General features: G+C 72.0%; 46 protein-coding genes, 1 tRNA gene and 2 pseudogenes (1 of these 49 cut by a window edge). 34 read left to right on the forward strand and 15 right to left on the reverse strand.

Annotated features, from left to right (window positions below):
* Positions 1-38: 38 nt before the first annotated feature.
* The 7 genes and pseudogenes from AAT21_RS39100 to AAT21_RS17860 all read left to right on the forward strand — a co-directional run.
* Positions 39-1,373 (forward strand): annotated as a pseudogene (locus AAT21_RS39100) (ATP-binding protein); the annotation flags it as partial.
* Position 1,374: 1 nt separating this feature from the next.
* Positions 1,375-2,245: pseudogene (locus AAT21_RS39105) on the forward strand (ATP-binding protein); the annotation flags it as partial.
* Between the two features lie 198 nt (positions 2,246-2,443).
* Positions 2,444-2,710: a hypothetical protein gene (locus AAT21_RS17840; RefSeq protein WP_046777841.1), complete on the forward strand. Its 267-nt coding sequence runs from the start codon at positions 2,444-2,446 to the stop codon at positions 2,708-2,710.
* Positions 2,711-2,788: 78 nt separating this feature from the next.
* Complete coding sequence (locus tag AAT21_RS37630) at positions 2,789-3,673, forward strand: bifunctional DNA primase/polymerase (RefSeq protein ID WP_046777842.1); 885 nt, start codon at positions 2,789-2,791, stop codon at positions 3,671-3,673.
* A 2-nt stretch (positions 3,674-3,675) separates the two neighbouring features.
* A complete protein-coding gene (locus AAT21_RS17850; RefSeq protein ID WP_046777843.1) occupies positions 3,676-5,151 on the forward strand; it encodes a hypothetical protein in 1,476 nt (491 codons plus the stop codon).
* A gap of 505 nt (positions 5,152-5,656) precedes the next feature.
* A complete protein-coding gene (locus AAT21_RS17855) occupies positions 5,657-5,869 on the forward strand; it encodes a helix-turn-helix domain-containing protein (RefSeq protein ID WP_235438907.1) in 213 nt (70 codons plus the stop codon).
* Positions 5,866-7,032 (forward strand): site-specific integrase, encoded by a 1,167-nt coding sequence (locus AAT21_RS17860; protein ID WP_046777845.1) that lies wholly within the window; start codon positions 5,866-5,868, stop codon positions 7,030-7,032. Before AAT21_RS17855 ends, AAT21_RS17860 begins: the two co-directional genes overlap by 4 nt.
* Before the next feature lie 77 nt (positions 7,033-7,109).
* On the opposite strand, the gene AAT21_RS17865 is transcribed toward AAT21_RS17860, so the two are convergent.
* Positions 7,110-7,183, reverse strand: a tRNA-Pro gene (locus AAT21_RS17865).
* 100 nt (positions 7,184-7,283) lie between these two features.
* Positions 7,284-8,222 (reverse strand): metallophosphoesterase, encoded by a 939-nt coding sequence (locus AAT21_RS17870; RefSeq protein WP_046777846.1) that lies wholly within the window; start codon positions 8,220-8,222, stop codon positions 7,284-7,286.
* Positions 8,223-8,289: 67 nt separating this feature from the next.
* On the opposite strand from AAT21_RS17870, the gene AAT21_RS17875 reads away from it, so the two are divergent.
* Entirely contained in the window at positions 8,290-8,751 is a 462-nt protein-coding gene (locus tag AAT21_RS17875) for a GatB/YqeY domain-containing protein (protein WP_046778438.1), read from the forward strand.
* A gap of 94 nt (positions 8,752-8,845) precedes the next feature.
* Here the strand turns inward: AAT21_RS17875 and AAT21_RS17880 are convergent, their stop codons facing one another.
* Positions 8,846-11,137 (reverse strand): transglycosylase domain-containing protein, encoded by a 2,292-nt coding sequence (locus AAT21_RS17880; protein WP_046777847.1) that lies wholly within the window; start codon positions 11,135-11,137, stop codon positions 8,846-8,848.
* 385 nt (positions 11,138-11,522) lie between these two features.
* Between AAT21_RS17880 and AAT21_RS17885 the strand changes: the two genes are divergently transcribed.
* Complete coding sequence (locus tag AAT21_RS17885; protein WP_030648100.1) at positions 11,523-11,873, forward strand: WhiB family transcriptional regulator; 351 nt, start codon at positions 11,523-11,525, stop codon at positions 11,871-11,873.
* 31 nt (positions 11,874-11,904) lie between these two features.
* Here AAT21_RS17885 and AAT21_RS17890 read toward each other — a convergent pair whose 3' ends face one another.
* Both AAT21_RS17890 and AAT21_RS17895 read right to left on the reverse strand, forming a co-directional pair.
* Entirely contained in the window at positions 11,905-13,158 is a 1,254-nt protein-coding gene (locus tag AAT21_RS17890; protein WP_046777848.1) for an ArsA family ATPase, read from the reverse strand.
* On the reverse strand, positions 13,155-14,135 hold the full coding sequence (locus tag AAT21_RS17895) for an ArsA family ATPase (RefSeq protein WP_030957807.1): 981 nt from the start codon (positions 14,133-14,135) through the stop codon (positions 13,155-13,157). Before AAT21_RS17895 ends, AAT21_RS17890 begins: the two co-directional genes overlap by 4 nt.
* Positions 14,136-14,207: 72 nt before the next feature.
* Between AAT21_RS17895 and AAT21_RS36870 the strand changes: the two genes are divergently transcribed.
* The 5 genes from AAT21_RS36870 to AAT21_RS17915 all read left to right on the forward strand — a co-directional run bounded on the left by AAT21_RS36870 (position 14,208) and on the right by AAT21_RS17915 (position 17,082).
* Positions 14,208-14,369: a DUF4177 domain-containing protein gene (locus tag AAT21_RS36870; protein WP_007264966.1), complete on the forward strand. Its 162-nt coding sequence runs from the start codon at positions 14,208-14,210 to the stop codon at positions 14,367-14,369.
* The gene (locus tag AAT21_RS17900) at positions 14,366-14,839 is read left to right on the forward strand and encodes a RidA family protein (RefSeq protein ID WP_046777849.1); all 474 of its coding nucleotides are present in this window, start codon (positions 14,366-14,368) and stop codon (positions 14,837-14,839) included. The genes AAT21_RS36870 and AAT21_RS17900 overlap by 4 nt, the downstream gene beginning before the upstream one ends.
* A gap of 184 nt (positions 14,840-15,023) precedes the next feature.
* Positions 15,024-15,941: an NUDIX hydrolase gene (locus AAT21_RS17905; protein ID WP_046777850.1), complete on the forward strand. Its 918-nt coding sequence runs from the start codon at positions 15,024-15,026 to the stop codon at positions 15,939-15,941.
* Positions 15,938-16,783: an MBL fold metallo-hydrolase gene (locus tag AAT21_RS17910; protein WP_046777851.1), complete on the forward strand. Its 846-nt coding sequence runs from the start codon at positions 15,938-15,940 to the stop codon at positions 16,781-16,783. The genes AAT21_RS17905 and AAT21_RS17910 overlap by 4 nt, the downstream gene beginning before the upstream one ends.
* On the forward strand, positions 16,780-17,082 hold the full coding sequence (locus tag AAT21_RS17915; RefSeq protein WP_052757853.1) for a hypothetical protein: 303 nt from the start codon (positions 16,780-16,782) through the stop codon (positions 17,080-17,082). Before AAT21_RS17910 ends, AAT21_RS17915 begins: the two co-directional genes overlap by 4 nt.
* Here AAT21_RS17915 and AAT21_RS17920 read toward each other — a convergent pair.
* Together AAT21_RS17920 and AAT21_RS17925 are read right to left on the reverse strand one after the other, a co-directional pair.
* Complete coding sequence (locus AAT21_RS17920; RefSeq protein WP_046777852.1) at positions 17,063-17,899, reverse strand: nucleotidyltransferase family protein; 837 nt, start codon at positions 17,897-17,899, stop codon at positions 17,063-17,065. The two genes, AAT21_RS17915 and AAT21_RS17920, sit on opposite strands and share 20 nt — an antisense overlap.
* Before the next feature lie 174 nt (positions 17,900-18,073).
* Positions 18,074-18,748: a Crp/Fnr family transcriptional regulator gene (locus AAT21_RS17925; RefSeq protein ID WP_003981529.1), complete on the reverse strand. Its 675-nt coding sequence runs from the start codon at positions 18,746-18,748 to the stop codon at positions 18,074-18,076.
* A 272-nt stretch (positions 18,749-19,020) separates the two neighbouring features.
* On the opposite strand from AAT21_RS17925, the gene nth reads away from it, so the two are divergent.
* The 3 genes from nth to AAT21_RS17940 all read left to right on the forward strand — a co-directional run bounded on the left by nth (position 19,021) and on the right by AAT21_RS17940 (position 21,891).
* Entirely contained in the window at positions 19,021-19,878 is an 858-nt protein-coding gene (gene nth, locus AAT21_RS17930) for an endonuclease III (protein WP_046778440.1), read from the forward strand.
* Positions 19,879-19,952: 74 nt separating this feature from the next.
* Positions 19,953-20,675 carry an NUDIX hydrolase gene (locus AAT21_RS17935; protein ID WP_079025771.1) on the forward strand — a complete coding sequence of 241 codons (723 nt, stop codon included), beginning with the start codon at positions 19,953-19,955 and terminating at the stop codon, positions 20,673-20,675.
* 13 nt (positions 20,676-20,688) lie between these two features.
* The gene (locus AAT21_RS17940) at positions 20,689-21,891 is read left to right on the forward strand and encodes a MarP family serine protease (protein ID WP_046777853.1); all 1,203 of its coding nucleotides are present in this window, start codon (positions 20,689-20,691) and stop codon (positions 21,889-21,891) included.
* Between the two features lie 322 nt (positions 21,892-22,213).
* Here the strand turns inward: AAT21_RS17940 and AAT21_RS17945 are convergent, their stop codons facing one another.
* The 5 genes from AAT21_RS17945 to AAT21_RS17965 form a co-directional block, all read right to left on the reverse strand.
* On the reverse strand, positions 22,214-23,173 hold the full coding sequence (locus tag AAT21_RS17945) for an alpha/beta fold hydrolase (protein ID WP_046777854.1): 960 nt from the start codon (positions 23,171-23,173) through the stop codon (positions 22,214-22,216).
* Positions 23,170-23,628, reverse strand: a complete 459-nt coding sequence (locus AAT21_RS17950; protein ID WP_046777855.1) for a phage holin family protein — start codon at positions 23,626-23,628, stop codon at positions 23,170-23,172. Before AAT21_RS17950 ends, AAT21_RS17945 begins: the two co-directional genes overlap by 4 nt.
* 70 nt (positions 23,629-23,698) lie before the next feature.
* A complete protein-coding gene (nhaA, locus tag AAT21_RS17955) occupies positions 23,699-25,132 on the reverse strand; it encodes a Na+/H+ antiporter NhaA (RefSeq protein ID WP_046777856.1) in 1,434 nt (477 codons plus the stop codon).
* A 236-nt stretch (positions 25,133-25,368) separates the two neighbouring features.
* A complete protein-coding gene (acs, locus tag AAT21_RS17960) occupies positions 25,369-27,369 on the reverse strand; it encodes an acetate--CoA ligase (protein ID WP_079025772.1) in 2,001 nt (666 codons plus the stop codon).
* A 161-nt stretch (positions 27,370-27,530) separates the two neighbouring features.
* Positions 27,531-30,023 (reverse strand): bifunctional SulP family inorganic anion transporter/carbonic anhydrase, encoded by a 2,493-nt coding sequence (locus AAT21_RS17965; RefSeq protein WP_052757854.1) that lies wholly within the window; start codon positions 30,021-30,023, stop codon positions 27,531-27,533.
* 237 nt (positions 30,024-30,260) lie between these two features.
* Here AAT21_RS17965 and AAT21_RS17970 point away from each other — a divergent pair, with 237 nt between their 5' ends.
* Positions 30,261-31,559 (forward strand): polysaccharide deacetylase family protein, encoded by a 1,299-nt coding sequence (locus AAT21_RS17970; RefSeq protein ID WP_046777859.1) that lies wholly within the window; start codon positions 30,261-30,263, stop codon positions 31,557-31,559.
* Here AAT21_RS17970 and AAT21_RS17975 read toward each other — a convergent pair.
* Positions 31,513-32,571 (reverse strand): ATP-binding protein, encoded by a 1,059-nt coding sequence (locus AAT21_RS17975; RefSeq protein ID WP_079025773.1) that lies wholly within the window; start codon positions 32,569-32,571, stop codon positions 31,513-31,515. The genes AAT21_RS17970 and AAT21_RS17975 overlap by 47 nt on opposite strands.
* A gap of 109 nt (positions 32,572-32,680) precedes the next feature.
* Between AAT21_RS17975 and AAT21_RS17980 the strand changes: the two genes are divergently transcribed.
* A complete protein-coding gene (locus tag AAT21_RS17980) occupies positions 32,681-33,502 on the forward strand; it encodes a Fic family protein (RefSeq protein ID WP_046777860.1) in 822 nt (273 codons plus the stop codon).
* Between the two features lie 379 nt (positions 33,503-33,881).
* On the opposite strand, the gene AAT21_RS17985 is transcribed toward AAT21_RS17980, so the two are convergent.
* Positions 33,882-34,757: an HAD family hydrolase gene (locus tag AAT21_RS17985; RefSeq protein WP_046777861.1), complete on the reverse strand. Its 876-nt coding sequence runs from the start codon at positions 34,755-34,757 to the stop codon at positions 33,882-33,884.
* A gap of 492 nt (positions 34,758-35,249) precedes the next feature.
* Here AAT21_RS17985 and ssd point away from each other — a divergent pair, with 492 nt between their 5' ends.
* The 7 genes from ssd to AAT21_RS18020 are packed head-to-tail and all read left to right on the forward strand — an operon-like array spanning position 35,250 to position 40,213.
* On the forward strand, positions 35,250-36,458 hold the full coding sequence (gene ssd / locus AAT21_RS17990; RefSeq protein ID WP_200904414.1) for a septum site-determining protein Ssd: 1,209 nt from the start codon (positions 35,250-35,252) through the stop codon (positions 36,456-36,458).
* Positions 36,455-37,603: a TadA family conjugal transfer-associated ATPase gene (locus AAT21_RS17995; protein ID WP_046777863.1), complete on the forward strand. Its 1,149-nt coding sequence runs from the start codon at positions 36,455-36,457 to the stop codon at positions 37,601-37,603. The genes ssd and AAT21_RS17995 overlap by 4 nt, the downstream gene beginning before the upstream one ends.
* Positions 37,600-38,484: a type II secretion system F family protein gene (locus AAT21_RS18000; protein ID WP_235438912.1), complete on the forward strand. Its 885-nt coding sequence runs from the start codon at positions 37,600-37,602 to the stop codon at positions 38,482-38,484. The genes AAT21_RS17995 and AAT21_RS18000 overlap by 4 nt, the downstream gene beginning before the upstream one ends.
* Entirely contained in the window at positions 38,484-39,257 is a 774-nt protein-coding gene (locus AAT21_RS18005) for a type II secretion system F family protein (protein ID WP_046777864.1), read from the forward strand. The genes AAT21_RS18000 and AAT21_RS18005 overlap by 1 nt, the downstream gene beginning before the upstream one ends.
* A gap of 47 nt (positions 39,258-39,304) precedes the next feature.
* On the forward strand, positions 39,305-39,502 hold the full coding sequence (locus AAT21_RS18010; protein WP_046777865.1) for a DUF4244 domain-containing protein: 198 nt from the start codon (positions 39,305-39,307) through the stop codon (positions 39,500-39,502).
* Positions 39,489-39,875, forward strand: coding sequence for a TadE family type IV pilus minor pilin (locus tag AAT21_RS18015; RefSeq protein ID WP_046777866.1), 387 nt, complete (start codon positions 39,489-39,491; stop codon positions 39,873-39,875). The genes AAT21_RS18010 and AAT21_RS18015 overlap by 14 nt, the downstream gene beginning before the upstream one ends.
* Positions 39,872-40,213 (forward strand): Rv3654c family TadE-like protein, encoded by a 342-nt coding sequence (locus AAT21_RS18020; protein ID WP_046777867.1) that lies wholly within the window; start codon positions 39,872-39,874, stop codon positions 40,211-40,213. The genes AAT21_RS18015 and AAT21_RS18020 overlap by 4 nt, the downstream gene beginning before the upstream one ends.
* Before the next feature lie 247 nt (positions 40,214-40,460).
* On the opposite strand, the gene AAT21_RS18025 is transcribed toward AAT21_RS18020, so the two are convergent.
* On the reverse strand, positions 40,461-42,935 hold the full coding sequence (locus tag AAT21_RS18025) for a DEAD/DEAH box helicase (protein WP_046777868.1): 2,475 nt from the start codon (positions 42,933-42,935) through the stop codon (positions 40,461-40,463).
* A gap of 81 nt (positions 42,936-43,016) precedes the next feature.
* Between AAT21_RS18025 and bldG the strand changes: the two genes are divergently transcribed.
* The 8 genes from bldG to AAT21_RS18065 form a co-directional block, all read left to right on the forward strand.
* Positions 43,017-43,358 carry an anti-sigma factor antagonist BldG gene (gene bldG, locus AAT21_RS18030; protein ID WP_042812494.1) on the forward strand — a complete coding sequence of 114 codons (342 nt, stop codon included), beginning with the start codon at positions 43,017-43,019 and terminating at the stop codon, positions 43,356-43,358.
* Between the two features lie 121 nt (positions 43,359-43,479).
* A complete protein-coding gene (locus AAT21_RS18035; protein WP_046777869.1) occupies positions 43,480-43,920 on the forward strand; it encodes an ATP-binding protein in 441 nt (146 codons plus the stop codon).
* A 257-nt stretch (positions 43,921-44,177) separates the two neighbouring features.
* A complete protein-coding gene (locus AAT21_RS18040; protein ID WP_046777870.1) occupies positions 44,178-46,577 on the forward strand; it encodes a sodium-translocating pyrophosphatase in 2,400 nt (799 codons plus the stop codon).
* A gap of 161 nt (positions 46,578-46,738) precedes the next feature.
* A complete protein-coding gene (locus tag AAT21_RS18045) occupies positions 46,739-47,305 on the forward strand; it encodes a hypothetical protein (RefSeq protein ID WP_046777871.1) in 567 nt (188 codons plus the stop codon).
* A gap of 202 nt (positions 47,306-47,507) precedes the next feature.
* On the forward strand, positions 47,508-49,022 hold the full coding sequence (locus tag AAT21_RS18050; protein ID WP_200904415.1) for a DUF7059 domain-containing protein: 1,515 nt from the start codon (positions 47,508-47,510) through the stop codon (positions 49,020-49,022).
* A gap of 567 nt (positions 49,023-49,589) precedes the next feature.
* Complete coding sequence (topA, locus tag AAT21_RS18055) at positions 49,590-52,388, forward strand: type I DNA topoisomerase (protein WP_046777872.1); 2,799 nt, start codon at positions 49,590-49,592, stop codon at positions 52,386-52,388.
* Between the two features lie 176 nt (positions 52,389-52,564).
* Positions 52,565-55,807, forward strand: coding sequence for a dTMP kinase (gene tmk / locus AAT21_RS18060; protein ID WP_052757855.1), 3,243 nt, complete (start codon positions 52,565-52,567; stop codon positions 55,805-55,807).
* A 90-nt stretch (positions 55,808-55,897) separates the two neighbouring features.
* Positions 55,898-57,093, forward strand: partial view of a DNA polymerase III subunit delta' gene (locus tag AAT21_RS18065; protein ID WP_046778446.1) — the 5' portion only. It continues 16 nt past the right edge of the window; the window shows 1,196 of its 1,212 coding nt (coding positions 1-1,196); it begins with the start codon at positions 55,898-55,900; its stop codon lies off the right edge, out of view.

Below are 57,093 nucleotides of genomic sequence, written 5' to 3' on the forward strand. Positions count from 1 at the left end.
ACCCACCCGCCTTGTCAGCGAGAGCAGGAGTTCTCAGCATGACCGACAACGTCGTCCCCCTCTTCAAAGACCCCACCACCGGCAACCACACGCTCCCCGGCGACACCCCCACCGGCACTGCCCCCGCCCCCGCGTCGGAGGCGGTCCGACGGGTGCGGGTGTGGACGCGCTCCGCCCGCGGGATCCGCCGGATCGTTACGGACGAGCGGACCCGTGCGGCGGCCCGGCTGGTGGCCCGGCACGGCATGTACGTGATCGGCGGCACCCGCGTCACCGCCCGCCGGACATGGGAGGGGCGGACCGCTTCCCGGTACGAGCGGATGATCCGCGCGGCGGAAGCCGGCGGGAACCTCGAGGAGGCCAAGGAGTGGGAGGACCGCCTCACCCGCTACCGCGCCGCCCGCCACCACCGCCGCATGGACCTGTTGAAGGCCCCGCAGGACGCGGTGAAGAGCGCCGGATACGCCGTCGGCCTCCCCACCAGTGGCCTGCTGCTGCTGGGGATCGTGCTGGCCATAGCCACGAAAGACCCCTCCTGGATCCTCGCGCCGCTTGCCACGGTGATCGCTGCGATCCACTGGATCGTCATGGTCGGCACCGTAGTGTGGGGCCCCGCGGTCACGGTCGGCCCGTGGCTGGCCCTCCTCGCGCTGTGGGGCATCGGCCGCAAGCAGCAGACCGCCCCGCAGTGGACGCTCCCCGCCAAGGAACGCGACACCGCCGGGGCACCGATCACGCCTTCGGTCGTCGTCACCGCCCTGCGCGACCTCGGCATCGCCCCGCTCCGCACTGCCATCAAGGAGATGGGCGACGCCGGCGCGGCGATGCTCGGGCCGATCCGGATCGCCGGATGCGGTGTCGAGGTCGACGTCACCCTCCCCTCCGGCGTCTCCACCGCCGAAGTGCAGGGCCGCCGGCGCAAGCTCGCGGAGAACCTGGCCCGGCATGAGCACGAAGTGTTCATCACCCTCCCCACCGCCGCCCGCACCGTCCGGCTGTGGATCGCCGACTCCGGCGCCCTCGACGAACCGATCGGCCCCTCCCCCCTCACCACCGACGACACCCTCAAGGCCGACTACAAGTCCGGCCGCGCGCCGTGGGGCCAGGACCTGCGCGGCGACGGCGCCCTGATCAGCCTGTATCAGCGGATGCTGCTGATCACCGGCCTCTCGAACCAGGGCAAGACCGCCGCCCTGCGCGCACTCGCCCTGTGGCTGGCGCTCGACCGCACGGTGGAGTTCCGGATCGCCGACCTCAAGGGCGTCGGGGACTGGGACATGTTCGACGGACTCGCCACCACCCTGATCCAGGGGCCGACGGACGAGCACGTCATCGACGCGACCGAGATGCTGGAGGCCGGGGTCGCGGAGATGNCACCCTGATCCAGGGGCCGACGGACGAGCACGTCATCGACGCGACCGAGATGCTGGAGGCCGGGGTCGCGGAGATGGAACGCCGCATCCAGGCCCCGCCCGGCACCACCTTCCCGCCGCTGGTCCTCGTCGTGGACGAGGCGCAGGTGGCGTTCATGTGCCCCGCCGTCGGCGACGACAAGCGCCCCTACGGCGGCTCCAAGGCCACGTCCCGGTACTTCATGGCCGCGCGGAAGATTCACAACCAGGGGCGGGCTGTCGATGTGCTGCTGTGGGAGGGCACGCAGGACCCCACCGACCAGAACCTCCCCAAGCTCGTGAGGGAAGGCGCCCACACCCGCATCAGCCTCGCCCTCGGCACCGAATCCCAAGCCCGCATGGCCCTCGGGGACAAGGCCGTCGACGGCGGCGCCGCGCCGCACCTGCTGCGGCAGGGGCTCGACAAAGGGACCGTGGTCGTCGCCTCCGACGGCATCACCATCCCCGCCGGGCAGGCATCCATCACGGTGCGGACCCACTACATCGACACCGACACCGCCGCCCTCATCGCCGACCGCGCCAAAGCCCTGCGCTCCGGCATCGCCACCGCACACACCGTCGCGGCCCCGGACGAGTGCGACCCGCTCGCGGACATCCTCACCGTCCTCGGCACCGACACCCGCGTCCTCACCCAGGAGGTGCTGAAGCGGCTCGCCGCGCTGAACGGCAAAGCGTACGGGCGGTGGTCGTTCATCGACCTCAAGCGCGTCCTCGACGGCACCGGCGCCGAGCCGTACAAGTCCGACGGCCGCATGGTCATCGGCCGCGACCGCATCACCCGCGCCCTCACCAACCGCCCCGACGAAGGTTCCGCTTCCGCCGCCGAGCAGTAGGGAGCCGACCCCTGCACGGTCAGGGAGGCAGGGAGAACTCCCTGACAGCCTCCCTGACCCACCTCCCTGGCACTGACCTGCGCAAATGATCTGCCAGGGAGGCAGGGAGGCATCGCAGGCCAGACCCCCGGAACCCCCTCCACACGCACCCCGCCAGGGGGTGCCCCAGCCTCCCTCACCTATCACCGAAGGAGAACTGTGCGATTCCGCATCCAACACACGACCTGGCCTCGCCCGGCCCTGATCCTCAGCGACACCCCCCAGCCCAACTGCCCGGACTGCCACGGGGAGGGCGGCCACAACCACGACTACGGCGACCACACCGGCGAATACGCCGGCACAGAGTGGGAGCCCTGCCACTGCTGGGACGAAACCCGCCGCTGGACCGTCCTCCCGCTCCCGCGCCTGCCCCGCCCCCGACAGACCAGCACCGACCCGTGGGCCAGCGACGAACCCCCGTTCTGACCAAACCAAGAGGGCGGCCCCTCACGCCAATGACCGGGCCGCCCTCATCCAGAACACTCAAGAACTGGAGAGACCAGCATGAACCACCCGACCGACATCCCGCGAGACCCCGGCCCTGCGGCCTTACCCGCCACCCTCCACACCGCGCTCGCGCTCGGCAAACAGGGGCTGCCCGTGCTCCCGCTGCGGGAGGGCAAGGGCCCCATGGGCAACTGCCGCGCCTGCCGGAACAACGCCTGCGGCGGCCGACCGAACATGAAGACCCCCGGCCCCTGCGCGTGCCCGGCGCCGTGCCACGCCTGGGCCGCCGCCACCACCGACCCGCACGTCCTCACCTCGACCGCCTGGGCCCCGGCCTGGCGGCAGGCCGCGGCCGTCGCCTACCACCCCGGCGGCGCCGGGCTCACCGTCGTCGACCTCGACAACGCCGATGCGATCGCATGGGCCCGGCGCAACCTCCCGGCAACCACGACCGTGCCCAGCACCCGCGGGGAGCACTGGATCTACCGAGGTTCCATGACCTCCCGCAACGGCGTACGCCCGGGCGTCGACATCAAGTCCCTGATGTCCTACGCCCGGTGGCTCGGCACCGGCACCGGCACCATGACCCTGCTCCCGGACGCCGTGCGGGCGCTCGCCGTGAAGGAACCCACCACCGCCCGGCCGGCATCAAGCTCCATCACCGTTCCGGTGCCTGCTGGTGGTGGCCAGTGCCCGCACCGCTCGCCCGCCTACCTGGAACGCGGCATCGCGATGGCGGAGCAGCGGATCGAGGAGGCACCCGAGGGCATTCACCGGACCGTGTACCGGATGTTCCTCGCGGTCCTGTCCGCGCACGGCAGGTGCGGCTGCCTCACCGAAACCCACATCAAGCGCCTGTTCACCGCCGCGCAGATCAGGGGCGAGTCCCTGCGGCACTGCGAGAACGCCTGGACCAACGCCCGCACCACCCTGGGGATGTGACGGTGACCGACGAGGACAAGACCCCGGCACGGCAGATCATCACGGACTACGCGCAGGAGCACTTCAGGTACTTCCGCACCACCGAAGGCACCGTCTATGCCCAGCGCAACGGGCACCCCGTCGCCCGGCCGATCCGCTCCCAGGGAACGACCGGCAGCCACCGGCAGGAACTCATGGTCGGCCTCTACAACGACGGCCACGGCTCCTTCAACGGCTCCGCACTCAAGGAGGCACTGGACTTGATCGAAGCACTCGCGCTCAGCCAGGACGTACAGGCCACCCACATCCGCGTGGCCCCCGGATTCGACGGCGCGACCTGGCTCGACCTGGGGCGCGAGGACGGCCAGTCCGTCCGCATCCACCCCACCGGCTGGGACATCCTCACCCCCGAACCGCGAGAAGTCTGCTGGCGACGCACCCAGCTCACCGGCGAACTCCCCCTTCCCGAGAAGGACACCGACGGCAAGGGCATCGACGCACTGCTGCGCCTGTGCAACTTCGCCAATGCCGAGAGCGAGTGCCTCGCCGTGGCGTGGCTGATCGGCTGCCTGGAGCCGTCCGTGCCCGTCCCCGCCCCGTTCCTCACCGGCCCCCAGGGCGCCGGCAAGTCCACCGGCGGACGGATGCTCATTCGGATCATCGAAGGCATGACCGGCGACCTGCGCCGCGCCCCGAAGGACGAAGAGAACCTGATCACCGCCGTCGCGGCCGGATGGGTCACCGCTCTGGACAACCTCTCGCACCTGCCGCCGGACCTGTCCGACCTGATGTGCTGCATCGTCACCGGCGCCGAGAGCATCAAGCGCGCGCTGTTCAGCGACGGCGACGTCTACCGCTCCCGCTACCGCCGCCCGCTCCTGCTGACCGGCATCGACGTCGGTGTCATCCGCCCCGACCTCGCCGAACGCCTCCTCCCTCTCCGCCTGGAGCGGCCCCGCGTACGCCGTACGGAAGCGGAGCTGTGGGCAGAGTACGCACAGGTGCTGCCCGTCATCCTCGGCTCGCTGCTGGACCTCGCCGTCAAGGTCCGGGCGACCGAGGCCGGGATTCCCACCGACCTGCGAATGGCGGACTTCGCCCACCTCTGCGCCCAGCTCGACACCGCCACCGGCCTCTGCGCACTGGGCGCCTACCGGGCCAGCCTCGACGACCTCAACGACGACGTGATCGAGGGCGACCTCCTCGCCCAGACCGTGCTCAAGCACGCCGCCGGCCTCGACCCGGGCGAGGAGGTGCGGATGACCTCGACCGAGTTGCTGCACGCCCTCACCCAGCTCTACACCGGCGACGACTTCCGCACCCTGCCCAAGGGGTGGCCCACCACCGGCAAAGTCCTCTCCGACCGCCTTAAGCGGCTCCAGCCCACCCTTGCCGCCCGCGGCGTCGTCGTCGACTGGGGTCGCACCAAGACCGCCCGCTACATCGAAATGGCCCGTCCGGCCGCCCCACCGCCCGGCCAGCAGCAGGCCGCATTCTGACCGTGCGCCGCCACGACCACCCGCGCTCAAGCAAGAAGAGCACCCGGCGCCCCGGGCGGGGGCGTGCTCCTCTTGCCGTTCAGCGGCTTGCCGCCGCTGGAAGGGACGCGCCGCGCAGCGGCTCGCTCTTCGAGCTTGAAGCGGCACCGCACCACTACAGACACCACCCTCTTCTTTTCCTAAGAGAAGAGACACTGCGTCACCCACGTCACCACAGCACGCGAAACGGTCGGTGACATGCGGCTACACCGGTGACGCAAACGGCCAACGACTGCGTCATCACGCGTCACCCGCGTCACTGGCCCCGCGTCACCCCGGTGACGGTGACGCACGCCGGTGACACACAGCCCAGCCATGACGTCATCGAAAACCGCAGGTCAGAGCGCCTGATGACCCAGACGACGCGATGACGCAGAAATCCAGACCTCGGACACACGCGGCGCCCTGCCCCGGCTCCGCCACGCCCGCAGCAGCGCACCGCATCACATGCCCCGGAGGAGAAGCAGTGAGCGCGACGACCACGCCGCCCATGGAACCCATCCTGCTCAAGGTGCCCGCCGCCATGACCGCCCTGAGCTTGAGCCGCTCCGTCATCTACGAACTGATCCGCTCCGGCCGCCTCCGCACCGTCAACGAGGGCAGGGCCCGACGCATCCCCCGATCCGCCATCAACGAGTACGTCGCGCTCCTGGAGCGCGAGGCAGGAGAGAGCAAGTGACCAAGCGCCGCAGCAGGGGAGACGGCGGCCTGCACTGGGACGAGAAGCGGCAGCGGTGGATCGCCACCGCCACCCTCGGCTTCGACGCGCGTGGGAAGCGCGTCGTGCGGAAGGGGAGTGGCAAGACCAAGACCGAGGCCAAGAACAAGCTGAAGGAGGTGCTCCGCGATCACGAGGACGGGTTGGCCGTCGCGCCGACCAACTACACCGTGGCGAACGCGGTGGATGACTGGCTCATGTACGGGTTGGCCGGCCGCGACGCGCGGACCGTGGCCACCTGCACGTCGCTCAGCCGGATCCACGTGATCCCCGCGCTCGGCGCCCGGAAGCTCCGGGAGCTAAGCGGCGAGGATGTCGACCGGTGGCTCGCCGAGAAGGCCAAGACGCTCAGCACGCGCACGCTCCAGGCGATCCACTCCTGCCTGAACCGTTCCGTGAAGCGCGCCATGGTCCGGGACAAGGTGAAGCGCAACATCGTGGAGCTCTGCTCCATCCCGACCGGGCAGCCCGGCCGGCCGTCGAAAGCGCTGAAGCTGGCCCAGGCCGAGGCGGTGCTCAAGGCCGCTGCGGGGACGTCCGCGTACGCGTACATCGTGGTGGCCCTGCTCACCGGCGCCCGGACCGAGGAGATGCGCGCGCTCACCTGGGATCACGTCTTCCTGAAGGGGGACCCCACCGCGTCACCGCCCGTACCGCCGCATATCGCGGTGTGGCGGTCAGTCCGTTCCACCGGGGATACCAAGACCAAGAAGTCGCGCCGGACCATCGCCCTGCCGGCCAGGTGCGTGGATGCCCTCTGGCAGCAGTTCGAGGAGCAGGGGTGGGACCGGCTCGCCGCCGGTGATCAGTGGCAGGAGAAGGGGCTCGTCTTCTCCTCCGCCACAGGGACGGAGCTGGACTCGACCAACGTCCGGCGCGCCTTCCGGCAGGCGATCACCGGGGCCGAGGGGGTCGAGGCGAAGGAGTGGACCCCGCGAGAGCTGCGGCACAGCTTCGTCTCGCTGCTGTCCGACAAGGGGGTCCCGCTCGAAGAGATCTCCCGGCTCGTCGGGCACTCCGGGACGGCCGTGACCGAGGCGGTCTACCGGAAGCAGATCCGGCCCGTGATCCAGACCGGAGCGACGGCCATGGACGAGATCTTCAAGGACTCTCGGAAGCCGTAGTCACTCAGTTAGTCACCCAGACGCAGAGAGAGCCGGTGCAGATTGCTCTGCACCGGCTCTCACCTGGTCTTACGAAGTCGGGGTGGCGGGATTTGAACCCACGACCTCTTCGTCCCGAACGAAGCGCGCTGCCAAGCTGCGCTACACCCCGATCGTCGCCCTGAAGTGTTGCTGTCCTGGCGACATCGATTACTTTAGCGGACCTCTCGCCGGAGACGAAATCCGGTTTTCGCGGAGCGGGTGCGGGGGCCCTACGGCTTCGGGGTGAGGGTCAGGAGGGTGGCCTCCGGCGGGCAGGCGAAGCGGACCGGGGTGAAGCGGTTCGTGCCGCAGCCGGCCGAGACGTGCAGGTAGGAGCGGTGGCCCGCCGCCTCGTGCGTGGACAGGCCCTTCACCCGCTTGGTGTCCAGGTCGCAGTTGGTGACCAGGGCGCCGTAGAAGGGGATGCACAGCTGTCCGCCGTGGGTGTGACCCGCGAGGATCAGCGGGTAACGGTCGGCGGTGAAGGATTCGAGGACGCGCAGGTACGGGGCGTGCACCACGGCCAGCGAGAAGTCCGCGTCCGGTTCCGGGCCGCCGGCGACGCATCCGTAGCGGTCCCGCTTGATGTGCGGGTCGTCGAGGCCGGTGAAGGCCAGCTCCAGCCCCTCCAGCTTCATCCGGGCCCGGGTGTTGGTGAGGTTCAGCCAGCCCGCCGCGTCGAAGGCGTCCCGCATCCCCTCCCACGGGTTGTGCACGGCGCCGACGACCGGCTTGTTGCCGTTCAGCCCGTGCCGGCCCTGGACCTTCTCGACCAGGTAGCGCCCGGGGTTGCGCAGCCGCGGCCCGTAGTAGTCGTTCGACCCGAAGACGTACACCCCGGGGAAGGACATCAGCGGGCCCAGGGCGTCGAGGACCTCGGGGACGCCCTCGGTGTCGGAGAGGTTGTCGCCGGTGTTCACGACGAAGTCGGGGCGCAGCCCGGCCAGCGACTGCAGCCAGGCGCGCTTCTTGCGCTGCCCGCGGACCATGTGGATGTCGGAGACCTGGAGTACGCGCAGCGGGCGCATCCCCCGGGGGAGTACCGGCACCGTGACCCGGCGCAGCCGGAAGGACCGTGCCTCGAAACCGGCGGCATAAGCCACACCCGCGGCCCCCACCGCAGCGATTCCGGCAGCCGCTTTCAGTGGTACTCCGTAACGCGCACGCATGGACCCATCGTCGCAGACCGGAAAACGGGTGGGCGCCACCCTCCCCGTACCTGGCACACTCACCTGCATGACCACGCTCAAGGCCAAGCTCCAGGAAGACCTCACCACCGCGATCAAGGCGCGCGACGAGCTGCACTCGTCCACGTTGCGTCTGACCCTTGCCGCCATCACCAAGGAGGAGGTCGCGGGCAAGGAGGCCCGTGTGCTCTCCGACGAGGAAGTCCTCAAGGTGATCGCCAAGGAGGCGAAGAAGCGCCGTGAGGCTGCGGACGCCTTCGCGCAGGGCGGTCGTCCCGAGCAGGCCGCGCGCGAGAGCGCCGAGGGCGAGTTCCTGGACACCTACCTGCCCAGGCAGCTCTCCGACGAGGAGCTCGCCGGGATCGTGGCGGAGGCCGTCGAGGAGGCCCGGTCGGCGGGTGCCGAGGGGCCGCGGGCCATGGGCGCCGTCATGAAGATCGTGACCCCGAAGGTCGCCGGGCTGGCGGAGGGCGGGCGTGTCGCCGCCGCCGTGAAGCAGGCGCTCTCCTAGGACTCGCACCACGGATTCGCACGACGACAAAGGGGAGGGCCCCGGCCGAACGGCCGGGGCCCTCCCCTTTGTCGTCGTCATCGCGTACCCCCCGCTACTGGGGGCCGGGGCCGCCGATCACGTTGCCCGGGTCGATCGTGATCCCGGGGAAGGGGATGTCCGGTTCCCCGCCGCCGCCCGTGGCGCCGCCCGTGGCGCCGCCGGTGGAGCCGCCCGTCTGGCCGCCGGGCCGCCCGCCGGGCTTGCCGTCGCCGCCGGGCTTGCCGGGCCGGTTCGGGCTGGTGGACGGCTTGTTGCCGCGGGGGCCGCCGGCGGGGACGTTCGGTTCGGCGATGTGGACCGTGGTGAAGCGCAGGGCCTCGCGGCCGGACAGCGCGCCCGTGATCGCGTCCTTCCAGATCGGGCCGGGCAGGCCACCGCCGAAGACCTTGGCGTAGGACCTGCCGCCGATCACGATGTTCTCCATCGTGATCTTCTTCGCGCCGCCCGAGCCGACCCACACCGCGCCCGAGACGTTCGGGGTGTAGCCCACGAACCAGGCGTTGTAGCGGGAGTCGGTCGTACCGGTCTTGCCCGCGCTGTCGCGGTCGGTCAGGCCGGCCCGCTCACCGGTGCCGGAGTCGACCACACCGCTCAGCAGGGTGTTGATGGTGTCGGCGGTGTTCTGCGACATCGCCCGCTCGCACTTGCTCTTGGGCACCGCGAGCGCCTTGCCGTGCGCGTCGGTGATCGACTCGATGGCGACCGGGGTGCAGTAGACGCCGCGGTTGGCGAAGGCCGCGTACGCGTTGGCCATCGTCAGCGGGGACATCTCCTCCGAGCCGAGCGCGATGGCGGGGCCGTCGGCCAGCTTCGCGCCGCTCGCCGGCACCACGCCGAGCTTGGCAGCCATCTCCGACACCGGGCACAGGCCGATCTCGCCGATCATCTCGACGAAGTAGGTGTTGATCGACTTCTCCATCGCCGTACGCAGCGCGTAGGGGCCGATCTCGTCCTCGGTCTCGTTCTCCGCGGATTCCTTCTGGGTGTTGATGTACTGCGAGCCGTCACAGCGGGAGATCGGGCTCGGGTAGTCGAGCTTGTTCGGGGCCCCGTAGACCTTCGTCGGCGGCATGCCCCGCTCCAGGGCGGCGGCGGCGATGAAGGGCTTGAAGGTCGAACCGACCTGGAAGCCGAAGTTCGAGCCGCCCATCCGCTTGTCCACGGAGTAGTTGATCTGCGTTTCGTTCTTGCCGAAGCCGTACGGCTTGGACTGGCCCATCGCCAGCACCCGTCCGGTGCCCGGCTGGACCATGGTCACAGCCGTCGCGATGGAGTCCTCCTGGTAGACGTGGTCCTTGATCGACTCGTTGGCCGCGTCCTGCGACTGCGGGTCCAGGGTCGTGCGTACGGTCAGGCCGCCCTTGTTCCAGAGCTTCGCCCGCTCCTCGCGCGTCTTGCCGAAGACCGGGTCGGTCAGGAAGGAGTTGCGCACGTAGTCGCAGAAGAAGCCCGCGCCCTTGACCGCCGTGATGCAGCCGTTCTTGGGCCTGGTGACCTTCAGCGTGACGGGCTTGGCCTTGGCCGCGTCGGCCTCCGCCTGCGAGACGTCCCTGGTGTCGGCCATCCGCTGGAGGACGATGTTGCGGCGCTTCGTCGCCTCCTGGGCGTCGTTCACCGGGTCGTAGCGGCTCGGCGACTGCACGACGCCCGCCAGCAGCGCGGACTCCTCCAGGGTCAGGTCCTTGGCCGGCTTGCTGAAGTAGCGCTGGGCGGCGGATTCGATCCCGTAGGCCTGCTGGCCGAAGTAGGTGATGTTGAGGTAGTTCTCGAGGATCTTCTTCTTCCCGAGCTCCTCCTCGACCTGGATCGAGTACTTCAGCTCGCGGATCTTGCGGCCGAGGCTCTTCTCCTGGGCCTCGCGCACCTTGGTCTCGTCGTCGCCGGCCTCCTCGACGAAGACGTTCTTCACGTACTGCTGGGTGAGCGTCGACGCACCCTGGGCCGCGCCGCCCTCCTGCGCGTTGCGGTTGACCGCGCGCAGGATGCCCTTGAGGTCGACCGCGCCGTGCTCGTAGAAACGCGAGTCCTCGATGGCGACGATGGCCTTCTGCATGTACGGGGAGATCGAGGTGAGCGGGACCACCTGCCGGTCGCGCGAATAGACGGTGGCGATCAAGCCGCCCTCGGCGTCCAGGATCGTGGTCCGCTGGCTCAGCGGCGGGGTCTTGAGATTGGCCGGGATCTCGTCGAATCCCTCGACCGTGCCCTTGGCGGCCAGTCCCAGGGCGCCTGCAGCCGGAATCGCCATGCCCGCCAGCACGACTCCGGAGAGAACGGACACCCCGAGGAACTTGGCGGCCTGCTGGCTCCCGGTGAGCCCGCCGCCCGAGCGCTTCTTTCCCATGGAGGGCAGCCTACGTTCTGATTCGCCGGACACACGCGAATGCCTTGGCCTAAGCTGACCCCAACTGTCACAGCAGTCCGGTGCGACATCAACCCCTCGGCTTGATTTTCACCCTTCCCGAATGGGGTGGACTGATGTCCGAATCTCGCTGCCCCGGTGAACCTGATCCGCCGATTGCACCCGAATCGTCGGAATGGTCGGGCATGTCGCCGGATCACTCCGTCGGGTGATCTGCCGCTTACCCATAGTCCGTTCGGGCCATTCAAGATTGGGCCCGTCGGGGGTGTTGCACTGTGCCCGCCTTCCGTAACGTCCTCAACTGGCAGCGGTGAATATGCCGCTACCGCCGTGGGGGAGCCTCGATTCGGGAGAGGACGGCGCCGGGATGGGCTGGGTTACCGACTGGAGTGCGCAGGCAGCCTGCCGCACTACCGATCCGGATGAACTGTTCGTTCAAGGAGCGGCACAGAACAGGGCCAAGGCGGTGTGCACCGGATGTCCGGTGCGGACCGAATGCCTGGCCGACGCGCTCGACAATCGTGTCGAGTTCGGCGTGTGGGGCGGAATGACCGAGCGGGAACGACGTGCGCTGCTGCGCCGGCGTCCCACCGTCACCTCGTGGCGACGGCTGCTCGAAACCGCACGCACGGAGTACGAGCGCAGCACGGGCATCCTGACCATGGATGCAGACGCGGAGATCGACGTTCCGTACGAGACGTACGCGGCAGCCGGGTAGATCACACGGCCGCCACCTTCGTACGAACGCCTTACGCTCCGGCCGGCACCCCGGCCGCGAGTCGTTCTCCGATGGCCCGCAGCCCGGCGAGGTCGTGCACATCGCCGGGCAGGGCGGCCACTTCGGCCACCGCCACCTCGGGGTGAAGCGAGGTGAAGCGATCACGCGTGCGCTGCTCACGCGCGATCACCTGCATCCGTTCGGCGTGCAGGCGCAGCAGTCCTGCCGTGATCCGGTCGACGGCCGTGGTGTCGTCATCGGCGCCGGGGGGTTCGGCGGCCGTGTCACGAAGTCCAGCTTTCCCGGACTCCTGATCGACAATGCCGCCTTCTTCAAGATTCTCTGCGGCGGCCAACGCCCTTTCGGCGGACAGCTGGTCGGCCCCGCTGCCGTGCACCCGGTTGAGCACCAGACCGGCCAGCGGCATGCGCTCCGCGGCCAGTCGTTCCACGAAGTACGCCGCCTCGCGCAACGCGTCCGGCTCGGGCGCAGCGACCACGAGGAAGGCCGTACCGGGCGCCTGGAGCAGCCGGAAGGTCGCGTCGGCGCGCGTGCGGAAGCCGCCGAACATCGTGTCCATCGCCGCCACGAAGGTCTGGACGTCCTTCAGCAGCGAAGCCCCCATCAGCTTGCTGAGGGTGCCGGTCATCATCGACATGCCGACGTTCAGGAACTTCATCCCGGCCCGGCCGCCCACCTTCGCCGGCGCCATCAGCACCCGGATGAACTTCCCGTCCAGGAAGGACCCGAGGCGCTTCGGCGCGTCGAGGAAGTCCAGCGCGGACCGGCTCGGCGGGGTGTCCACGATGATCAGGTCCCAGTCGTCCCGGGCCCGCAGCTGCCCGAGCTTCTCCATCGCCATGTACTCCTGCGTGCCCGCGAAGCCGGCCGACAGCGACTGGTAGAAGGGGTTGGCGAGGATGGCCCGGGCGCGCTCGGCGTCCGCGTGCGTTTCGACGATCTCGTCGAAGGTGCGCTTCATGTCCAGCATCATGGCGTGCAGTTCGCCGCCGTCCGCACCGGCGTCCGCGACCCTGCGGGGCGTGTTGTCCAGCGAGTCGATCCCCATCGACTGCGCGAGCCGCCGCGCCGGATCGATCGTCAGCACGACCGCCTTCCGCCCGCGCGCCGCCGCCCGTACGCCCAGGGCCGCGGCCGTGGTGGTCTTCCCGACGCCGCCCGCCCCGCAGCACACGATGATGCGGGTCTGCCGGTCGTCCAGCAGCCGGTCGACCGCCAGCCGCGGCGGAGAGTCCAGGCCCACCGTGTCCACCCCCTCACTCATTCGGCCACCGACTGCTTCCGGAGTTCCTTGGCCAGCTCGTAGAGCCCGGCCAGGTCCATCCCCGCCCCGAGGAGGGGCAGTTCGTACGTCGGCAGGTCCAGCCCCGTCAGTACGGCGCGCTGCTCGCGCTCCAGCTCCACCCGGCCCGCGTGCTCGGCGGCCTGCGCGAGCAGCGGCTCGACCAGCCGCTCGGCCAGTCCGCCGCGGCGCGCGCCGCCCAGCCCCGCCCGGGACAGGGCGCGGGCCACCCCGGCGCGGTGGTCGCCGGCCGCGGTGCGCAGGGTGTCCTCGTCCAGATGGTGCGGGCGGACCATGTTGACGACGACGCGGCCGACGGGCAGCCCCGCCTCGCGCAGTTCCTCGATGCCGTCCGCGGTCTCCTGGACGGGCATCTCCTCCAGGAGGGTGACCAGGTGCACCGCCGTCTCGGGGGACTTGAGCACCTTCATGACGGCCTGCGCCTGGTTGTGGATCGGCCCGAACCGGGCCAGGCCCGCGACCTCGTCGTTGACGTTGAGGAAGCGGGTGATCCGGCCGGTCGGTGGCGCGTCCATGATCACGTGGTCGTAGACGTACTGCCCGGCCTTGTCCTTGCGGCGTACCGCCTCGCACGCCTTGCCGGTCAGCAGCACGTCGCGCAGTCCGGGGGCGATCGTCGTCGCGAAGTCGATGGCGCCGAGCTTCTTGAGGGCGCGCCCGGCCGAGCCGAGCTTGTAGAACATCTGGAGGTAGTCCAGCAGCGCCCGTTCGGCGTCGATGGCGAGCGCGAAGACCTCGCCCCCGCCGGGCGCCACCGCGATCTTCCGCTCCTCGTAGGGGAGCGCCTCGGCGCCGAAGAGCTGCGCGAGCCCCTGTCTGCCCTCGACCTCCACCAGTAGAGTCCGTCCGCCCTCGCGCGCGAGGGCAAGCGCGAGTGCCGCGGCGACCGTGGTCTTGCCGGTGCCGCCCTTGCCGCTGACCACCTGGAGCCTGCTCACATCGCCCGAGCCTAACCACTCGGCTCCCGGGGCGCGCAGGAGCCCCGCATCACAGGCACTACCCTCGCTCCCATGACCAAGAAGTTCGAATACGCGACGGTCCCCCTGCTGGTTCACGCCACCAAGCAGATCCTGGACACCTGGGGCGAGGACGGCTGGGAGCTCGTCCAGGTCGTACCCGGCCCGAACAACCCCGAGCAGCTCGTGGCTTACCTCAAGCGGGAGAAGGCATGAGCGGCGTCGTCGACGCGAAGCTGGCCGAGCTCGGCCTGACCCTGCCCGAGGTCGTCCCGCCGCTGGCCACCTACCAGCCGGCGGTGCGGTCGGGCGCCTACGTCTACACCGCGGGCCAGCTCCCGATGGTCAAGGGCAGCATGCCGGTCACCGGCAAGGTCGGCGCCGAGGTGTCGCCGGAGCAGGCCAAGGAACTGGCCGCCACCTGCGCGCTGAACGCCCTGGCCGCCGTCAAGTCGGTCGTCGGTGACCTCGACAGGATCGCGCGTGTCGTGAAGGTCGTCGGCTTCGTCGCCTCGGCCCCCGACTTCACCGGGCAGCCGGGCGTGCTGAACGGCGCGAGCGAGCTCCTGGGCGCCGTCCTCGGCGAGAAGGGCGTCCACGCCCGCAGCGCCGTCGGTGTGGCGGTCCTGCCGCTCGACGCGCCCGTCGAGGTCGAGATCCAGGTCGAGCTGGTTCCCGGAGCCTGACCCCGCGAGAAGCCGTACGGACGGGGGCGCGGCGCCGTTTCACGGTGCCCGCGCCCCCCTCGGCACGGGCGAGGGCCAGGGCGGGGCCGCGCCCCGGCCGGGGCGCCGCCTTTCCGGGCGCCGCGCGTCGGCCGTCGGAAGGACGACCCTCGAACATCGGGCCGGATGGCCGTAGCATCCGGCCATGCCGAATGGTCAGCAGCAGCCCCCCGCCGGGGGCCAGTGGTACCCGCCCGAATGGCCCGACCGCATCCGTGCGCTCGCGGACGGCTCGCTCACCCCGGTGGTACCGCGGCTCGCCGCCACCGTGATGCTCCTGCGCGACACCCCGGACGGGCCCGTCGTCCACATGCTGCGCAGGCGGGCCTCCATGGCCTTCGCGGGCGGCGCGTACGCCTATCCGGGCGGCGGGGTCGACCCCCGCGACGAGGAGCACCACGTCGGCTGGGCGGGGCCCTCCCAGGCGGACTGGGCGGCCCGGCTCGGGACCGACGCCCGTACCGCGCAGGCCATCGTGTGCGGCGCCGTACGGGAGACCTTCGAGGAGGCGGGCGTGCTGCTCGCCGGCCCGACCGCGGACACGGTCGTCGGCGACACCACCGGCGAGGACTGGGAGGCGGACCGGCAGGCCCTCGTGAGGCGGGAGCTGTCCTTCGCGGACTTCCTCGAACGTCGTGGCCTGTGGCTGCGCTCCGACCTGCTCGGTGCGTGGGCGCGCTGGATCACGCCCGAGTTCGAGCCGCGCCGCTACGACACCTGGTTCTTCGTGGCCGCCCTCCCCGAGGGCCAGCGCACCCGCAACGCCTCCACCGAGGCAGACCGGACCGTCTGGATCCGCCCGGCCGACGCCGCCGACGGGTACGACAAGGGCGAGCTGCTGATGATGCCGCCGACCATCTCCACGCTGCGGTCCCTGGAGGCGTACGGGAGCGCCGCGGACGCGCTGGCGGCGGCGGGGGCCCAGGAGCTCGCCCCGGTGCTGGCGCAGGCCGCGCTGGAGGGCGGCGAGGTGGTGCTCAGCTGGCCGGGCCACGACGAGTTCACCAAGCGCGTCCGCCTCGGGCGCCCCGCAGGCCCCGCAGACCCCGGAGGTCCCGCATGAGCGACGCTGCCGCACTGCCCGGACAGCCCCGCGGGCTCGTCACCTCGGGGCCGGCCACCGCCCGCGCGGTGAACGTACTGGCCCCCAACGCCTCCGCGATGACCCTGGACGGCACCAACACCTGGCTGGTGTCCGAGCCCGGCTCGGACCTCGCCGTCGTCATCGACCCCGGCCCGCTGGACGAGGGCCACCTGCGGGCGGTCGTCGCCACCGCCGAGCGGGCGGGCAAGCGGGTCGCGCTCACCCTGCTCACCCACGGCCACCCCGACCACGCGGAGGGCGCGGGCCGCTTCGCCGAGCTCACCGGTACCAAGGTCCGCGCGCTGGACCCGGCCCTGCGCCTGGGCGACGAGGGGCTGGCCGCCGGGGACGTGATCCGGACCGGCGGGCTGGAGCTGCGGGTGGTGCCGACGCCGGGCCACACCAGCGACTCGCTCTGCTTCCACCTGCCCGCCGACCGGGCGGTGCTGACCGGCGACACCATCCTCGGCCGCGGCACCACGGTGGTCGCGCACCCCGACGGCCGCCTCGGCGACTACCTGGACTCCCTGCGCCGCCTGCGCTCGCTCACCGTGGACGACGGGGTGCACACCGTCCTGCCGGGGCACGGGCCGGTCCTGGACGACGCACAGGGCGCCGTCGAGTACTACCTGGCCCACCGGGCGCACCGGCTGGCACAGGTCGAGACGGCCGTCGAGAACGGCTTCACCACCCCCGAGGCGGTCGTCGCCCAGGTGTACGCGGACGTGGACCGCTCCCTGTGGCCGGCGGCTCAGTGGTCCGTCGAGGCGCAGCTCGAGTACCTTCAAGATCACGGACTGATCCCCGGAGGACCCGAATGAACACCATGTTCCTGCTCGTCATGCTCATAGGCACCGCCGGATGGATCACCTCGACGGTGTCGCTGCGCGTGAAGAGCCTCCAGGCGCAGGCCGACCGGACGGAGCGCCGCCTGGCGCTGCTGCTGGACCACCTGGGCATCGAGGAGCCGGAGCCGGCGGGCCTGGACGAGGTGCGCGCCCTGATCCGGGACGACCGGCAGATCTCGGCGATCAAGGCCTACCGCCGCATCACCGGCGCGGGCCTGGCGGAGGCCAGGCTGGCCGTCGAGGCCCTCGCCGTCACCGAGCGGACGAAGTAGCCCCCGGCCCCTGGGGGCGGCGGCGCGTCTTCGTGCCGTGGCGTGCCGTGTACTCGTCCGCGAGCCACGGCCCGAGGTCCTCGACGTAGCCGCGCGGCACGGCCGGGTCCTCGACCGGATCCAGAGCCACCGCGGCCGCGGCCCGCATCTGGGCGGCGCGCTCGGGGTAGTAGATGCCGAAGATTTCCGCGGACTCCGTCAGATCGCTGGTCCAGCCGCCCCACCGGGGCATGACCAGGGTGAATCCCGTGCGCACCAGGTGCCGTGCGAAGAGGCGGCTCAGCCGCCGGTGCTCCGCCGGGGTCGACGCCTCCCGCAGGCTCGTCCGCCACGTGGGCAGCAGCGCGGCGAGGTCGCCGTTGGTCTCACGGGCGAGCAGGCTGTCCGGCCGGTAGCGCGGCAGGTGCTCGGCCAGGTCCGCGCCGAGCAGCGGGGTGCACCGGCAGGCGAGGAACCAGCCCAGGTCGAATCGTTCCTCCTCGCTCAGCACGGTGTCCTTGTCGTGCAGCCGGAGAACGACGCCGTCGATCTGCTCGAAGTCGGCGTCGATGTCGCGCGCGAGGACCTCGGCGGTGTCGCGGTCGTCGTGCGAGGGCGCGTGGTGCAGGACGAGCAACAGGTCGAGGCCGGAGCGCCCGGACAGGGCCGTCCCGCGCGGCACGGACCCGTACAGGTATGCGCTGTGCAGCCGGCGCCCGTACGCCTCGCCCGTCCGCTCGCGCGCGGCGGCCACGACCGCCCGGAACTCGCCCTGCACCTGTCCGAGCGAGCCCTCCCGCTCGAAGTAGCCGTACGCGTCCAGACCTCGGTGCTCCATGCTTCCACTGTGCACGGAGCGGCTGCCCGGGCGTTCGAGGCGCGGGGGGCAGGGGGAGGCCGCCCTGCGAACGGAGGGCTCCGCCGGGCGGAACCTCCGCCGGGTACGCAGAAGGGTCCTGCCCGGCCGGACAGGACCCTTGTGCGTACGACCGGCGAGTGCGGCCGTCAGCTGTCAGCGGGAGCGCTTCGCGAGGCGCTCCACGTCCAGCAGGATCACCGCGCGGGCCTCCAGGCGGAGCCAGCCGCGGCCCGCGAAGTCGGCCAGGGCCTTGTTCACGGTCTCGCGCGAGGCGCCGACGAGCTGTGCGAGCTCTTCCTGGGTGAGGTCGTGCACCACGTGGATGCCCTCCTCCGACTGCACGCCGAAGCGGCGCGACAGGTCGAGGAGCGCCCGGGCCACGCGGCCGGGAACGTCGGAGAAGACCAGGTCGGACATCTGGTCGTTGGTCTTGCGCAGGCGCCGTGCGACGGCGCGCAGCAGCGCGGTCGCCACCTCGGGCCGGGCGTTGAGCCAGGGCTGGAGGTCGCCGTGGCCGAGGCCGAGCAGCTTGACCTCGGTCAGCGCGGTGGCGGTGGCGGTGCGCGGGCCCGGGTCGAAGAGCGACAGCTCGCCGATCAGCTCGCCGGGGCCGAGGACGGCCAGCATGTTCTCGCGGCCGTCGGGGGAGGTGCGGTGCAGCTTCACCTTGCCCTCGGTCACGACATACAGCCGGTCTCCGGGGTCGCCCTCGTGGAACAGGGCGTCGCCGCGTGCGAGGGTCACCTCGCCCATGGAGGCGCGGAGCTCCGCGGCCTGCTCGTCATCGAGCGCCGCGAAGAGCGGGGCGCGCCGCAGAACGTCGTCCACGAGTCTCTCTCCTATGTCGACCAGCTCAGGGGACCGTGCTCCCCATTTTGCCGGACGGCTCAAACAGTGCGATCAATCACAAGGATGCCGGACGGACGGGCGTGGTGTGCGGCGAGAGCCCGATCGGGGTGGTGTTACCTGAGGTCCGGACGGGTGTCAGCGCCCGGCCTTAGGCTGGCCGGGTGTCCAATAAGCCGGTGAGAGCACAGGCCAAGGGGTCCGCAGGAGTGACGGACGCCCAAAATTCAGCTGTGGGCGAACAAGGCCCCTCGATGGTGCCCCCGAAGGCCGTGACCGCCCCTCAGGGCAAAGTTTCGGCCAAGAAACCGAAGGCGGCGAAGCCGGAATCCCGCCTGGCCATGGTGCGCCGGGCGCGTCGGATCAACCGTGAGCTGGCCGAGACCTACCCGTACGCCCATCCGGAGCTCGACTTCCGCAATCCCTTCGAGCTGCTCGTCGCGACGGTGCTGTCCGCGCAGACCACCGACCTGCGGGTGAACCAGACGACCCCGGCCCTCTTCGCGGCCTATCCGACCCCCGAGGACATGGCCGCGGCCGTCCCCGAGGAGCTGGAGGAGCTCATCCGCCCGACCGGGTTCTTCCGGATGAAGGCCAAGTCCCTGCTGGGCCTGTCGCAGGCGCTGCGGGACGACCACGGCGGGGAGGTGCCGGGCCGGCTGGAGGACCTGGTGAAGCTGCCGGGCGTCGGCCGCAAGACCGCCAACGTGGTCCTCGGTAATGCGTTCGGTGTCCCCGGGATCACCGTGGACACCCACTTCGGGCGGCTGGTGCGCCGCTGGAAGTGGACCGAGCAGGAGGACCCGGAGAAGGTCGAGGCGGAGATCTGCGCGATTTTCCCCAAGAGCGAGTGGACGATGCTCTCGCACCGGGTCGTCTTCCACGGCCGCCGCATCTGCCACGCCCGCAGGCCCGCCTGCGGGGCCTGCCCGATCGCCCCGCTCTGCCCGGCGTACGGGGAGGGCGAGACGGACCCGGAGAAGGCGAAGAAGCTGCTCAAGTACGAGAAGGGCGGCCGGCCGGGCCAGCGGCTGAGCCCGCCGCCGGACTACCCGGGCCTGCCGGCGCCCCCGCTCGGCGAGGTCGCCGCGCAGGAGGCGCAGGAGCCGTAGGAACGAATCGGTACCCGGACCGCGTTTGCGGTGTGGGAGACGCTGTTGACAGAGGAACGCGGACAGGAGCGCCTATGACGCGCGGTACACGGGACGAGGCCGGGGTCACTGCGGGAGTGCGCGAGGGGGGCGGCCCGGCCGTCACCACCGCGGGGCTGCCCGACTGGCTCGATCCCGTCGTCGAGGCCGCCCGGACCGTGGAACCGCGGCAGCTGAGCCGGTTCCTGCCGCCCGAGGACGGCCGGGGGCGGCAGTCGGCCGTCCTCATCCTGTTCGGCGAGGGCCCCCGCGGGCCGGAACTGCTCCTGATGGAGCGCGCCGGCACGCTGCGCTCGCATGCGGGCCAGCCGTCCTTCCCGGGCGGCGCGCTGGACCCGGAGGACGGGGATCCGCAGACCACCGGCCCGCTGGCGGCGGCACTGCGCGAGGCCGAGGAGGAGACCGGCCTCGATCCTTCCGGTGTTCAGCTCTTCGGGGTGCTGCCCCGGCTCTACATCCCGGTCAGCGAGTTCGTCGTGACCCCGGTCCTCGGCTGGTGGCACACCCCGAGTCCGGTCGGCGTCGTGGACCCGGCCGAGACGGCCCGGGTGTTCACGGTTCCCGTGGCCGACCTCACGGATCCCGGGCACCGGGTCACGACGGTCCACCCGCGGGGCCACCTGGGCCCTGGTTTCACCGTCGAGTCGGCCCTCGTGTGGGGTTTCACGGCCGGGGTGATCGACCGGATCCTGCACTTCGCCGGCTGGGAACGCCCGTGGGACCGATCACGTCAGGTCCCGCTCGACTGGCACGCATGAGACGGTGGCCCACGTGAACGTGCTGGACATCCTGTTGTTGCTCGCCGCCGTGTGGTTCGCGATCGTCGGCTACCGCCAGGGGTTCGTCGTCGGCATCCTGTCGGTGATCGGCTTCCTGGGCGGTGGCCTGGTCGCCGTTGCCCTGCTCCCGCTGATCTGGGACCGGGTGACCGACAACGGCACCCAGGTGTCCACCACGGTCGTGGTCATCGCCGTCGTCGCGATCATCATCTGCGCCTCGGTCGGCCAGGCGCTGACCACCCATCTCGGCGGCAAACTCCGCCGCCAGATCACCGGTACGCCCGCGCGCGTGCTCGACGCCACCGGCGGCGCCCTGGTCAACGTGGTCGCGATGCTGCTGGTGGCCTGGCTGATCGGCTCGGCGCTCGCCGGTACCTCGCTGCCCACCCTGGGCAAGGAGGTCCGCAACTCCAAGGTGCTCCTGGGGGTTTCGCGGGTGCTGCCAGACCAGGCGAACAGCTGGTTCTCGGACTTCAGCTCCACCCTCGCGCGCAACGGCTTCCCGCAGGTGTTCAGCCCGTTCTCCAACGAGCCCATCACCGAGGTGAAGGCGCCCGACCCGGCGCTCGCCACCAGTCCCGTCGCGGACCTGGCCAAGCGCTCGATCGTGAAGGTCGTTGGTACGGCGCCCAGTTGCAGCAAGGTGCTGGAGGGCACGGGCTTCGTCTTCGCGCCCGGCAAGGTCATGACCAACGCGCACGTCGTCGGCGGGGTCGGTGAGCCGACCGTGCAGATCGGCGGCGAGGGCAAGCTGTACGACGGCAAGGTCGTGCTCTACGACTGGGAGCGCGACATCGCCGTCCTGGACGTGCCCAAGCTGAAGGCGCCGCCGCTGGAGTTCACCGACAAGGACGCGACGAGTGGCAACGACGCGATCGTCGCCGGCTTCCCGGAGAACGGCGCCTACGACGTCCGTGCGGCCCGGGTCCGCGGCCGGATCAATGCCAACGGACCGGACATCTACCACCGCGGCACCGTCCGACGGGACGTCTACTCGCTGTTCGCGACGGTCCGCCAGGGCAACTCCGGCGGCCCGCTGCTGACGCCCGAAGGCAAGGTCTACGGGGTCGTGTTCGCGAAGTCCCTCGACGACCCGAACACCGGCTACGCGCTCACCGTGGACGAGATCCGCGACGACATCGAGAAGGGCCGGACCGCCGAGCGCCGGGTCGAGAGCCAGGGCTGCGCCCTCTGACACGGCGCCCCCGCCGGGCCCCTACGTCCGCGGATGCCGCAGGCGTGCGGAGACCCAGCGGGCCCGGCGGCGCAGGATGCGGGGAATTCCGAGGCGTGGGTCGTGGCCATGCCGGCCGGCCCTCTCGTGCGTGCCCGGCGTGGCTGCCGAGCGGCGTTCGTGCGCGGTGTCACCGTAGTCGTGCGTCCAGCTCATACTCGGCTCTGTGCCCGGGCCCCAAGGTCCGTAACCCCGTACGGGGCAGCCAATTGGCCTATGCGCCGGGCAATTGAATGCCCGTAGGACAATCCGACCGCCGAACTGTCGTAGGTGCGGCGGCCGGTCAGCGGTCCGGCTCGGGGTCCTTCAGCCAGTTCACCAGCTCGGTCGAGAAGGCGACCGAGTCCTCCTCGTGCGGGAAGTGCCCGAGCCCGTCGAACAGCCGCCACCGGTACGGGGCTTCGACGTACTCGCCGGATCCGGCGGCGCTGCGCGTGCGCATCACCGGGTCGAGCGAACCGTGCAGGTGCAGCGTGGGCACCCGGACGGGCCGCTTCATCCGCCGGTTGAACTGCAGCCCGTCGGGCCGGGCCATCGACCGCATCATCCAGCGGTACGGTTCGATCGAGCAGTGCGCGGTGGACGGGATGCACATGGCCCGCCGGTACACGGCGAGGTCCTCCTCCTCGGGAGGCCGCGGCCCCGACCAGTCGCGGATCAGGTCCCCCACGAGGGCCCCGCCGTCGGCGACGAGCTGCCGCTCGGGCACGAAGGGCCGCTGGAAGCCCCAGATGTGTGAACTCGCCCGGGCCTGGCCGAAGTCCGACAGCATCGCCGAGCGCCAGCGGCGGGGGTGGGGCATGGACGACACGACGAGCCGGCGCACCAGCTTGGGCCGCATCACGGCCGCCGTCCAGGCGAGGTATCCGCCCAGGTCGTGCCCGACGAGCGCGGCGTCCGGCTCGCCGAGGGACCGTACGACCCCGGTGATGTCGAGCGCCAGGTTGGCGGGGTCGTAGCCGCGCGGGGTGCGGTCGCTGCCGCCGACCCCGCGCAGGTCCATCGCGACCGCGCGGTACCCGGCGTCGGCGAGCGCGGTCAGCTGGTGCCGCCAGGTCCACCAGAACTGCGGGAAGCCGTGCAGCAGCAGCACCAGCGGCCCGTCACCGAGCTCGGCGACGTGGAACCGGGCACCGTTGGCGGCCACGTCCCGGTGCGTCACCGCTTCCCCGCCGGGGAGGCCGAGCCGCACAGCTGTGGCGGCCGTGGGCGGAATGCTGGGGTCCGGCGTGGGCGCTGTCATGAGGACGAGCGTGCCACACCCACAGCCTTGTCACTCACCGGCCGCGGGTGCGGCTTGACGGTCCCGACCACCGCGGCGGTCTGCCTGACCGAGGCGATGGACTTCTCCGGCGGCTTGACCTTCTTGAACTTCCGTACGGCGATCAGTGCGAGCACGCCCGCGATCAGCAGGAACGCGCCGCCGACGATCAGGAAGGACCAGGCGAGGCCGAGCCCCAGGTTGTGGATCCCGTACGCCGCGGCGAAGGTCAGCACCGGGAGGGAGAAGACGGCGAAGACGCCCGCGGCGACGAGGGAGACGCTGCCGCTGCCCACGCGCTTGGCGTCCTCGCGCAGTTCCGCCTTGGCCAGGGCGATCTCGTCGTGAACCAGGGCGGACATCTCGGCGGTGGCCGAGGCGACCAGCTGGCCGAGTGTGCGCTCGGCTCCCTGCGCCCCTTGGTCCACTGCGCTCATCGCTCTCTCCTTCTGTCGTCGGCCGCCGCCGGGCGGCTGTCGTGCGTCTGTCCCTGCGTCGTCACTCAGATCATGCCGGACGGTCGGCCTCGGTGGTGGACCCGGCTGCGCTTTGGAGCGCGGCGGCGGCCGCCTTCTCCGCCTTGCGGCGGTGTTCCGCCGCCCGGTCCTCGTAGATCTTCGCCATCCGCAGGTGGTACTCGGGCTTGTCCTCCTCGTAGATGTCCGGGATGCCGTCGTGGTCCTCGTCGCGCTCCTCGGCCTCGGTGAGCAGCCGGTAGCGGCGGTTGCGGAGCTTGAGCAGGACGCACGCGATCACGGCGGCGATGAGGGAGCCGATCAGCACGGCGGCCTTGATCTCGTCGGTGAGGATCGCGTCGCCCGCGAAGGCGAGTTCGCCGATGAGGAGGGAGACGGTGAAGCCGATTCCGGCGAGCGTGGCGACAGCGAGCACGTCGGGCCAGGCGAGGTCCTCGTTCAGCTCGGCCCTGGTGAAGCGGGCGGCCAGCCAGGTTCCGCCGAAGATGCCCACGGTCTTGCCGACGACGAGGCCGAGGACCACGCCGAGGGTCTCGGGGCGGGTGAAGACCTGCGCGATGGCCTCGTCGGAGAGCGAGACCCCGGCGGACAGGAGCGCGAAGAGCGGTACGGCGAGACCGGCCGAGACGGGCCGGACCAGGTGCTCGATGTGCTCGCCGGGGGAGGTCCGTTCACCTTCCCTGCGGGTGCAGCGGAGCATCAGGCCCATGGCGACGCCGGCGATGGTGGCGTGCACGCCGCTGTTGTACATGAGGCCCCAGACGACCAGGGCGAGCGGGACGTAGACGTACCAGCCCCGGACGCCGCGGCGGAGCAGGAACCAGAAGAGGGCCAGCCCCGCCAGCGCCCCGCCGAGCGCCAGGAAGTCGATCTCGTTGGTGAAGAACACCGCGATGATCAGGATGGCGAAGAGGTCGTCGACGACGGCGAGGGTCAGCAGGAAGGCGCGCAGGGCCGAGGGGAGGGAGGTGCCGATGACGGCCAGCACGGCGAGTGCGAAGGCGATGTCGGTGGCCGTCGGAACCGCCCAGCCGTCCATGGAGCCGTTGCCGGTGAGGTTGACCAGTGCGTAGACGAGTGCGGGCACGGCCATGCCGCAGAGGGCGGCGATCACCGGGAGGGCGGCGGCCCTGGGGTCGCGCAGGTCTCCCGCGACGAGTTCGCGCTTGAGCTCGATGCCTGCGACGAAGAAGAAGATGGCGAGGAGCCCGTCGGCCGCCCAGTGCTGGAGGGAGAGGTCCAGGCCGAGGGCGGCGGGGCCGATGTGGAAGGACCGTACGCTCGCGTAGCTGTCCGAGATGGCGGGGATGTTGGCCCACAGCAGGGCGGTGATCGCGGCCACGAGGAGCAGGACGCCGCCCACCGTCTCGGCGCGCAGGGCATCGGCGATGTAGCGGCTCTCGGGCAGCGAGAGGCGGCCGAGCAGCTTGCGGCTCTTGTCGTCGGTGGGGGTGGGCGCGGCCACGGGGGCACCTCCGGGGGCTGTTGGACGGCATGGCGGAACTCGTTGCCGACCAGACTTCCCGGCGCACCCTGTGGTCTTTCTTTACGCTTTCATGATTTTACAGGGTGTACGCGAGGGCGTATCCGGCGATCATCACTTTATGCGCGAAAGGGGCACCCGGCGCGTCGCGCCGAGTGCCCCTTCCCGTGTCCGTCGCCGGTGACTCCGGAGCCGCAGGTGTCTCAGGTGTCGCCGGGTCAGTCCTCGCTGCCGGCCGCAGCCGGGAGCTTGCTCTGGATGAGGTCCATGACCGAGGAGTCGGCGAGCGTGGTGACGTCGCCGACCGCGCGGTTCTCCGCCACGTCGCGCAGCAGACGGCGCATGATCTTGCCCGAGCGGGTCTTCGGCAGTTCCTGCACCGGCAGGATCCGCTTGGGCTTGGCGATCGGGCCGAGCGTGCTGCCCACGTGGTTGCGCAGGTCCGCGACCAGGTTCTCGGTCTCGGACGCGCTGCCGCGCAGGATGACGAAGGCCACGATGGCCTGGCCGGTGGTCTCGTCGGCGGCGCCGACGACGGCGGCCTCGGCGACCGACGGGTGCGAGACGAGCGCCGACTCGACCTCGGTGGTCGAGATGTTGTGTCCGGAGACCAGCATCACGTCGTCCACCCGGCCCAGCAGCCAGATGTCGCCGTCGTCGTCCTTCTTCGCGCCGTCGCCCGCGAAGTACTTGCCCTCGAAGCGCGACCAGTAGGTGTCGATGAAGCGCTGGTCGTCGCCCCAGATGGTGCGCAGCATCGACGGCCACGGCTCGGTGAGGACCAGGTAGCCGCCTCCGCCGTCCGGGACCTCGCGCGCCTCGTCGTCCACGACGGTGGCGGAGATACCGGGCAGGGCGCGCTGGGCGGAGCCGGGCTTGGTGTGGGTGACGCCCGGCAGCGGGGAGATCATCATCGCGCCGGTCTCGGTCTGCCACCAGGTGTCCACGATCGGGCAGCGGTCGCCGCCGATGTGCTTGCGGTACCAGACCCAGGCCTCGGGGTTGATCGGCTCGCCGACGGAGCCCAGGACGCGCAGGCTCGACAGGTCGAACTTCGCGGGGATGTCGTCTCCCCACTTCATGAACGTGCGGATGGCCGTGGGCGCCGTGTAGAGGATCGTGACGCCGTACTTCTGCACAACCTCCCAGAAGCGGCCCTGGTGTGGGGTGTCCGGCGTGCCCTCGTACATGACCTGCGTGGCGCCGTTCGCGAGCGGCCCGTAGACGATGTAGGAGTGCCCGGTCACCCAGCCGATGTCGGCCGTGCACCAGTAGACGTCGCTCTCCGGCTTCAGGTCGAAGACCGCGTGGTGGGTGTAGGCCGCCTGCGTGAGGTAGCCGCCGGAGGTGTGCAGGATGCCCTTCGGCTTACCCGTGGTCCCCGAGGTGTAGAGGATGAAGAGCGGGTGCTCGGCGTCGAAGGCCTGCGGGGTGTGCTCCGCGGACTGACGGGCGACCACGTCGTGCCACCAGACGTCGCGGCCCTCGGTGAAGGCGGTGTCCTGGCCGGTGCGGCGAACGACGAGTACGTGCTCGACCTGCGGGCACTTGGCGACGGCCTCGTCGATGGCGGGCTTCAGGGCGCTGGGCTTGCCGCGGCGGTAGCCGCCGTCGGCGGTGATGACCAGCTTGGCGTCGGCGTCCTGGATGCGGGAGGCGACGGCGTCGGCGGAGAAGCCGCCGAAGACCACGGAGTGCGCGGCGCCGATACGGGCGCACGCGAGCATCGCGACGACCGCCTCGGGGATCATCGGGAGGTAGACGGCGACGCGGTCGCCGGCCTCGACGCCCAGCTCGGTGAGGGCGTTGGCGGCCCTGGAGACCTCGTCCTTGAGCTCGGCGTAGGTGATCGCGCGGCTGTCGCCGGGCTCGCCCTCGAAGTTGATGGCGACGCGGTCGCCGTTGCCGGCCTCGACGTGACGGTCCACGCAGTTGTACGCGACGTTCAGCTTGCCGTCGGCGAACCACTTCGCGAAGGGCGGATTCGTCCAGTCGAGCGTCTCGGTCGGCTCGGTGGCCCAGGTCAGCCGCCCGGCCTGCTCGGCCCAGAAGCCCAGCCGGTCCGCGTCGGCCTGTGCATACGCAGCCTCTTTCACATTGGCGGCGGCGGCCAGATCGGCAGGCGGTGCGAACCGCCGCTCCTCCTTGAGCAGATTGGCCAGGCTCTCATTGCTCACGACATCTCCCTTTCCCAGGGTGTCCGTTGTGTCCCCGGGCATAGCTCATCAGTCAGCGGCCCAGGTGACAAGGGGTAGCCTGAAATTGGTTTAGACCTATATCACGCAGACGGCCCGCGCGAGAACGGCGTGCGAACGGCCCCTCCCCGCTGCAGGGTGCGGGAAGGGGCCAATCGATGGCACGGATACCGGAGGGTATCGGTTCAGGCGTGCTGGCCGACCGTGTCGAAGACCCTGCAGTCGAAGAAGTCCTCGCCCTCGGACAGCAGGTACGCCTGGGCCTCACCCACGTGGAAGTACATCCCGTGCAGCTCCAGGGTGCCCTCGGCGAGCCGCCGGGCCACCGACTCGTGGGCCCGCAGGTGCTCCAGCTGCTGGACCACATTGGTCAGGCACAGCTGCTCCACGGCGTCCGCGGGCAGCCGGCCCGCGATCCGGGCCCACGCATGGTGCCGGCTCGCCATCCGCTCCAGACTGGGCAGCCCGTGCCGCAGCCAGCGGCGCAGCGGGCTGACCGCGACTCCGGGCGCGGAGCTGAGGAGGGCCTGCATGGCCCCGCAGCCCGAGTGCCCGCAGACCGTGATGCTGTCCACCTTCAGCACGTCCACCGCGTACTCGATGGCCGCGGCGACGGAGTCGTCCGTGGACTCCGCGCCGGGCAGCGGCACCAGATTCCCGACGTTGCGGACGGTGAACAGGTCTCCGGGACCGCTCGCCGTGATCATGCTGGTCACCAGCCGGGAGTCCGCGCAGGTGATGAAGAGCTGGGAGGGCCGCTGCCCCTCGCGGGCCAGCCGCGCCAGCTCGTCCCGTACATGGGGTGCGGTGTCCCGCTGGAAGGCACTGATCCCGTTCGCCAGTTGGCCCGCGCCGCGCCGCCGGGGCGCCGGTGAGGGGGCCTGCGCACCGCCGTCCTCCGGGTGCGTGGCCGCCGCCGCTGCCGCCATGGTCGCGGCCGTGGCCGTACGGGTGGCCGTGGCGCGGTGGTCGCAGTGGTTCTGCCAGGGGGTCCAGGGGCGGCAGCACTGGTGCGCCCCGCGCTGCCGGTCGCGCCGGGACCGCTCGCTCTGGTGGCCGCCCTCGGCGTGGCGGCCGTCGTGGCCGCGACCGGACCCGTGGGTCCCGCCTGCGGCCTCGGCCTCCTCCGCTCCGTCTGGGGAGCCGGCCTCCCCGGCCGCGGCCGGATCGGCCCCGGTGATCCGGGCCGCCTGCCCCGAGCGGCCGGTGACCTCCAGGGCCCCGCCGTGCGCCAGGTGGGACTGCTGCCAGTCCTGGATCGTCTCGTAGGCCGCGTGGTCCATGAAGGAACCGTCGAGCTCGACCACGGCGTGCGTGCCGTGCGGGATCTGGTTGAGCACCCGGCTCAGCCGCGGCACCGCGAGGAAGGTCAACTGCCCGCGGGCACGCACCCGGTGGACACCGCTGTCCAGCCGCTCCAGAGTGATGCGCGTCCGGGCGAGCCGGTGCAGGGCGAGGGCGACGGCCACCGCGATGCCCACGGCCACGCCCTCCAGCACCCCGCCGAGCACCACGGCCACGATGGTCGTCCCGTAGACGAGGGCCTCCCGGTGCCGGGTGACGCTGCGCAGGTGCGTGATGCTGACCATCTGTACGCCCACCGCCATCACCAGGGCGGCCAGCGTGGCAAGCGGGATCAGGTCGAGGAGCGGGACCAGCAGGAAGGCCGCGAGCAGCACCCACAGGCCGTGCATCATGGACGACTTCCGGCTGGCCGCACCGGACTTGACGTTCGCCACGCTGCGCACGGCCACGCCCGTGATGGGCAGCCCGCCCAGGGCCCCGGAGACGATGTTCGCCGCGCCCTGCCCGCGCAGCTCCCGGTCGAGGTCGGCGCGCGGAGGGCGGTTGTCCGTGCCGCGCTCGGAGGCGATCAGCTTGTCGGTCGCGACGGCGGAGAGCAGCGACTCCACGCTTCCGACCAGGGTGATGGTCAGTACGGCGGCGATGAGGCCGAGGACCGGCCCTTCGGGCATCTCGGGGAGGGCATGGCTGCGCCAGGACGGCAGGTCCACCCGGGGAAGGCTGAGCCCGGCCAGTGCGGCGAAGGCGGTGGCCGTGCCGACGGCGGCGAGCGGAGCCGGCACCTTGCGCAGACCCCGGCCTACCCGCCCGGGCAGCCGCGGCCAGCCGAGCAGGACGATCAGCGTCAGCACGCTGATGCCGAGCGCCACGGGGTGCAGATCGGCCAACTGGGCCGGCAGTCCGAGGACGTTGGCCACGGCCGAGCTCTGCGGGGTGCCGCCGAGCACGATGTGCAGCTGGGCCAGGGCGATGGTCACGCCGATGCCCGCGAGCATGCCGTGCACGATGGCCGGACTGACCATGAGCGCGGACCGGGCGGTGCGCAGGGCGGCGAGGCCGAGCTGGCAGACGCCGGCGAGCACGGTGATGGCGCACGTCGTGCGCCATCCGTACCGCTGGATCAACTCCGCGGTGACCACGGTGAGGCCGGCCGCGGGCCCGCTCACCTGGAGGGGGGCGCCGCCCAGGCGTCCGGCGACGATCCCGCCCACCGCGGCCGCGACCAGGCCCGCCTGGAGCGGTGCTCCGGTGGCCAGGGCGATGCCGAGGGAGAGCGGCATGGCGATCAGGAAGACGGTGATGGAGGCGGAGAGGTCCGCGGGGAGGTCTTTGCGGACCCCTTGGGGTGTGCGTGTGGGGAAGGTGGCTGTCATCGGTTCCCGTCTCCTCTGGGATGAGGGGTGATGCGGCGGGAGTCTCAACACTCAGTAAACGGATGGTAATGGAGAGTAAAGATGAGCGGTGGACAATTCGGGCAAATGGCTTATGAATTAGCACCCAGGGGTGATTAAGCATTTTGTCCGGCTTGTCATACCTTCCTCGCGGTGGACCGCGTGGGACGTTGCGGCGCGGAAGTCCTGCGATGGAACTGCGAGGGAGAGGTGGGGCGGATGATCGCCGCCACGAAGAAGATCGCCGGCGGCCTGGTCGCCACGGCGCTGGTCCTGGGCGTCGCCGGGTGCACCGCCTCGGAACCCGCGAAGTCCCCGGCCGCCGGAGGCCCGAACGCGCGCAAGGCCCCGGACGCCCCCGGCAGCGTCAACCGCCCCATCGGCGACGGTTCGACGGCGTACACCGGGCCGCAGCCGAACGTGCAGAAGCCGCAGAAGCTCAAGCCGGGGGAGAAGCCCCCGCAGTTCGTGGTGTTCTCGTGGGACGGGGCCGGTGAGGACAGCCAGAAGCTCTTCTCGCACTTCCGCGAGGTCGGCAAGAAGTACAACGCCCGTATGACGTACTTCCTCAGCGGTGTGTACATGCTTCCGGAGGAGAAGCGTTTCCTCTACACCGCGCCGCAGCACTCGCCCGGCCGCTCCGACATCGGCTTCGGCGACCTCCAGGGCATCAAGGACACCGCCACCCAGGTCCGTGCGGCCTGGCTGGAGGGAAATGAGATCGGCACCCACTTCAACGGCCACTTCTGCGGGCCCGACGGCGGCGTCGGCACCTGGTCCGTGGAGGAGTGGAAGAGCGAGATCGACCAGGCCAAGTCCTTCGTCAAGAACTGGAAGACGAACGCGGGCCTGAAGCAGGAGGAGGCGCTCCCCTTCGACTACGACAAGGAGCTCATCGGCGCCCGCACCCCCTGCCTCGAAGGACAGAAGAACTTCATGCTGGCGGCGAAGGGCATGGGCTTCCGCTACGACTCCAGCGGGATCAGCAAGCAGATCTGGCCCAAGAAGACGGACGGCCTCTGGGACATCCCGCTCCAGCTCGTGCCGATGCCGGGCCGTGCCTTCGACACGTTGAGCATGGACTACAACTACATGGTCAACCAGTCCGGGACGACCTCGCAGGGCGACCCCTCGCAGCACACCTACTGGGGCGACCAGATGCGCGACGGTCTGCGGCAGGCCTTCGACCGCGTCTACCAGGGCAACCGCGCGCCGCTGATCATCGGCAACCACTTCGAGTCCTGGAACGGCGGCACCTACATGCGTGCCGTCGAGGAGTCGATCAAGGGCATGTGCACACAGAAGGAGGTCCGCTGCGTGCCGTTCCGCGAGCTGGTGGACTGGCTCGACGCCCAGGACCCGAAGGTCCTGGAGTGGATGCGCACCCTCGATGTCGGTGAGGCGCCGAAGGAAGGCTGGGCGAAGTTCCTGACCGCGGGGCCGCCGGCGGCGCCGGCCGCCCCTGTCGGCGTCAAGCCGGCTGCGGAGCCGGCCGAAGGGGCTGGGGACGAGGGCTGACGACCTCCTCGGAGCCCGCGCCGCCGTCGAACGCGTCGGGGGCCTCCGGGCCCTCGCGCAGGACGAACCCGGGGTCGACCTGCTCCGCCAGGTCTGCCCCGGTCTTGGCGTTGCCCCAGCTCTCCGCGTTCTTGAGGTGGAAGCTCACCATCTGCTCGGTGTACCGGACCCAGTCGCGGTGCGCGTACGAGTCGTCGGCGGCGTCCTGGAGCGACTGGAGGGCGAACCGGTTGGTCGCCTCCAGCAGTTCGAAGGATGCCGGGCGGCCCTTCTCCATCGCCCGCACCCAGTCGGAGTGCCCGACGGTGACCAGCAGGTCCTCACCCACCTCGTCCTGGAGGAACTCGATGTCCTCGGGGCCCTGCACCTTGTTGCCGACGACCTTGAGCGACACCCCGAAGTCCCGCGCGTACTCCTTGTACTGGCGGTAGACGGACACGCCCTTGCGGGTCGGTTCGGCGACGAGGAAGGTCACGTCGAAGCGGGTGAACATGCCCGATGCGAAGGAGTCGGAGCCCGCCGTCATGTCGACGACCACGTACTCGTCCGGTCCGTCGACGAGGTGGTTCAGGCACAGCTCGACCGCTCCGACCTTGGAGTGGTAGCAGGCCACACCCAGGTCGGCCTCGGTGAACGGCCCGGTGGCCATGAGGCGTACGGGCTCCCCGTCGAGCAGCACCGTGCGCGCGCAGGCCTCGTACACCGGGTTGTCCCCGGTGACGCGCAGCAGCCGCGAGCCGCGGCCCGGCGGAGTGGTCTTGATCATCGCCTCGGCGGAGGCGATGCGCGGGTTGGAGCCCCGCAGATAGTCCTTGATCAGGGGCAGGTGCGCGCCCAGGGCCGGCAGTGCGGCGGCCTGGTCCTCGGCGAGTCCGAGCGCGGCGCCCAGGTGCTGGTTGATGTCGGCGTCCACCGCGACGACGGGGGCTTCATTGGCGGCGAGGTGGCGGATGAAGAGGGAGGACAGCGTCGTCTTGCCGCTGCCGCCCTTTCCCACGAAAGCGATCTTCATGTTCACCAAGCGTAGCGGGTGAGTAGCGCTGAGTTGTCAAGGTGAGTGAAGAAGACCACTCCAAGGAGGGGTCGGTGCCAGGCCCGCGCAGTGCGTAGGCTCCCTACTTATGAGTAGCGCTTCTGACCCGTTGGCCGCCCTGGCCGGGCTGCCGGGTGTCGCCGATTCCGTGGATTCCGTACGCAAGGCCGTGGACCGGGTCTACGGGCACCGGGTGATGCGCCGCCGCAGCGGTGAGATCACCTCGGAGGCCGCCCTGCGCGGCGCCCGGGGCAGCGCGGCGCTGTCCGGCGCGGACTGGGCGCTGGAGGAGGTACGGCGGCGCACCGACTTCGGTGCGGAGCCGGAGGCGCTGACCGTGGGCGCCGCGCTGCGGCTCACCGCGGAGGCCGGGCAGCTGCTGAGCATCTGGCGCCAGTCGCCGCTGCGGGTCCTGGCGCGCCTGCACCTGGTGGCGGTCGGGTCGACGGCCGAGGGGGACGTGGTGGGCCGTCCGCGCCTCGCGGGCGAGCCGGTGACCGAGCCGCTGGTGGAGGCACCGCTGCCGGGGGCCGACGAGGTCGCCGGCCGGCTGGACGGCCTGTCCCGGATCATCATCGCGGGGGGTTCGGCCCCGGCCCTGGTCACGGCGGCGGTGGTGCACGGCGAGCTGCTCGCCCTGCGGCCGTTCGCCTCGTACAACGGCCTGGTCGCGCGGGCGGCCGAGCGCATCGTCCTGATCAACAGCGGGCTGGATCCCAAGGCGATCTGCCCGGCCGAGGTCGGTCACGCGGAACAGGGCACCGAGGCCTATCTGACGGCCTTCGAGGGCTACCTCTCCGGAACCCCGGAAGGCCTGGCCGCGTGGATCGGCCACTGCGGCCGGGCGATCGAGCTCGGAGTGCGCGAGTCGACGGCGGTCTGCGAGGCCCTGCAGCGCGGCGCGGCCTGAGCCCTTCGCCGGGTTCGGGGCCCGGACATGGGTTGCGGCGACACCGTACTGCTCTGGTGTCGCCGCTGGCATTCACGCCCAGTTACCAAGCGTCCTCGAAGGATGCCCATCAGGTCGGGTACTTTGCCCGTCACCTGGTGCGGCTGGCCCGTAATCGACGGGTCGACGTCGCGTGGGTGCTCGGCGTTCATGCATCGGTCCGTGGGCCTTACTGCGTTTTAAAGATGATCCTCTCGGATGTTCTTTGGTCTCGCGGGCCGTTGCTTTATTTGTACTCCGCTTCGCTCCTGTGCGAAACCCCTGGCTCCACTTTTTACTTTCCGGGACGAGCGGGTGTGAATCGGACAGCCCGAATCGGTGCAGGCGGGGCGATCGGGAATCAGGCGGAGGCGGCGGCCGACAGGGCGTGGGCCCGGCGCCGGCTCGCGTACCAGACCAGCCCGGCGGTGGCGGCTGCCGCGCCCACCGCGGCCGCCGCGATGAGCGCCGGGCGTGCGGGCATCGAGAGTCCGGGGAGCCGCTGCTTCAGCCGGACCGGCCGGTTGAAGACCAGGACCGGCCACTCGCGTGCCGTCGCCTCCCGGCGCAGCGCGCGGTCCGGGTTGACGGCGTGCGGGTGCCCGACCGCCTCCAGCATCGGGATGTCGGTCGCCGAGTCGCTGTAGGCGTAGCACCGGGAGAGGTCGTAGCCCTCGGACTCGGCCAGCTCCCGTACGGCCTCCGCCTTGGTGGGTCCGTAGGCGTAGTAGTCGATTTCGCCGGTGAAGCAGCCGTCCTCGCCCACGACCATGCGCGTGGCGACGACCCGGTCCGCGCCGAGCATCTCTCCGATCGGCTCGACGACCTCCGCTCCGGAGGTGGACACGATCACCACGTCACGGCCCGCCGTGTGGTGGGCCTCGATCAGGGACGCGGCCTCGTCGTAGATGATCGGGTCGATGAGATCGTGCAGGGTCTCCGCGACGATCTCCCGCACCTGCTGCACGTTCCACCCCTTGCAGAGGGCGGACAGGTACTCCCGCATCCGCTCCATCTGATCGTGGTCGGCGCCGCCGGCCAGGAAGATGAACTGGATGTAGGCGGTGCGCAGCACGGCCCGCCGGTTGATCAGGCCGCCTTGGTAGAAGGACTTGCTGAACGTCAAGGTGCTCGACTTCGCAATGACCGTCTTGTCCAGATCGAAGAAGGCTGCGGTGCGAGGCGAGGAGTGCGGCAAGGGCTGATTTTCCACGCCCCGAGCATATGCGCCCACCATTCGGCGTAAGGTGTGGCGCGTGGGTTTGCCTGAGAGGGCTCTCGGGTACACCATGGAAGTCACGGATCGTTCGCGACCGTGCTAACCCGGTCTGGCTCCTCCCCCCCCGAGTCGGACCGTGGGGACGACCCCCGCTCTCCCCCCCGGCGGGGGTCGTCGCATGTCCGGACGCGGTTCGCGTCCCCCGGCTCCGGCTCCGATCGACCATCTCCTCGGCCCTCCTCTTCTGCGGGGCCCGCCTGGCACAGGCCCTCACCACGTCAGACTCGTGACGTTGCGTAGTTGTTCCCCTGCGCTCAGGAACTCACCTGTGAGGGTGACCGGGTTATTCACAATCGATGGGTTGTCCACAGTTATTGGGCAAGATCCACTTCTTTTTCCCGATCGCTGCACGGTGATTCCAGCCGCGAAGTCCGCGGTGCTGGGATTTGCAGTGAGAAGGGGGCGGAGATCGTGGCTCGATCGAAGTCGTGCGAAACGCCGAAGTCCGTGATGACCGGAAGGGCGGCTGGAGTTGGGGCCGCCGCCGGGGCCCCGCCCGCAGATGCGTCCGCCGGGGGCCGGCCGTTGATCATCACCGAGGACCCCTTGCTGCTCGACGACTTGCTGAGGCTCTGCGCGGCCGCGGGGGCCGAGCCGCACGTGCTCCACGGGGCGCCGGGGCCCGGCGGTGCGGCCGTGGAAGCGGAGGTCGGACCGGCCGCAGGCGGGGCCCGCCCGGCGGTTTCATCAACTGGCTTCAATGAGGCGGAAGTTGGCTGGGAGTCGGCCCCCCTGGTGCTGGTCGGGGACGATGCCGCACGGCGGGTGCGGGGTGCGCCGCGCAGGACCGGGGTCTTCCTGGTCGGACGGGACCTCGACGACCCCCTCGTGTGGCAGCGGGCGGTGGAGATCGGCGCCGAAGAGGTGCTGCGCCTCCCCGACGCCGAGGGGCGGCTCGTGGACCGGATCGCCGATGTCGTCGAGGGGGCCGGACGGCCCGCCCTCGCCGTCGGGGTGATCGGAGGCAGCGGCGGGGCGGGCGCCTCCACCCTGGCCTGCGCCCTCGCGGTCCGGGCCGCCCGTGCGGGGGAGCGGACCATGCTCATCGACGGCGACCCGCTGGGCGGCGGTATGGACGTACTGCTCGGCGGCGAGGGCGCCGAAGGCCTGCGCTGGCCGGACTTCGCGGCCTCCCGGGGGCGGGTGGGGGCCGGAGCGCTGGAGGAGTCCCTGCCCGAACTGCACGAGCTGCGGGTGCTCAGCTGGGACCGCGGGGACCGGGTGGTCGTGCCGCCCGCCGCCGTCCGCTCGGTGGTGGCCGCCGCGCGCCGCCGGGGCGGGGTCGTCGTGGTCGACCTCCCACGCCGGGTGGACGAGGCCGTGGCCGAGGTGCTGGCCCAGCTCGACCTGGTGCTGATGGTGGTGCCGGGCGAGCTGCGGTCGGTGGCCGCGGCGGGCCGGGTGGCCGCCGGTGTGCGGATGGTGGCCCGGGACGTCCGCGTCGTCGTACGGGGACGCTGTCCGGGCGGTCTCGATCCGGAGGCCGTGGCGGGCCTGCTGGGGGCGCCGCTGGCCGGTGAGGTGCCCGTCGAGGTGGGTCTCCCGGGCCGGGTGGCCGAGGGGGAGCCGCCAGGGGCGCAGGCGCGCGGCTCCCTGGCCCGCTTCTGCGACGGCTTCTGGCAGCGGGCACTCGGTGCCGCTCAGGGGGTGCCGGCATGAGCGCGGTGCTGCTGGACGCGGTGCGCCGACGGCTCGCCGAGAGCGGGGCGGAGCCCACCCCGGCGCGGGTGGCAGCGGCCCTGCGCGCACAGGGCAGGCTGTTGGGCGACGAGGAAGTGCTCGGCGCTGCAGCCGAGTTGCGTTCCGAACTGGTCGGCGCGGGCCCGCTGGAACCGCTGCTCGCCGATCCGGAGGTGACCGACGTACTGGTGGCGGCCCCGGACCGGGTGTGGGTTGACCGCGGCGGCGGGCTGGAGCTGACCGGGGTGACCTTCGCCGACGCGGGGGCCGTGCGCAGGCTCGCCCAGCGGCTGGCCGCCGTCGCCGGCCGGCGTCTCGACGACGCCCGGCCCTGGGTGGACGCCCGGATGCCCGACGGAACCAGGCTGCATGCCGTGCTGCCACCGGTCTCGGTGGGCTCGGCCTGTCTCTCGCTGCGCGTCGTGCGGCCGCGGGCGTTCACCCTGGACGAGCTCGTCGCGGCGGGCACTCTGCCGCCCGGCGGGCAGGAGCTGCTGCGGGACATGGTCGAGGCCCGGTTGTCGTTCCTCGTCTCCGGCGGGACCGGGACCGGCAAGACCACGCTCCTGAGCGCCCTGTTGGGGCTGGTGGGCCCCGGCGAGCGGATCGTCCTGGCCGAGGACTCCGCCGAGCTGCGTCCGGACCATCCGCACGTGGTGCGGCTGGAGACCCGGCCGGCCAATCAGGAGGGCGCGGGGCTGGTCACGCTGGCGGACCTGGTCCGGCAGGCGCTGCGGATGCGGCCCGACCGGCTGGTGGTCGGGGAGGTGCGTGGCGCCGAGGTGGCGGACCTGCTCGCCGCCCTGAACACAGGCCACGAAGGCGGTTGCGGCACGGTGCACGCCAACGCGGCCGCCCATGTTCCCGCCCGGCTGGAGGCGCTGGGGACGGCCGCGGGGCTCGACCGGGGCGCCCTGCACAGCCAGTTGGCCGCCGCGCTGACCCTCGTGCTGCACCTGGTGCGGGACCGGGCGGGGCGGCGCCGGGTGGCCGAGGTACACGTCCTGGAACGGGACCCCGCCGGGCTGGTGGTGACCGTGCCCGCGCTGCGGTGGGCCGCCCGCGGTTTCGTACGGGAGCAGGGCTGGGAGCGTCTGCGTCCGCTGCTGCGAGGTGCCCGGTGAACGCCGGGGCGGGGCCTGCGCTGCCGCTGTTCGCGGGGGTGCTGTGCGCGGGCGCCGCCGCCTGGGGGATCACCGGATGCGACCGGGTGTCCCGGCGGGCCCGGGCGGTGCTGGCCGGGGGAGGCGGGGCGCTCGCCTGCGGGCTGCCGCGCCGGAAGCTGCTGCTCGGCGCCGTACGGGTGCGGGCCGTGCGGTGGAGGGAGTGGGCCTGCCTCGGTGCCGGGCTGGTGATCGCGGTCGTGGGCGGGTCGGTGCTGCCGCTGCTGGCCGGAGCGGCCGCGGTGCCCCTGGTACGGCGGTGGCTGCGGGCGCGGGCGCGTGAACGGGCCCGCAGCGAGCGGGCGGCCGAGGTGGTGGCCCTGTGCGGGGCGGCGGTGGGTGAGCTGCGGGCCGGTGGCCAGCCCGGGCAGGCGTTGATGGCGGCGCTGCGGCGGACGGCGGCGGGCCCCGGCGGGCCGGGTGCGGCGGAGGCGGGCGTACTGGCCGCCGCGGCGTTCGGCGGGGACGTGCCCGGGGCGCTGCGCCAGGCGGCGCGGGAGCCCGGTGCCGAGGGGCTGGCCGGGATGGCAGCCTGCTGGCGGGTGTCGGTGGACGGCGGGGCCGGGCTGGCCGCCGGGCTGGACCGGCTGGAGGGGGCCCTGCGGGCCGAGCGGGACCGGCAGGAGTCGCTGCGGGCCCAGCTGGCCGGGGCGCGGTCCACCGTGCTGGTGCTGGCCCTGCTGCCCCTTGTGGGCCTGTTGATTGGCACCGGGCTGGGCGCGGATCCGCTGAGGATCCTGCTGCACACCCCGATGGGGTGGGGCTGCCTGCTGGCGGGCGGGGTGCTGGAGGGGCTGGGGCTGCTGTGGTGCCGTCGGATCGTCGGGGCGGTGGAGCGGTGATGGCCGGCTTCTCCGTCCACAGGCTGGGGATCGTTCTGGGCGCGGCGGCCGTCCTGTGGATGGTGTCGGTGGTGGCGGGGCGGGTCAGAGCCCGCAACGTTCGGCGCAGGACCGCGGCGCTGCTGGGGGCGCGGCCCGGTGCGAGGGGGCCGGCGCTCGGCTCCGCGCTGCGGGGTGCGGCGGCGGTGTGGGTCTTCCCGGTCGGGGCGCTGCTGGCGGGCTGGCTGCTCGTCGGCGGGGTGGCCGGTGTGGCCGTCGGCTGTCTGGCGGCGGCCGGGGTACGGCGTCTGCCGGCCCGGCAGCGGCCGCCGGCCGGAGTGGATCCGCGGGAGGCGGAGCGTCAACTGCCGTTCGCCGCCGATCTGCTGGCCGCCTGCCTGGCGGCCGGCGCCGGGCCGGTCGAGGCGGCGGAGGTGGTGGGCGAGTCGCTGGGCGGCCCGGTGGGCGAGCGGCTCGCGAGCGCGGGTGCGGAGCTGCGGCTCGGCGGCGAACCGGGCTCCGGGTGGGGGAGGTTGGCGGAGATACCGGGTGCCCGGGCGCTCGCCGAATGCCTGGAGCGGGCCGCCCGGACCGGGGCGCCCGCGGCGGAGCCGATGTCCCGGCTCGCCTCCGGGCTCCGGGAGGAACGGTCCCGCCGGGCCGGGGCCCGGGCCCAGCGGGCGGCGGTTCTCGTCACTGCACCGGTGGGGCTGTGTTTCCTTCCCGCATTTCTTTCGATCGGGGTCGCGCCGGTGGTGATCGGTATGGCCTCGGGACTTCTCTCCAACCCCTGAAGTCGCATTGACCACACATCAACAACGGAAATCCACTGGAGGTTGCCATGAGGATCATCTGGTTTCGTGTACGGACGGCGCTCGCCGGTCGCGGCAGCGACGAGGGGATGTCCACTTCGGAATACGCCATGGGCACGATCGCGGCGTGCGCATTCGCGGCCGTTCTCTACAAGGTGGTGACGAGTGACGTCGTCGCCACGGCGCTTCAGTCGACCATCGGGAAGGCGCTCGATGTGCCGTTCTGAGAAGAGGCACGGGCGGGGGCGGGGAATGCGGGACCGGGGATATGTGACGGCGGAGGCCGCTCTGGTGATTCCTGCGCTGGTGCTCTTCGCGGCGTCGCTGGTGTGGGCCCTGATGGCGGCGGCCGGACAGATCCGGTGTGTGGACGCGGCCCGGGCCGGTGCCCGGGCCGCGTCCCGGTCGGAGCCGGCGGAGGTGGCGGTGGCGGCCGCCCGCGAGGCCGCGCCGCCGGGGGCGCGGGTGGAGCTGGAAAGGGTGGGCGACCTCTGGCGGGTCCGGGTGGCGGCGCCCGCGCCCGGGCCGGCCGGGATCCCGCTGCGGCTGGGCGCGCAGGCGGTGGCCCTCGCCGAGGACAGCGTGGGGCCGCCGTCGTGAGCCGGGACCGGGGTTCGGCCACGGTCTGGGCGGCGCTGGTGGCGACGGTGCTGGGTGCGGTGTTCGCAGGGGTGCTGCTGCTCGGGCAGGCGGTCGTTGCCCGCCACCGGGCGGCGGCGGCCGCGGACCTGGCGGCGCTCGCGGCGGCGGCCACCTGGGCGCACGGGCCGGACACCGCCTGCGCCACGGCCCTCCGGGTGGCCCGGGCACAGGGTGCGGAGCTCGCCGGGTGCCACGTCGGCGGCGAGGTCGCCGAAGTGGCCGCACGGGTCGCGGCGGGCCCCTTCGCGCCGGAGATCCGGGCCCGCGCCGGCCCACCCCGCGACCCGCCCGGCTGAGGACAGCCCCGCGCACGGCCGCCCGGGAACCGGCGGACGGAGGGCCCCGCCGGGCAGGGCCGCCTACGACCCGTTTCGGGCCCGGCCGCGCTGGACCCCTTCCGGACACGGCCGCGCTGGAACCCCTTCCGGACACGGCCGCACGGGAGCCCTGGCACGGCCCGCGCGTCCAGGAGCCGCCGGCCACGGGCCCCGCCGGGCCAGGCCGCGGGTCTTCCCGGGCGCGGCCCAGGGGCGTAGAGGCTGGTCAGGGGGTGGACGGCGGAAGGTGTGGCGATTCGGACAGGAGGCGGGTGAGCAGGCGGACGGCGCCGCGCTTGTGGAGGGGGTCGTTGCCGTTGCCGCACTTGGGGGACTGGATGCAGGAGGGGCAGCCGGCCTCGCACTCGCAGGCGGCGATGGCGTCGCGGGTGGCCGTCAGCCAGGCGCGGGCCGTGTGGAAGGCCCGCTCGGCGAAGCCGGCGCCGCCGGGGTGGCCGTCGTAGACGAAGACCGTGGGGAGGAGGGTGTCGGGATGCAGCGGCACGGACACGCCGCCGATGTCCCAGCGGTCGCAGGTGGCGAACAGCGGCAGCATGCCGATGGAGGCGTGTTCCGCGGCGTGCAGGGCGCCGCCGAGGATCTCCGGGTCGATCCGGGCCTCGTCGAGCTGGTCCTCGGTCACCGTCCACCAGACGGCCCTGGTACGCAGGGTGCGGGGCGGCAGGTCCAGCTTGGCCTCGCCGAGGACCTCGCCGGTGATCAGTTTGCGGCGCAGGTAGGAGACGACCTGGTTGGTCACCTCCACCGAGCCGAAGCAGAGCCGGGCCGAGCCCCACGGGATCTCGGTCTCGGTCTCCAGGACGGAGATGGAGGTGGTGTCGCGGGCCGTGGTGGAGAAGGGCGGGTCCGCTGCCTCCACGAGGGCCGCCGAGCCCTCCAGGTCCAGGTGCCGCACCAGATACGTGCGGCCCTGGTGGAGGTGTACGGCGCCCTCGTGGACGGCGGTGTGGGCCGCCCACTCGTCGACCGTGCCCAGCAGCCGGCCGGTGGAGGCCTCGACGATCTGCACCGGGCGGCCGCCGCCGCCGCCCCGGATGTCGGTGAGGTCCGAGGCCCGCTCGCGGCGGGTCCAGTGCCAGCCGGACGCCCGGCGGCGCAGCAGCTTGGCCGCTTCGAGCTGGGGGAGGAGTTCCTCGGTGGCCGGGCCGAAGAGGTCCAGGTCGGACTCGGTCAGCGGGAGCTCCTCCGCCGCCGCGCACAGGTGGGGGGCGAGGACGTACGGGTTGTCGGGGTCCAGGACGGTGGCCTCCACCGGTTGGCGGAACAGCGCCTCCGGATGGTGGACCAGATAGGTGTCGAGCGGATCGTCCCGGGCGATCAGCACGGCCAGGGCGCCCTGGCCGGAGCGCCCGGCCCGGCCCGCCTGCTGCCACAGGGAGGCCCGCGTGCCCGGATAGCCGGTGATCAGTACGGCGTCCAGGCCGGAGACGTCCACGCCCAGCTCCAGGGCGGTCGTGGCGGCCAGCCCCAGCAGCTCGCCGGAGTGCAGGGCCCGCTCCAGGGCCCGGCGCTCCTCGGGCAGGTAGCCGCCCCGGTAGGCCGCGACCCGCCGGGGCAGGGAGCGGTCCACCTCCGCGAGCCGCTCCTGCGTGATCACGGAGATCAGCTCGGCGCCCCGCCGGGAGCGCACGAAGGCGACCGTACGGACGCCCTGGACCACCAGGTCGGTCAGCAGGTCGGCGGTCTCCGCGATGGCCGTACGGCGGACGGGAGCGCCCCTCTCGCCCCGCAGCTCGGTGAGGAGCGGGGGCTCCCAGAGGGCGAAGACCACCTCGCCGCGCGGTGAGGCGTCGTCGGTGATCTCGATCACGGGTACGCCGGTCAGCCGGGAGGCGGCGGCCGCCGGGTCGCCGGCGGTGGCGGAGGCCAGCAGGAACACCGGATGGGAGCCGTAGCGGGCGCACAGCCGCCGCAGCCGGCGCAGGACCTGCGCCACGTGGGAGCCGAACACGCCGCGGTAGGTGTGGCACTCGTCGATCACCACGTAGCGCAGGGCACGCAGGAAGGAGGACCAGCGCGGGTGGGCCGGGAGGATCCCGCGGTGCAGCATGTCGGGGTTGGTGAGGACGTGGTTGGCGTACTGGCGCACCCATTCGCGCTCCTCGACGGGGGTGTCCCCGTCGTAGACCGCGGGGCGGACGGCGTTGCCGAGCGGGGCGGCCAGGTCCCGTACGGCGCGCCGCTGGTCGGCGGCCAGCGCCTTGGTGGGGGCCAGGTACAGGGTGGTCGCACCCCGCCCGTTCGGGGCCCGTGCGCCGTCCGCGAGCGCCGAGAGCACAGGGGCGAGGTAGGCCAGGGACTTGCCCGAGGCGGTGCCGGTGGCCACGACCACGGACTCGCCGTCCAGGGCGTGCTCGGCGGCCGCGGCCTGGTGTTCCCACGGATGGTCGATCCCGGCCGCCCGGATCGCGGCTACTACATCCGTTCGGATGCGGTCGGGCCAGACTGCATGACGGCCCTCCCGAGGGGGCAAGTGCTCCGTATGGGTGATGCGCGCAGAGCGGAAAGGCCCCCGTGACAGGCGGTCCAGGACCGTGCCGGGGGTGGGTCGGGAGTCCGCGTCTGCCGTGGGCCGTCCGGGACCATGAGTGTTGGCCATCGGAACCGAGTGTGTCACCGGCGTGCGGGACAATGGTCGGAAGGCGTCGTGCGCGCCTGCCGGTAAGTGATTGAATGCCATTGCGGCAGCCAATCCCTCACCTACCTTCGGGTGGGGAGGCCCCTGGGGGGCGCCGCTCGATAGCAAGGTGCTGGAGGATCCGTGGACCTGTCCCTGTCGACTCGCACTGTCGGCGACCGTACGGTCGTGGAGGTCGGTGGCGAGATTGATGTGTATACCGCGCCCAAGCTGCGCGAGCAGTTGGTCGAGTTGGTGAACGACGGCAGCTACCACCTGGTCGTCGACATGGAGCGAGTGGACTTCCTCGACTCCACCGGTCTTGGTGTGCTCGTGGGCGGCCTCAAGCGCGTCCGTGCGCACGAGGGTTCGCTCCGCCTGGTGTGCAACCAGGAGCGCATCCTGAAGATCTTCCGCATCACCGGTCTGACCAAGGTGTTCCCGATCCACACCTCGGTGGACGACGCCGTCAACGCCACCGACTGACGGCTCCAGGCGGCCCCCGGAAGCCTCCGGGCAGCTGGGGGCCGGCAAGGAGAGCGGGGGTACCGGGCCAGGGATGGTCCGGCCCCTGTCAAGGCACGCCCGTAGTCCGAGGGGGACGCGCATGGCCACCGTTGAACTGCGCTTCAGCGCCCAGCCCGAACACGTCCGGACGGCCCGCCTGGTCGCGGCCGCCGTGGCGCGACGGGCCGGTGTGGAGGAAGCCGTCCTCGACGAGGTCCGCCTCGCCGTCGGTGAGGCCTGTTCGCGTGCCGTCGGACTCCACCGGAGCAACGGGCTGACCGCGCCCGTCCGGGTGGTGCTGACCGAAGAGGACAAGACGTTCTCCATCGAGGTCGGCGACGAGGTCCCCGGCCCGGACGGGATCCCGGCCGAGACCGTGTCAGGCATCGCCGCCGTCCAGGAATCCGACGGGGACACCGAGGACGAGATGGGACTCGCGGTGATCAGCGGGCTCGTCGACGACGTCGAGGTGACCAGTGGGGAATCGGGCGGGACCATCCGGATGAGCTGGCCCGTCTCGGGAGCCTCCGACCTTCCCTGAGATCCACCGCGCGCACCACCGCTCCTATCTTCCGATCTTTATCAAGGCCCTGCTGAGCAGGGCCTTTTTCATTTCCCTAGATCAATGAACATCCGTCAATGCCTTTGCCCCATTACTACTTTCGAGGGTAATGGAGTGACGCGATCTATTGCTGAGGAGCAGGAGCACGCCAATTGCGTTTCCTGCGCACTGTTTTGATCGGGGCGCGCTCCCTACAATCCGTCCACATCTTGAGCTCATCACGTCAAGGAGGACGAATGACGGGGCTCTTCACCCCTCTCGCGCCGGATAGCACCGCTGATCTGGCATCCGCAGTACTCACCGATGACAATCGGCTCATCGTGATGGTCATTGCGGCCGTGGCACTCGCCGCACTCGTCGTCGCGCAGTTCCTGGTCCGCCAGGTCCTCGCCGCCGACGAGGGAACCGACAGCATGAAGAAGATCGCCGCGGCCGTCCAGGAAGGCGCCAACGCCTACCTCGGCCGCCAGCTGCGCACCCTCGGCATCTTCGCCGTCGTGGTCTTCTTCCTGCTCTTCCTGCTCCCCGCCGACGACTGGAACCAGCGGGCAGGACGCTCCGCCTTCTTCCTCGTCGGCGCCCTCTTCTCCGCGGCCACCGGCTACATCGGCATGCGCCTCGCGGTCCGCGCCAACGTCCGCGTCGCCGCCGCCGCGCGCCGGGCCACCCCCGCCGAGGGGGAGCCCGCCAAGGACCTGACCGAGGTCTCCCACCAGGCGATGAAGATCGCCTTCCGCACGGGTGGTGTGGTCGGCATGTTCACCGTCGGCCTCGGCCTCCTCGGCGCCTCCTGCGTCGTCCTGGTCTACGCCGCGGACGCCCCCAAGGTCCTGGAGGGCTTCGGGCTCGGCGCCGCCCTGATCGCGATGTTCATGCGCGTGGGCGGCGGGATCTTCACCAAGGCCGCCGACGTCGGCGCCGACCTGGTCGGCAAGGTCGAGCAGGGCATTCCGGAGGACGACCCGCGCAATGCCGCGACCATCGCCGACAACGTGGGCGACAACGTCGGAGACTGCGCCGGAATGGCGGCCGACCTCTTCGAGTCCTACGCCGTCACCCTCGTGGCCGCGCTCATCCTCGGCAAGGCGGCCTTCGGCGACCTGGGCCTCGCCTTCCCGCTGATCGTCCCCGCCATCGGCGTCGTCACCGCGATGATCGGCATCTTCGCCGTCTCCCCGCGCCGCAGCGACCGCAGCGGCATGACCGCCATCAACCGCGGCTTCTTCATCTCGGCCGTGATCTCCCTGGTGCTGGTCGGCATCGCCGTCTACGCCTACCTGCCGTCCAGCTACGCGGACCTCGTCGGCGTCGAGAACACGGCGATCGCCAACCACTCCGGTGACCCGCGCGTCCTGGCCGTCGTCGCCGTCGCCATCGGCATCGTGCTCGCGGCCCTGATCCAGCAGCTGACCGGCTACTTCACCGAGACCAACCGCCGTCCCGTCCGGGACATCGGCAAGTCCTCCCTGACCGGCGCCGCCACCGTCGTCCTCGCCGGCATCTCCGTCGGCCTGGAGTCCGCCGTCTACACGGCGCTGCTCATCGGCCTCGGCGTCTACGGGGCGTTCCTGCTCGGCGGCACGTCCATCCTCCTCGCGCTCTTCGCGGTGGCCCTGGCCGGCACCGGTCTGCTCACCACCGTCGGCGTCATCGTCGCCATGGACACCTTCGGGCCCGTCTCCGACAACGCCCAGGGCATCGCCGAGATGTCCGGCGACGTCGAGGGCGCCGGCGCGCAGGTCCTGACCGACCTGGACGCCGTCGGCAACACCACCAAGGCCATCACCAAGGGCATCGCCATCGCCACGGCCGTGCTCGCAGCCGCCGCGCTCTTCGGCTCGTACAACGACGCGATCGCCACCGCGGTCAAGGAAGTCGGGGCCAAGGCCGGGGAGATGAACCTCAGCCTGGACATCGCACAGCCCAACAACCTCGTCGGGCTGATCCTGGGCGCGGCCGTGGTCTTCCTGTTCTCCGGCCTCGCCATCAACGCGGTCTCGCGCTCCGCGGGCTCGGTGGTCTACGAGGTGCGCCGCCAGTTCCGCGAGCACCCCGGGATCATGGACTACAGCGAGAAGCCCGAGTACGGGCGCGTTGTCGACATCTGCACCAAGGACGCGCTGCGCGAGCTCGCCACGCCCGGCCTGCTCGCCGTCCTGACGCCCATCGCCGTGGGCTTCTGCCTCGGCGTCGGCGCGCTCGGGTCGTTCCTCGCCGGTGCCATCGGCACGGGCACGCTGATGGCGGTCTTCCTCGCCAACTCCGGCGGTGCGTGGGACAACGCGAAGAAGCTGGTCGAGGACGGCCACCACGGCGGCAAGGGCAGCGAGGCCCACGAGGCGGTCGTCATCGGCGACACGGTCGGCGACCCGTTCAAGGACACCGCCGGTCCCGCGATCAACCCGCTGCTCAAGGTCATGAACCTGGTGGCGCTGCTGATCGCCCCCGCCGTCGTGCAGTTCAGCTACGGCCCGGACAGCAGCCCGACCGTACGGGCGGTCGTCGCGGTCGTCGCGATCGGCGTCATCATCGGCGCCGTGTACGTCTCCAAGCGCCGCGGCATCGCCGGGGGCGACGAGAGCGACGGGACGGCCGAGCGGGTGGCCCAGTCGGCCGATCCGGCGACGGTCTCCTGACCGAGACCCCGGCAGCGGAAGGGCCGGGCCGGGCAGGGCCGGCCGTGCGCCCGAAAGGCGGACAGGCGGCGCGGACCTACGCGTCGTCTGTCCGCCTTTGTGCGTCCCCCGATGGCAGGCGTGTATCTTCCGGGCCGAGAGCCTTCGAAGGGACCAATCCGGTGAACAAGAAGCTTGCGGCCGCGCTGTCGGGCAGTGCGGTGCTGATGCTCGTCCTGTCCGGCTGCGGCGGGGACGACGGAGACGAGAAGGCCAACGCCTGGGCCAAGAAGGTCTGCGACCAGTGGCAGCCCGAACTCAAGAAGATCGAGACCGCCAACGCCGACATCAAGCGCGTGGCGACCGAGAGCAGCAAGCCCGACGAGGTCAAGCAGACCGACTCGGCGGCGTTCGCGACCATGTCCGAGTCGTACAAGACCATGGGCAACGCCCTGCAGCAGGCCGGGACGCCACCGGTCAAGAACGGCGCCACGACCCAGGAGTCGGCCGTCAAGGGCTTCGAGGCGACCTCCAAGGGGTACGCCGACCTGAAGGCCAAGATGGACGCCCTCGACCCCGCGGACCAGACGAAGTTCGCCGACGGCCTCAAGGAGGTGGCCGGCGGCCTGCAGGCGGCGACGAAGGGCGGTCAGGACGCGCTCGCCACGCTCAACGCGGGCGGCCTGGACAAGGCCATCAACAACCAGAAGGGCTGCCAGGTCGCGACGACATCGGCATCGCCCAAGTAGCCCGGCGCCCAAGTGACCAGGCGCCCAGGCAATCCGGCGCCCGGACGACCCGGCCCGTGCGGGGCCCGGTGCCCCGCGCGTCGGCGGTGCGCCGTACGAAGTCCCGGGCGGCCGGGCCTCCGAGAGGGGGCCGCGGCCGCCCTTTCGTACATCCGGGCCTGCGGTGACCGGCTGGAGCGCCCCCAGCGGACACAATGGACGGGTGAGTACCACCAGCCTCCCCACCCCCGACCACGCCGCCGAGCTCCGCGGCGCGATGCTGGCCGCCGGCTTCACCGCCGACGGGCTGCTCGACCTGCTCGGCGCCCCCGCCTACGCCGCACTGGCCCGCAGCGAGACGGTCCCCGCCCTGCGCGCCACCCGGGACGGCGGCGACGGCCCGCTCGCGACCCTCGTCCGGCTGTTCCTGCTCCAGCAGCCCGTGCCGTACGTGCACGCCGCGGCGGCGATGCCCGTCGAGGCCGCCCTGGCCGACGGCTGGCTGCGGCGCGAGGGCGACGAGGTGCACGCCACCGTCGACGTGCGCCCGTACGGCGGCCCGGACGGCGAGGACTGGTTCATCGTCTCGGACCTCGGCTGCGCCGTGGGCGGGGCTGGCGGGATCGGCAGCCGGGAGGAGGGCGTCGTCCTCGGCGTCGGCGGCGCCTCCACCACCCTGGCCGGGATCACCGTGCGCACCCCGGTCGGCTCCGCCCTCGACGTCGGCACCGGATCGGGCATCCAGGCGCTGCACGCCACCCGGCACGCGACGAGGGTCACCGCGACCGACGTCAACCCCAGGGCCCTCGGATTCACCCGTTTGACGCTGGCGCTCTCCGGGGCGCCGGAGGCCGAGCTGCTCACCGGCTCGCTCTTCGAGCCGGTCGGGGAGGCGACGTACGACCTGATCGTGTCGAACCCGCCGTTCGTGATCTCCCCCGGCGCCCGGCTGACGTACCGCGACGGCGGGATGGGCGGCGACGACCTGTGCCGGACCCTGGTCCAGGAGGCGGGGGCGCGGCTCAACCCCGGCGGGTACGCGCAGTTCCTCGGCAACTGGCAGCACGTCGAGGGCGAGGACTGGCACGACCGGCTCCGCTCCTGGGTGCCGCGCGGCTGCGACGCCTGGATCGTGCAGCGTGACGTGCAGGACATCACGCAGTACGCGGAGCTGTGGCTGCGCGACGCGGGCGACCATCGCACCGACCCCGCCGAGTACGCCCGGCGCTACGAGGACTGGCTGGACGAGTTCGAGGCCCGGAAGACCAAGAGCGTCGGCTTCGGATGGATCACCTTGCGCCGGTCGGACGCGGCCGAGCCCTCGATCGTGATCGAGGAGTGGCCGCACACGGTGGAGCAGCCGCTCGGCGAGGCCGTGCTCGCCCACTTCGCCCGTCAGGACTACCTGCGCGAGCACGACGACGCGGCCCTGCTGGAGGCCCACTTCACGCTGGTGGAGGAAGTGGTCCAGGAGCAGGTCGGCTCGCCCGGCGCCGAGGACCCGGAGCACGTCGTGCTCCGGCAGAACCGGGGCATGCGGCGCGCCACGAAGGTCGACACGGTCGGCGCGGGCTTCGCCGGAGTGTGTGACGGCTCACTGAGCGCCGGACGGATCCTGGACGCCATCGCGCAGCTGATGCAGGAGGACCCCGTCGTGCTGCGGGACCGGACTCCGCAGGCCATCCGGCTGCTGGTCGAGCAGGGTTTCCTGGAGCCCGTGGCGCGCCCCGGGCAGTAGGCGGCACCGTGATGTAACCCGGGGTTCGCCCTGCGTATCCCCGGGGACGGCAGGGTGCTGTACAGCGGGGTCCGGGGGGAGTCCGGGAGCGGTCCGGGGGTGCGGGGGAACGGCGCGGAGCGCGGCCCGGTGATCGTGGCCGGGGCCGTGTTCCCGCTGTTCGGGGCCGCTCTGCAGGCCTGGACGGGAGCGCGCGCCCGGCTGCCGTGCGCCGGTGGCTTCGGGTGCGCGCCCCGTCACGGCCGAACCACTGCCTCCGTTTTTTCCGGCGCCACTGCGAGGGGCCTGCCGGGGGCGGTGGCACCCGTGCCGGAAGCCGGTGCGGGACGGGGGCGCGGCGGGGTGCGGGGTGGCCTGCGGGCGGGGGCCAGACGGCCCCCGGGCCACTCGGCCCGGTGATCGCGAAGGGCCGGGCGCGGCATCCGGGCGGCAGAAACGGCACTTGTCGGGTTACCGTTCGAGTGGCCGTTGCGGGCTTGTGCCGTTTGACACGGGGGCGGGTTGTACCGTCACACTCCGCAGCGTCGCCGTACTGCGACCGAGTGCCGACCGGAGAGAAGAGCCAAGTTGTCCCCGACTAGCGAGACCGCAAAGGGCGGCCGCCGACTCGTCATCGTCGAGTCCCCTGCCAAGGCGAAGACGATCAAGGGCTACCTCGGCCCGGGATACGTCGTCGAGGCGAGCGTCGGGCACATCCGCGACCTCCCGAACGGCGCGGCCGAGGTTCCCGACAAGTACACCGGCGAGGTCCGCCGCCTCGGTGTGGACGTCGAGCACGACTTCCAGCCGATCTACGTCGTCAACGCCGACAAGAAGGCCCAGGTCCGCAAGCTCAAGGAGCTGCTGGCCGAGTCCGACGAACTCTTCCTCGCCACCGATGAGGACCGCGAGGGCGAAGCCATCGCGTGGCACCTGCAGGAAGTCCTCAAGCCCAAGGTCCCCGTCCACCGGATGGTCTTCCACGAGATCACCAAGGACGCGATCCGCGACGCCGTCGCCAACCCGCGCGAGCTGAACCAGCGCATGGTCGACGCCCAGGAGACCCGCCGCATCCTCGACCGCCTCTACGGCTACGAGGTCTCGCCGGTCCTGTGGAAGAAGGTCATGCCGCGCCTGTCGGCCGGCCGCGTCCAGTCGGTGGCCACCCGCCTCGTCGTCGAGCGGGAGCGCGAGCGCATCGCCTTCCGCTCCGCCGAGTACTGGGACCTGACCGGCACCTTCTCCACCGGCCGCGCCGGGGACCCGTCCGACCCGTCCTCGCTGGTCGCCCGCCTGAACACGGTGGACGGCAAGCGCGTCGCGCAGGGCCGCGACTTCGGTGCGAACGGGCAGCTCAAGAGCGAGGTGCTGCACCTCGACGAGGCGAACGCACGGGCGCTCGCCGCCGCGCTCGCCGACACCGCCTTCGCCGTCCGCTCAGTCGAGTCCAAGCCGTACCGCCGGTCCCCGTACGCCCCCTTCCGTACGACGACGCTGCAGCAGGAGGCCTCGCGCAAGCTGGGCTTCGGCGCGAAGGCGACGATGCAGGTGGCGCAGAAGCTGTACGAGAACGGCTTCATCACCTACATGCGTACGGACTCCACCACGCTGTCCGACACCGCGGTGGCGGCCGCCCGGGCGCAGGTCACGCAGCTCTACGGGGCCGACTACCTGCCGGAGAAGCCGCGCGTCTACGCGGGCAAGGTCAAGAACGCGCAGGAGGCGCACGAGGCGATCCGTCCCTCGGGTGATCGTTTCCGCACCCCGGCCGAGACCGGCCTGACCGGCGACCAGTTCCGCCTGTACGAGCTCATCTGGAAGCGCACCGTCGCCTCCCAGATGAAGGACGCGACCGGCAACAGCGTCACCGTGAAGATCGGCGGCCGCGCCTCGGACGGCCGCGACGCCGAGTTCAGCGCGTCCGGCAAGACGATCACCTTCCACGGTTTCATGAAGGCCTACGTCGAGGGCGCGGACGACCCGAACGCCGAGCTCGACGACCGCGAGCGGCGCCTGCCGCAGGTCGCGGAGGGCGACGCGCTGGCCGCCGAGGAGATCACGGCGGACGGCCACGCGACCAAGCCGCCGGCCCGCTACACCGAGGCCTCGCTGGTCAAGGAGCTGGAAGAGCGCGAGATCGGCCGCCCGTCGACCTACGCGTCGATCATCGGCACGATCCTCGACCGCGGCTACGTCTTCAAGAAGGGCACGGCACTCGTGCCGTCCTTCCTGTCCTTCGCCGTGGTGAACCTGCTGGAGAAGCACTTCGGGCGGCTCGTCGACTACGACTTCACGGCGAAGATGGAGGACGACCTCGACCGCATCGCGCGGGGCGAGGCCCAGTCCGTGCCGTGGCTGAAGCGGTTCTACTTCGGCTCCGAGGACGCCACCGAGGTCGTGCCCTCGGGCGGCGACCACCTCGGCGGCCTGAAGGAGCTGGTCACGGACCTGGGCGCGATCGACGCCCGGGAGATCTCCTCCTTCCCGGTCGGCGAGGGCATCGTGCTGCGCGTCGGCCGCTACGGGCCGTACGTGGAGCGGGGCGAGAAGGACGCCGAGGGCCACCAGCGCGCCGACATCCCCGACGACATGGCTCCGGACGAGCTGACGGTCGCCTACGCGGAGGAGCTCTTCGCGAAGCCGAGCGGCGAGTTCCAGCTCGGCAAGGACCCCGTCAGCGGCAACGAGATCGTCGCCAAGGACGGCCGCTACGGGCCGTACGTGACGGAGATCCTGCCCGAGGGCACGCCGAAGACCGGCAAGAACGCGGTCAAGGCGCGCACGGCCTCGCTCTTCAAGACGATGAGCCTGGACACGGTCACGCTCGACGACGCCCTGAAGCTGATGTCGCTGCCCCGCGTCGTGGGCGCGGACGCCGAGGGCGTGGAGATCACCGCGCAGAACGGCCGCTACGGCCCGTACCTGAAGAAGGGCACGGACTCGCGGTCGCTGGAGACCGAGGACCAGCTCTTCACGATCACCCTCGACGAGGCCCTCGCCATCTACGCGCAGCCCAAGCAGCGCGGCCGGGCCGCGGCCAAGCCGCCGCTGAAGGAACTGGGCACGGACCCGGTCAGCGAGAAGCCGGTGGTGGTCAAGGACGGCCGCTTCGGTCCGTACGTGACGGACGGCGAGACGAACGCGACGCTGCGGCGGGACGACGACGTCGAGACGATCACGCCGGAGCGGGGCTACGAGCTGCTCGCGGAGAAGCGGGCGAAGGGCCCGGCCAAGAAGACGGCGAAGAAGACCGCCGCCAAGAAGGCCCCGGCGAAGAAGACCGCCGCAGCGAAGAAGACGACGGCCAAGAAGGCGACGACCGCGAAGGCGACGACCGCGAAGAAGACCGCGGCCAAGAAGCCGGCGGCGTCCTCGTCCGAGGAGTGACCGCCGGATCCGGCCCCGCCGGCGTTTGAGGCGCGGGGTGCGGGGCAGCGCCCCCGCACCCCGCGCACTCCCGGCGGGGCGGGCCCCGGGGCGGCCCTGGAAGGTGGGTGCGGGGTCACACCCCGCCTCGTCCACAGGCCTCCGCAGCCGCCAGGTGCAGCGGATAGGCTGGGCGGATGACGCGAGCCGAGCAGCCGGCGGTCGTGACCGCTCCGGCGAACCCCACCTACGACGAAGCCCTAGCCGCGGATTCCCGCGAGCGTGCGGTGCGCGCACTGCTGCGCACTCCCCGGCTGCGCCGCCTGTGGAGCGCCCAGCTGGTGAGCGGCATCGGTGATGCCCTCGCCCTGCTGGTGCTGGTCCTGCTGGCCCTTCAGGCAGCCGCCTCCGAGGGGGCCTTCGGCGGCGGATACCGCGGTGCGGCCCTCGCCGTCGCCGTCGTCTTCGGCGTCCGGATCCTCGCCACCCTGCTCTTCGGCGCGGTCCTGCTCGGCCCGCTGGCCGGGCTCGTCGGCGCGAAGGGCAAGCTGGACCGCCGCTGGACGATGATCGGAGCCGACGGCGTCCGCATCGCCCTGTTCGTCGTCGCCCCGCTGTGGCTCGACTGGATCCCGGCCCACGCGCTCACCGCGCTGCTGGCCACCGTCTTCGTCTCCGGCGCCGCCGAGCGGCTGTGGACGCTGGCCAAGGAGAGCGCGGCCCCCGCCCTGCTGCCCGAGCCGCCGCCGGAGGGCGCCACCGTACGGCCGCTGCCGGACCACATGGACGCCCTGCGGCGCCTGACCCTGCGTACGGCCTTCGCGGCGCTCCCCGTCGCGGCGGCCGTGCTGCTCGCCGCCACCCTCGTCGGCAAGGCCCTCGGCCTCGGCGTGGCCTGGTTCGCCGCGAACCAGGCCGCCCTCGGCTCGTACGTGGCCGCCGGCCTCTTCGCCGCCTCGGTCTCGCTGCTGCTCCCGCTGGTGCTGCCCGACACGGCGACCCCCCGGCCCCGTTCCCCGCTGGAGGGGCTGCGCGCCCCCAAGGCGGGAGACCGGCCGGACAAGGGCCGTACGGGTGCCATCCCCCTGCTGGTCCTGAGCTGCGCCGCGGTCGCCGGAGCGGTCGCCGGCGCCGTCGCCGTGTCCGTCCTGCACGCCTTCGACCTGGGCGGGGGCCCGGCCGCCTTCGCGCTGCTCGTCCTCGCGCTGGTCGGCGGCACCGCCGCGGGCATCCGCGCCACCCAGGCAGGCAAGGTGCTGCCCGGGCTGTCCCGGCGCCGGCTGCTGGCCCTCGCCATAGCGGTGGCGGGCCTCGCGCTGCTGCTGAGCGGCCTCGTCCCCGACATGGCGACCGTGCTCTTCCTGTCGCTGCTCGCCGGCACCGCCGCGGGCGTCGCGGCCAACACCGGCCACACCCTGCTGGACCAGGAGACCGAGGAGTTCCGCCGGGCCCGGGTCACCGAGCACCTCCAGGCGGTCGTCAGGGTGGCCGTGGCCGTCGGCGCCCTCGCCGCACCGGTCCTGGCCGCGGTGATCGGCCCGCACCCGCTCGCAGGCGCCGAGTCCGTCCTCTCGCACGGCGGTGCCGCCTTCACCCTGATGCTCGTCGGCGCGCTGCTGCTGCCGGTCGCCGTCGTCGTGCTCACCAAGGCCGACGACCGCAGCGGCGTGCCGCTGCGGCGCGACCTGCGTGACGCGCTGCGCGGCGGGGAGCCCGTCCAGGCCCCCTCCACGACCGGATTCTTCATCGCGCTGGAAGGCGGCGACGGAGCCGGCAAGTCCACCCAGGTGAAGGCGCTCGCCGAGTGGATACGGGGCAAGGGACACGAGGTCGTCGTGACCCGCGAGCCGGGAGCCACCCCCGTCGGCAAGCGGCTCCGCTCGATCCTGCTCGACATCTCCTCGGCCGGGCTGTCGAACCGCGCCGAGGCTCTGCTGTACGCGGCGGACCGCGCGGAACACGTGGACACGGTGGTGCGCCCGGCCCTGGAGCGCGGCGCGATCGTCATCTCCGACCGCTACATCGACTCCTCGGTGGCCTACCAGGGCGCCGGCCGTGACCTCTCCCCGACGGAGATCGCCCGGATCTCGCGCTGGGCGACCGACGGGCTCGTACCGAACCTGACCGTGCTGCTTGACGTGTCGCCGGAGGCGGCGCGGGAGCGGTTCACGGAGGCGCCGGACCGGCTGGAGTCGGAGCCGGCGGAGTTCCACCAGCGGGTGCGGTCCGGCTTCCTCACCCTCGCCGCCGCCGACCCCGGCCGGTACCTGGTGGTCGACGCCGGGCAGGACCCGGACTCGGTGACCACCGTCGTACGGCACCGCCTGGACCGGATGCTGCCGCTCTCCGAGGCCGAGGTGGCCGCGCAGGCGGAGGCCCGGCGACTCGCCGAGGAGGAGGCCCGGCGCAAGGCCGAGGAGGAGGCGGCGCGCAAGGCCGAGGAAGCCCGGCTGCGGGCCGAGGAGGAAGCGCGCAAGGCCCGTGAGGCCGAGGAGGCGCGGATCAGGGCCGAGGCCGAGGCCGCCCGCAAGGCGGAGGAGGAGCGGCTGCGGGCCGAGGAGGAGGCCCGGGCGCGGGCCGAGGCCGAGCGGCTGCGTGTGGAGGCCGAGGCGAAGGCGCGCGCTGCGGAGGCGGAGCGGCTGCGCAAGCAGGCCGAGGAGGAGGCCCGGCTGCGTGCCGAGGCCGAGGAGCGGCGGCTGGAGAAGCAGCGGCGGGCCGAGGAGGCCCTGCTGAAGGCCGAGGAGGCGCGTCGGCTGGTCGAGGCGCAGGCCGCCGAGGCCGCGGCGAAGGCGGCGGCCGCCGCTGCCGCCGCGGAGGCCCGGGCCGCTGCCGAGGCGGCGGCCGAGGCCCCGGCGGCTCCGGCCGCACCGGCGAAGGGCTCCGACACGGCGCCCGCACGCAGGATCGACATGATGAAGGACGATCCGCACCCGGACGACGCGGTGACGATCGAGACCCCGGTGGTCAAGCGGGTCGTCCGCCCGGACGACGTCACCCAGACCGTCCCGGTGCCGAAGATCGACCCGGCGTCGGGGGCACCGGCGGCGTCCGCCGTTGACGAGACGGCGGTGCTGCCGCCGGTGCGTCCGTCCGGCACGGGCACGGGTAGCGGCTCCGGTTCCGGCAGTGGCGGCCCTGCCCGGTCCGCCACGCGGCCGTCGGCCCGCCGCCCCGAGGAGGACCCGGCCGACCGGGTTCCGTCGGGCATCTTCCGGGACTCCAGCAACGACCGGACGCGCGAGCTGCCGGTCCTGGACGACGACGGCCGGCCGAGCCGCCCCCGGCCGGACTGGGCGGAGGAGACCCCGCTGGACGACCTGCCGACGCTGGCGGACGAGCTGCTGGGCCGCCGCCGGGACGACGCGTACGACGACGCGTACGACGGCGAAGGTAACGACGAGGGCGACGCGGGCGACCGCGGAAAGCGCCGCCGCCGCTGACGCAGGCGGCGGTAGGCGACCCACGCGGTACGAAATTGTCGGTGGCGCCCGACACAATGGGTGCACGGAGAGTGAGAGGTGGTGGGCGGGATGCCCGTATGGGACGACCTGGTGGGTCAGGAGCGGATCCAGGCGCAGCTGGCCGCCGCCGCCCGCGATGCCGACGCGCTGGTCACGGCCGCCACGGACGGGACCGCGCCGCCGGCGGCTTCGAAGATGACCCACGCCTGGCTCTTCACGGGACCGCCGGGATCCGGGCGGGTCACCGCCGCCCGGGCCTTCGCGGCGGCCCTGCAGTGCACCAGCCCGGACCGCGCCCTCGGTGGTGAGCCGGGCTGCGGGTTCTGCGACGGCTGCCACACCACGATGGTCGGCACCCACGCGGACGTCTCCACCGTCGCCGCGGTCGGCAGCCAGATCCTCGTCGACGACATGCGGGACACCGTCCGCAAGTCCTACACGTCCCCCGCCACGGGACGCTGGCAGATCATCCTGGTCGAGGACGCCGAGCGGCTGAACGAGAAGTCCGCCAACGCGGTCCTCAAGGCCGTGGAGGAGCCCGCGCCCCGCACGGTCTGGCTGCTGTGCTCGCCCTCGCTGGAGGACGTGCTGCCCACCATCCGCTCCCGCTGCCGCCACCTCAGCCTCAGCACCCCCTCGGTCGCTGCCGTCGCCGACATGCTGGTGCGGCGCGACGGCGTCGAGCCGGCGGCTGCCCTGGCCGCCGCGCGGGCCACGCAGGGGCACGTCGACCGCGCCCGCCGGCTGGCCACGGACGAGGGAGCCCGGGAGCGCAGGGCGACGGTCCTGAGGCTCCCGCTCCGGGTGGACGACATCGGAGCCTGTCTGAAGGCCGCCCAGGAGCTGGTGGACGCCGCCGGCGAGGACGCCAAGCAGATGGCCGAGGAGGTCGACACCAAGGAGACCGAGGAGCTCCGGGCCGCCCTGGGCGCCGCCGCCGGAACGGGCGGGCGGATGCCGCGCGGTACGGCGGGTGTCATGAAGGAGCTGGAGGACAAGCAGAAGCGGCGCCGGACCCGCACCCAGCGCGACAGCCTCGACCTCGCCCTCACCGACCTGACCGGCTTCTACCGCGACGTCCTGGCCCTCCAGCTCGGCACGGCCGTCGCCATCGCCAACGAGGACATACGGCAGGACCTGGAGCGCGTCGCCAAGGCCTCCGGGCCGGAGCGGACCCTGCGCCGGATCGAGGCGATCATCGCCTGCCGCGACGCCCTCGACCGCAACGTGGCCCCGCTCCTCGCGGTGGAGGCGATGACGATGTC

The sequence above is a fragment of the Streptomyces yangpuensis genome (genome assembly GCF_001005295.1).
Classification (GTDB): Bacteria; Actinomycetota; Actinomycetes; order Streptomycetales; family Streptomycetaceae; genus Streptomyces; species Streptomyces yangpuensis.

Excerpts from the sequence above, each read along its gene's own strand:
- AAT21_RS17920 (WP_046777852.1), bottom strand. The coding sequence starts at position 17,899 with ATGGAGCACCGAGGTCTGGACGCGTACGGCTACTTCGAGCGGGAGGGC.
- AAT21_RS17890 (WP_046777848.1), bottom strand. The coding sequence starts at position 13,158 with ATGAGTGAGGGGGTGGACACGGTGGGCCTGGACTCTCCGCCGCGGCTG.
- tmk (WP_052757855.1), top strand. The coding sequence starts at position 52,565 with ATGACGCGAGCCGAGCAGCCGGCGGTCGTGACCGCTCCGGCGAACCCC.
- acs (WP_079025772.1), bottom strand. The coding sequence starts at position 27,369 with ATGCCCGGGGACACAACGGACACCCTGGGAAAGGGAGATGTCGTGAGC.
- AAT21_RS17965 (WP_052757854.1), bottom strand. The coding sequence starts at position 30,023 with ATGACAGCCACCTTCCCCACACGCACACCCCAAGGGGTCCGCAAAGAC.
- AAT21_RS18010 (WP_046777865.1), top strand. The coding sequence starts at position 39,305 with ATGAGGATCATCTGGTTTCGTGTACGGACGGCGCTCGCCGGTCGCGGC.
- AAT21_RS18015 (WP_046777866.1), top strand. The coding sequence starts at position 39,489 with ATGTGCCGTTCTGAGAAGAGGCACGGGCGGGGGCGGGGAATGCGGGAC.
- AAT21_RS17970 (WP_046777859.1), top strand. The coding sequence starts at position 30,261 with ATGATCGCCGCCACGAAGAAGATCGCCGGCGGCCTGGTCGCCACGGCG.
- AAT21_RS17985 (WP_046777861.1), bottom strand. The coding sequence starts at position 34,757 with ATGGTGGGCGCATATGCTCGGGGCGTGGAAAATCAGCCCTTGCCGCAC.
- AAT21_RS17875 (WP_046778438.1), top strand. The coding sequence starts at position 8,290 with ATGACCACGCTCAAGGCCAAGCTCCAGGAAGACCTCACCACCGCGATC.
- nth (WP_046778440.1), top strand. The coding sequence starts at position 19,021 with ATGGTGCCCCCGAAGGCCGTGACCGCCCCTCAGGGCAAAGTTTCGGCC.
- AAT21_RS17870 (WP_046777846.1), bottom strand. The coding sequence starts at position 8,222 with ATGCGTGCGCGTTACGGAGTACCACTGAAAGCGGCTGCCGGAATCGCT.
- AAT21_RS17915 (WP_052757853.1), top strand. The coding sequence starts at position 16,780 with ATGAACACCATGTTCCTGCTCGTCATGCTCATAGGCACCGCCGGATGG.
- AAT21_RS17975 (WP_079025773.1), bottom strand. The coding sequence starts at position 32,571 with ATGAAGATCGCTTTCGTGGGAAAGGGCGGCAGCGGCAAGACGACGCTG.
- AAT21_RS17945 (WP_046777854.1), bottom strand. The coding sequence starts at position 23,173 with ATGACAGCGCCCACGCCGGACCCCAGCATTCCGCCCACGGCCGCCACA.
- AAT21_RS36870 (WP_007264966.1), top strand. The coding sequence starts at position 14,208 with ATGACCAAGAAGTTCGAATACGCGACGGTCCCCCTGCTGGTTCACGCC.
- AAT21_RS17910 (WP_046777851.1), top strand. The coding sequence starts at position 15,938 with ATGAGCGACGCTGCCGCACTGCCCGGACAGCCCCGCGGGCTCGTCACC.
- AAT21_RS18035 (WP_046777869.1), top strand. The coding sequence starts at position 43,480 with ATGGCCACCGTTGAACTGCGCTTCAGCGCCCAGCCCGAACACGTCCGG.
- AAT21_RS17905 (WP_046777850.1), top strand. The coding sequence starts at position 15,024 with ATGCCGAATGGTCAGCAGCAGCCCCCCGCCGGGGGCCAGTGGTACCCG.
- AAT21_RS17880 (WP_046777847.1), bottom strand. The coding sequence starts at position 11,137 with ATGGGAAAGAAGCGCTCGGGCGGCGGGCTCACCGGGAGCCAGCAGGCC.
- AAT21_RS17900 (WP_046777849.1), top strand. The coding sequence starts at position 14,366 with ATGAGCGGCGTCGTCGACGCGAAGCTGGCCGAGCTCGGCCTGACCCTG.
- ssd (WP_200904414.1), top strand. The coding sequence starts at position 35,250 with ATGACCGGAAGGGCGGCTGGAGTTGGGGCCGCCGCCGGGGCCCCGCCC.
- AAT21_RS18005 (WP_046777864.1), top strand. The coding sequence starts at position 38,484 with ATGGCCGGCTTCTCCGTCCACAGGCTGGGGATCGTTCTGGGCGCGGCG.
- AAT21_RS17950 (WP_046777855.1), bottom strand. The coding sequence starts at position 23,628 with ATGAGCGCAGTGGACCAAGGGGCGCAGGGAGCCGAGCGCACACTCGGC.
- AAT21_RS18040 (WP_046777870.1), top strand. The coding sequence starts at position 44,178 with ATGACGGGGCTCTTCACCCCTCTCGCGCCGGATAGCACCGCTGATCTG.
- AAT21_RS17935 (WP_079025771.1), top strand. The coding sequence starts at position 19,953 with ATGACGCGCGGTACACGGGACGAGGCCGGGGTCACTGCGGGAGTGCGC.
- AAT21_RS18025 (WP_046777868.1), bottom strand. The coding sequence starts at position 42,935 with ATGGCATTCAATCACTTACCGGCAGGCGCGCACGACGCCTTCCGACCA.
- AAT21_RS17995 (WP_046777863.1), top strand. The coding sequence starts at position 36,455 with ATGAGCGCGGTGCTGCTGGACGCGGTGCGCCGACGGCTCGCCGAGAGC.
- AAT21_RS17980 (WP_046777860.1), top strand. The coding sequence starts at position 32,681 with ATGAGTAGCGCTTCTGACCCGTTGGCCGCCCTGGCCGGGCTGCCGGGT.
- AAT21_RS17885 (WP_030648100.1), top strand. The coding sequence starts at position 11,523 with ATGGGCTGGGTTACCGACTGGAGTGCGCAGGCAGCCTGCCGCACTACC.
- AAT21_RS37630 (WP_046777842.1), top strand. The coding sequence starts at position 2,789 with ATGAACCACCCGACCGACATCCCGCGAGACCCCGGCCCTGCGGCCTTA.